54 protein-coding genes and 2 tRNA genes (2 of these 56 running past the window's edge) are annotated in these 57671 nt (G+C 40.5%); 27 read left to right on the top strand and 29 right to left on the bottom strand.

The genetic code is table 11. The features are described from left to right. The 3 genes from V2H41_RS06460 to V2H41_RS06450 form a co-directional block, all read right to left on the bottom strand. Window positions 1-1223, bottom strand: the 5' portion of a protein-coding gene (locus V2H41_RS06460; RefSeq protein ID WP_330974319.1) for a porin family protein. It extends 127 nt beyond the left edge of the window; the window shows 1223 of its 1350 coding nt (coding positions 1-1223); the start codon lies at window positions 1221-1223; the stop codon falls past the left edge of the window. Between the two features lie 3 nt (window positions 1224-1226). Then, a complete protein-coding gene (locus tag V2H41_RS06455) occupies window positions 1227-1862 on the bottom strand; it encodes an RNA polymerase sigma factor (protein WP_330974318.1) in 636 nt (211 codons plus the stop codon). 167 nt (window positions 1863-2029) lie between these two features. Beyond that, complete coding sequence (locus tag V2H41_RS06450) at window positions 2030-2740, bottom strand: DUF4397 domain-containing protein (protein ID WP_330974317.1); 711 nt, start codon at window positions 2738-2740, stop codon at window positions 2030-2032. Window positions 2741-2986: 246 nt separating this feature from the next. Here V2H41_RS06450 and dnaK point away from each other — a divergent pair, with 246 nt between their 5' ends. Together dnaK and V2H41_RS06440 are read left to right on the top strand one after the other, a co-directional pair. Continuing rightward, entirely contained in the window at window positions 2987-4888 is a 1902-nt protein-coding gene (gene dnaK / locus V2H41_RS06445) for a molecular chaperone DnaK (RefSeq protein WP_330974316.1), read from the top strand. Window positions 4889-5179: 291 nt separating this feature from the next. Continuing rightward, a complete protein-coding gene (locus tag V2H41_RS06440; protein WP_330974315.1) occupies window positions 5180-6604 on the top strand; it encodes an MATE family efflux transporter in 1425 nt (474 codons plus the stop codon). A 63-nt stretch (window positions 6605-6667) separates the two neighbouring features. On the opposite strand, the gene V2H41_RS06435 is transcribed toward V2H41_RS06440, so the two are convergent. Then, window positions 6668-7150, bottom strand: coding sequence for a TlpA family protein disulfide reductase (locus tag V2H41_RS06435; protein WP_330974314.1), 483 nt, complete (start codon window positions 7148-7150; stop codon window positions 6668-6670). Between the two features lie 122 nt (window positions 7151-7272). On the opposite strand from V2H41_RS06435, the gene V2H41_RS06430 reads away from it, so the two are divergent. Further along, complete coding sequence (locus tag V2H41_RS06430) at window positions 7273-7635, top strand: BlaI/MecI/CopY family transcriptional regulator (protein ID WP_330974313.1); 363 nt, start codon at window positions 7273-7275, stop codon at window positions 7633-7635. Between the two features lie 43 nt (window positions 7636-7678). Here V2H41_RS06430 and V2H41_RS06425 read toward each other — a convergent pair whose 3' ends face one another. Genes V2H41_RS06425 through V2H41_RS06405 form a run of 5 tightly spaced genes read right to left on the bottom strand, consistent with a single transcriptional unit; the run spans window position 7679 to window position 11885 of the window. Beyond that, entirely contained in the window at window positions 7679-8122 is a 444-nt protein-coding gene (locus V2H41_RS06425) for a cytochrome d ubiquinol oxidase subunit II (protein WP_330974312.1), read from the bottom strand. A gap of 16 nt (window positions 8123-8138) precedes the next feature. Beyond that, window positions 8139-8675, bottom strand: coding sequence for a hypoxanthine phosphoribosyltransferase (hpt, locus tag V2H41_RS06420; RefSeq protein WP_330974311.1), 537 nt, complete (start codon window positions 8673-8675; stop codon window positions 8139-8141). A gap of 21 nt (window positions 8676-8696) precedes the next feature. Beyond that, window positions 8697-9674, bottom strand: a complete 978-nt coding sequence (locus V2H41_RS06415) for a glucosaminidase domain-containing protein (RefSeq protein WP_330974310.1) — start codon at window positions 9672-9674, stop codon at window positions 8697-8699. 6 nt (window positions 9675-9680) lie between these two features. Further along, entirely contained in the window at window positions 9681-10325 is a 645-nt protein-coding gene (locus tag V2H41_RS06410; RefSeq protein WP_330974309.1) for an O-methyltransferase, read from the bottom strand. Window positions 10326-10349: 24 nt separating this feature from the next. Continuing rightward, window positions 10350-11885 (bottom strand): sodium:solute symporter, encoded by a 1536-nt coding sequence (locus V2H41_RS06405; protein WP_330974308.1) that lies wholly within the window; start codon window positions 11883-11885, stop codon window positions 10350-10352. Between the two features lie 179 nt (window positions 11886-12064). Here V2H41_RS06405 and V2H41_RS06400 point away from each other — a divergent pair, with 179 nt between their 5' ends. The 4 genes from V2H41_RS06400 (at window position 12065) to V2H41_RS06385 (ending at window position 17241) form a co-directional block, all read left to right on the top strand. Continuing rightward, window positions 12065-12631, top strand: a complete 567-nt coding sequence (locus V2H41_RS06400) for an LOG family protein (RefSeq protein ID WP_330974307.1) — start codon at window positions 12065-12067, stop codon at window positions 12629-12631. Window positions 12632-12676: 45 nt separating this feature from the next. Continuing rightward, the gene (locus tag V2H41_RS06395) at window positions 12677-15169 is read left to right on the top strand and encodes a PIG-L family deacetylase (RefSeq protein ID WP_330974306.1); all 2493 of its coding nucleotides are present in this window, start codon (window positions 12677-12679) and stop codon (window positions 15167-15169) included. Between the two features lie 62 nt (window positions 15170-15231). Further along, window positions 15232-15411: a hypothetical protein gene (locus V2H41_RS06390; RefSeq protein ID WP_330974305.1), complete on the top strand. Its 180-nt coding sequence runs from the start codon at window positions 15232-15234 to the stop codon at window positions 15409-15411. Between the two features lie 123 nt (window positions 15412-15534). Next, a complete protein-coding gene (locus tag V2H41_RS06385; RefSeq protein ID WP_330974304.1) occupies window positions 15535-17241 on the top strand; it encodes a sodium:solute symporter family protein in 1707 nt (568 codons plus the stop codon). Here V2H41_RS06385 and V2H41_RS06380 read toward each other — a convergent pair. From V2H41_RS06380 to V2H41_RS06345, 8 genes are all read right to left on the bottom strand, one after another. Continuing rightward, window positions 17230-17928 carry a M15 family metallopeptidase gene (locus V2H41_RS06380; RefSeq protein WP_330974303.1) on the bottom strand — a complete coding sequence of 233 codons (699 nt, stop codon included), beginning with the start codon at window positions 17926-17928 and terminating at the stop codon, window positions 17230-17232. The two genes, V2H41_RS06385 and V2H41_RS06380, sit on opposite strands and share 12 nt — an antisense overlap. A 1-nt stretch (window position 17929) precedes the next feature. Further along, window positions 17930-18325, bottom strand: a complete 396-nt coding sequence (locus tag V2H41_RS06375; RefSeq protein ID WP_330974302.1) for a cupin domain-containing protein — start codon at window positions 18323-18325, stop codon at window positions 17930-17932. 10 nt (window positions 18326-18335) lie between these two features. After that, complete coding sequence (locus V2H41_RS06370; RefSeq protein ID WP_330974301.1) at window positions 18336-18707, bottom strand: co-chaperone GroES; 372 nt, start codon at window positions 18705-18707, stop codon at window positions 18336-18338. Window positions 18708-18745: 38 nt separating this feature from the next. Beyond that, window positions 18746-20443: a M56 family metallopeptidase gene (locus V2H41_RS06365; RefSeq protein WP_330974300.1), complete on the bottom strand. Its 1698-nt coding sequence runs from the start codon at window positions 20441-20443 to the stop codon at window positions 18746-18748. 4 nt (window positions 20444-20447) lie between these two features. Next, window positions 20448-20840, bottom strand: coding sequence for a BlaI/MecI/CopY family transcriptional regulator (locus V2H41_RS06360; protein WP_330974299.1), 393 nt, complete (start codon window positions 20838-20840; stop codon window positions 20448-20450). Between the two features lie 97 nt (window positions 20841-20937). Next, the gene (locus V2H41_RS06355) at window positions 20938-21807 is read right to left on the bottom strand and encodes a transglutaminase family protein (RefSeq protein WP_330974298.1); all 870 of its coding nucleotides are present in this window, start codon (window positions 21805-21807) and stop codon (window positions 20938-20940) included. A 90-nt stretch (window positions 21808-21897) separates the two neighbouring features. Continuing rightward, on the bottom strand, window positions 21898-22620 hold the full coding sequence (locus V2H41_RS06350) for a YebC/PmpR family DNA-binding transcriptional regulator (RefSeq protein ID WP_330974297.1): 723 nt from the start codon (window positions 22618-22620) through the stop codon (window positions 21898-21900). Between the two features lie 115 nt (window positions 22621-22735). Continuing rightward, window positions 22736-24421 carry an amino acid permease gene (locus V2H41_RS06345; protein ID WP_330974296.1) on the bottom strand — a complete coding sequence of 562 codons (1686 nt, stop codon included), beginning with the start codon at window positions 24419-24421 and terminating at the stop codon, window positions 22736-22738. 176 nt (window positions 24422-24597) lie between these two features. On the opposite strand from V2H41_RS06345, the gene V2H41_RS06340 reads away from it, so the two are divergent. Beyond that, a complete protein-coding gene (locus V2H41_RS06340) occupies window positions 24598-25974 on the top strand; it encodes a dicarboxylate/amino acid:cation symporter (RefSeq protein WP_330974295.1) in 1377 nt (458 codons plus the stop codon). Window positions 25975-26131: 157 nt separating this feature from the next. Further along, window positions 26132-26863, top strand: coding sequence for a DedA family protein (locus tag V2H41_RS06335; RefSeq protein WP_330974294.1), 732 nt, complete (start codon window positions 26132-26134; stop codon window positions 26861-26863). A gap of 55 nt (window positions 26864-26918) precedes the next feature. Here the strand turns inward: V2H41_RS06335 and V2H41_RS06330 are convergent, their stop codons facing one another. After that, a complete protein-coding gene (locus V2H41_RS06330) occupies window positions 26919-27974 on the bottom strand; it encodes an RluA family pseudouridine synthase (protein ID WP_330974293.1) in 1056 nt (351 codons plus the stop codon). A 111-nt stretch (window positions 27975-28085) separates the two neighbouring features. Between V2H41_RS06330 and lipB the strand changes: the two genes are divergently transcribed. Next, entirely contained in the window at window positions 28086-28820 is a 735-nt protein-coding gene (gene lipB / locus V2H41_RS06325) for a lipoyl(octanoyl) transferase LipB (protein ID WP_330974292.1), read from the top strand. 53 nt (window positions 28821-28873) lie between these two features. On the opposite strand, the gene V2H41_RS06320 is transcribed toward lipB, so the two are convergent. From V2H41_RS06320 to recN, 3 genes are all read right to left on the bottom strand, one after another. Beyond that, window positions 28874-29695: an enoyl-ACP reductase FabI gene (locus V2H41_RS06320; RefSeq protein WP_330974291.1), complete on the bottom strand. Its 822-nt coding sequence runs from the start codon at window positions 29693-29695 to the stop codon at window positions 28874-28876. Between the two features lie 80 nt (window positions 29696-29775). Then, window positions 29776-30603 carry a phosphatase PAP2 family protein gene (locus tag V2H41_RS06315; protein WP_330974290.1) on the bottom strand — a complete coding sequence of 276 codons (828 nt, stop codon included), beginning with the start codon at window positions 30601-30603 and terminating at the stop codon, window positions 29776-29778. A gap of 245 nt (window positions 30604-30848) precedes the next feature. After that, window positions 30849-32504: a DNA repair protein RecN gene (recN, locus tag V2H41_RS06310; protein ID WP_330974289.1), complete on the bottom strand. Its 1656-nt coding sequence runs from the start codon at window positions 32502-32504 to the stop codon at window positions 30849-30851. Window positions 32505-33032: 528 nt separating this feature from the next. On the opposite strand from recN, the gene aroQ reads away from it, so the two are divergent. Together aroQ and V2H41_RS06300 are read left to right on the top strand one after the other, a co-directional pair. Next, a complete protein-coding gene (gene aroQ, locus V2H41_RS06305) occupies window positions 33033-33455 on the top strand; it encodes a type II 3-dehydroquinate dehydratase (RefSeq protein WP_330974288.1) in 423 nt (140 codons plus the stop codon). Between the two features lie 66 nt (window positions 33456-33521). Then, window positions 33522-34757 carry an MFS transporter gene (locus V2H41_RS06300; protein ID WP_330974287.1) on the top strand — a complete coding sequence of 412 codons (1236 nt, stop codon included), beginning with the start codon at window positions 33522-33524 and terminating at the stop codon, window positions 34755-34757. Here V2H41_RS06300 and V2H41_RS06295 read toward each other — a convergent pair. From V2H41_RS06295 to rfaE1, 3 genes are read right to left on the bottom strand one after another with little or no spacing between them, the layout of a single operon-like run. Continuing rightward, the gene (locus tag V2H41_RS06295) at window positions 34742-35743 is read right to left on the bottom strand and encodes a glycosyltransferase family 9 protein (RefSeq protein WP_330974286.1); all 1002 of its coding nucleotides are present in this window, start codon (window positions 35741-35743) and stop codon (window positions 34742-34744) included. The genes V2H41_RS06300 and V2H41_RS06295 overlap by 16 nt on opposite strands. Window positions 35744-35753: 10 nt before the next feature. After that, window positions 35754-36266, bottom strand: coding sequence for a D-glycero-beta-D-manno-heptose 1-phosphate adenylyltransferase (rfaE2, locus tag V2H41_RS06290; RefSeq protein ID WP_330974285.1), 513 nt, complete (start codon window positions 36264-36266; stop codon window positions 35754-35756). Then, entirely contained in the window at window positions 36259-37245 is a 987-nt protein-coding gene (gene rfaE1 / locus V2H41_RS06285; protein WP_330974284.1) for a D-glycero-beta-D-manno-heptose-7-phosphate kinase, read from the bottom strand. Before rfaE1 ends, rfaE2 begins: the two co-directional genes overlap by 8 nt. A gap of 115 nt (window positions 37246-37360) precedes the next feature. On the opposite strand from rfaE1, the gene V2H41_RS06280 reads away from it, so the two are divergent. Further along, window positions 37361-38854 (top strand): S41 family peptidase, encoded by a 1494-nt coding sequence (locus V2H41_RS06280; RefSeq protein ID WP_330974283.1) that lies wholly within the window; start codon window positions 37361-37363, stop codon window positions 38852-38854. Window positions 38855-38857: 3 nt separating this feature from the next. Here the strand turns inward: V2H41_RS06280 and V2H41_RS06275 are convergent, their stop codons facing one another. From V2H41_RS06275 to V2H41_RS06265, 3 genes are all read right to left on the bottom strand, one after another. Next, window positions 38858-39109, bottom strand: a complete 252-nt coding sequence (locus V2H41_RS06275; RefSeq protein WP_330974282.1) for a hypothetical protein — start codon at window positions 39107-39109, stop codon at window positions 38858-38860. Between the two features lie 44 nt (window positions 39110-39153). Then, the gene (locus V2H41_RS06270) at window positions 39154-40332 is read right to left on the bottom strand and encodes a M20 metallopeptidase family protein (RefSeq protein WP_330974281.1); all 1179 of its coding nucleotides are present in this window, start codon (window positions 40330-40332) and stop codon (window positions 39154-39156) included. A gap of 110 nt (window positions 40333-40442) precedes the next feature. Next, window positions 40443-40877 (bottom strand): SPOR domain-containing protein, encoded by a 435-nt coding sequence (locus tag V2H41_RS06265; protein WP_330974280.1) that lies wholly within the window; start codon window positions 40875-40877, stop codon window positions 40443-40445. A gap of 107 nt (window positions 40878-40984) precedes the next feature. Here V2H41_RS06265 and V2H41_RS06260 point away from each other — a divergent pair, with 107 nt between their 5' ends. The 13 genes from V2H41_RS06260 to V2H41_RS06205 all read left to right on the top strand — a co-directional run bounded on the left by V2H41_RS06260 (window position 40985) and on the right by V2H41_RS06205 (window position 51949). Beyond that, on the top strand, window positions 40985-41215 hold the full coding sequence (locus tag V2H41_RS06260; protein WP_330974279.1) for a uroporphyrinogen decarboxylase: 231 nt from the start codon (window positions 40985-40987) through the stop codon (window positions 41213-41215). A gap of 133 nt (window positions 41216-41348) precedes the next feature. Further along, on the top strand, window positions 41349-42368 hold the full coding sequence (locus V2H41_RS06255; RefSeq protein WP_330974278.1) for a glycosyltransferase family 2 protein: 1020 nt from the start codon (window positions 41349-41351) through the stop codon (window positions 42366-42368). Between the two features lie 107 nt (window positions 42369-42475). Continuing rightward, window positions 42476-42715: a hypothetical protein gene (locus tag V2H41_RS06250; RefSeq protein WP_330974277.1), complete on the top strand. Its 240-nt coding sequence runs from the start codon at window positions 42476-42478 to the stop codon at window positions 42713-42715. Between the two features lie 92 nt (window positions 42716-42807). After that, window positions 42808-42880, top strand: a tRNA-Gly gene (locus V2H41_RS06245). 54 nt (window positions 42881-42934) lie between these two features. Next, window positions 42935-43020: transfer RNA gene (locus V2H41_RS06240), tRNA-Leu, on the top strand. Window positions 43021-43219: 199 nt separating this feature from the next. Further along, window positions 43220-43741 (top strand): RNA polymerase sigma factor, encoded by a 522-nt coding sequence (locus V2H41_RS06235; RefSeq protein ID WP_330974276.1) that lies wholly within the window; start codon window positions 43220-43222, stop codon window positions 43739-43741. A gap of 52 nt (window positions 43742-43793) precedes the next feature. After that, window positions 43794-44357 (top strand): FecR domain-containing protein, encoded by a 564-nt coding sequence (locus V2H41_RS06230; RefSeq protein ID WP_330974275.1) that lies wholly within the window; start codon window positions 43794-43796, stop codon window positions 44355-44357. A 256-nt stretch (window positions 44358-44613) separates the two neighbouring features. Then, window positions 44614-44832: a DUF4974 domain-containing protein gene (locus tag V2H41_RS13950; protein ID WP_419784736.1), complete on the top strand. Its 219-nt coding sequence runs from the start codon at window positions 44614-44616 to the stop codon at window positions 44830-44832. Next, the gene (locus tag V2H41_RS06225) at window positions 44828-47263 is read left to right on the top strand and encodes a SusC/RagA family TonB-linked outer membrane protein (RefSeq protein WP_330974526.1); all 2436 of its coding nucleotides are present in this window, start codon (window positions 44828-44830) and stop codon (window positions 47261-47263) included. The genes V2H41_RS13950 and V2H41_RS06225 overlap by 5 nt, the downstream gene beginning before the upstream one ends. Beyond that, window positions 47263-48138 (top strand): SusC/RagA family TonB-linked outer membrane protein, encoded by an 876-nt coding sequence (locus V2H41_RS06220; RefSeq protein WP_330974274.1) that lies wholly within the window; start codon window positions 47263-47265, stop codon window positions 48136-48138. The genes V2H41_RS06225 and V2H41_RS06220 overlap by 1 nt, the downstream gene beginning before the upstream one ends. Before the next feature lie 24 nt (window positions 48139-48162). After that, window positions 48163-49941, top strand: a complete 1779-nt coding sequence (locus V2H41_RS06215) for a RagB/SusD family nutrient uptake outer membrane protein (RefSeq protein ID WP_330974273.1) — start codon at window positions 48163-48165, stop codon at window positions 49939-49941. A 29-nt stretch (window positions 49942-49970) separates the two neighbouring features. After that, window positions 49971-50357 (top strand): BACON domain-containing protein, encoded by a 387-nt coding sequence (locus tag V2H41_RS06210; RefSeq protein ID WP_330974272.1) that lies wholly within the window; start codon window positions 49971-49973, stop codon window positions 50355-50357. Between the two features lie 56 nt (window positions 50358-50413). Next, complete coding sequence (locus V2H41_RS06205) at window positions 50414-51949, top strand: sulfatase family protein (RefSeq protein WP_330974271.1); 1536 nt, start codon at window positions 50414-50416, stop codon at window positions 51947-51949. Window positions 51950-52037: 88 nt separating this feature from the next. Here V2H41_RS06205 and secA read toward each other — a convergent pair whose 3' ends face one another. Further along, window positions 52038-55361, bottom strand: coding sequence for a preprotein translocase subunit SecA (secA, locus tag V2H41_RS06200; RefSeq protein ID WP_330974270.1), 3324 nt, complete (start codon window positions 55359-55361; stop codon window positions 52038-52040). A gap of 229 nt (window positions 55362-55590) precedes the next feature. On the opposite strand from secA, the gene V2H41_RS06195 reads away from it, so the two are divergent. After that, on the top strand, window positions 55591-57528 hold the full coding sequence (locus V2H41_RS06195; RefSeq protein WP_330974269.1) for an LTA synthase family protein: 1938 nt from the start codon (window positions 55591-55593) through the stop codon (window positions 57526-57528). Here the strand turns inward: V2H41_RS06195 and V2H41_RS06190 are convergent, their stop codons facing one another. Continuing rightward, window positions 57529-57671, bottom strand: the end of a protein-coding gene (locus V2H41_RS06190) for a glycosyltransferase family 39 protein (RefSeq protein ID WP_330974268.1). The gene runs 1561 nt beyond the window's last position; the window shows 143 of its 1704 coding nt (coding positions 1562-1704); its start codon lies beyond the right edge, outside the window; its stop codon occupies window positions 57529-57531.

The raw sequence follows: 57671 nt of genomic DNA, 5'->3' as shown, positions 1-57671 counted from the left end.
TAACCTACCGAAATATTATAGTAGCCCAAGAAGGGAATGTTTTCGGCTGGTGCCTGAGCGGGCGCTGAAGTAGTGTTGTACTCTTGCACCGTAATCATTTTATCTTCCTTTAGTGCACCTTTGCTGGTTTCTACAGACACTTTAATGTTTCGATAATCCTCGTAAGTATAAGTCTTCTTATCGTGAAGTACTACTAGTCCTGATACACCAGCTGCTGCATAAAACTTTTTATTAAAACTATAGTTTAATTCTACAGGGATGTCGATGCCCGATAATGAACCAGTTACTTGCTGTAGCACCGAACTAGGTTGGGATGCATAAGTCATGAGATCTGAATGCTCAGTGGATATCACTTCCATTTCAGGAGCTGTAGCCACGCCAGGAATACTTTCATCAAAAGAGCGCGAAGTAGAAATTTTAGCGTGCGCAATGCCTGAACTTATTTTCAGTTTATCATTGATGGCATAAGCTAGGGATACGCCATATCCCATATCCACGCCTAGATCACTAAATACAGGCGATACATATAAACTAGGCTGCCATTTTCTATTTTTTTCGCTATGTCTTTTTTCTGAGGTGGTTGCCAGCAAGGCATTTCGATTATCCTGTTGCGGAAGCACTCTTTTTTCCTCAGGCTTGTCTGTGACAATTCTGTTCTTCCAAAAATCAACGACGTGATTATTTTGATCAGGCTGCCGTTCTGTCTTAGGCTGTGTAGGAGCTTGACTGGGAACCGTCTCTGGAACTTGCGTTTGAGCCACAAGGGGTACTTCCTGGGGCACTTGTACTTGTGGTATTGCGACTGTATGGGTTGTAGTTGCCGGTACAGAGGATTGAGCAGCAGGAGTAGGCTGCGATGTATTGGCCTGAGCCGATAAGCCTGAGCGGTCAGAAAAAACAGTTTCTGTGTCTGTTTGGAACTGCTGTGAAGGTGTATCCGTGGTTGGAAGCTGCTGTACTATAGGGAGCTCAGATGATTTTATATTAATACCCTCTTGTGATACGTGGAAAATACGGGAAAATAGAAAGACGCCGGTGATGACAGCGGCTGCCGCAGTGGCCCATTTCCACAGAGGAATTATGGGGCGCTTAGGAAGCGGGGAGGGGGCGGCTGTGTGGCTATAGGCCTTAAAGCGCTCCCATGCACCTTCCTCGTACGGCTCCTCATGGTTCCGCAACACTTGCCTTATATGGTTAAAAATATCGTCGTCGCGTTCTTTCATCGCTTAAAAGTTTTCTATATAAAGGGCTTTCAGTTTATTTTTAGCTCTTGACAGATAAGAGCGGCTAACATTTTCGGGAATAGACAGCATAACGGCTATTTCCTGATGCGAAAACCCTTCTATTTCATACAAATTAAAAATGGCTCTTTGTGTTTGGGGTAATGCATTTAAGAGTTTTAAAATATCTTTTATCTCACTACTTGAGGATTGTTCATATGCTATACTGCTATGATTGATGTCTGAAATATCATCCTTATTAAAGTCGATTTTCTTTTTACGTAAAAAGTCGATTGCTGTTCTTGACGCGATTTTTGCAATCCAAGCTTTGAATGATGTGGATACATTGGTAGCTTGGCCCAATGCCTGAAAGGATGATAAGTTGTTAAATATCTTTATAAAACTGTCGTTTACAATTTCTTCTGCATAATGAAAATCAGTTACATAGCGGGTCACTACGCCTTTAACATAGCCGTAAAAGCTTTTGTAAAGCGTCTCTTTATGATGCTCTATATTGTTTTGGCATCCCTTTAAGATATCGAGCAGTGCTTCGCCGCTTTGTGCCAATTTGTTATCCGATTTATTGAGTTGGCTCGTCTTTACTGATTCTCGCTGGTATATCGGTGGAGATTCACTCAACATACTTTCAACTTTTATCTGATCTATCAACCGTATACCTTGATTGGTAGTTTAAATATCTGTACAAACTCTCAATTCCCCAAACCCGTTTTTACTTAAAAGATCAGCCCTCTACATTAATAGGGCTGATCTAAGTTTTCATTTAAGAATACGGTTTTGCGATCGAATATTTAGTGGGCGAAAGCTTCTAATCTTATACGGGTGCCATCTTCCGCATTACCATTAATATAACCGCCTGTCCATACGGTATAGATGCGTCCCTTATACAAGTTTATGGGATCCAAAGTGGCCAGAAGGGCTGTTTGCCCGTTTCTTCTAACTTCAAAGATTACATTGCCTGCCGAAGGATAGCTGAAGAACTGGCTGGCCGTTTTGTAGGTAATGTTGGTAGCAATAGGCGTATTGTTGCCCTTTACATACAAATCCAGTCCGGGTGCATCAGGACTCATGTTGGCGAAACGAAGGCGAACAGAGTCTTTGCCTGCAGCACGGGTACTGTCTCTCAGCACCACTGCGTCCATATTTGCAGCAGTGTCGGTGATAAATACACTGTAATATTTTCCAGCCTCAAAGGTGAGGTTTTTGGTAAAGATTGGACTTGAGCTGGGGGCACTAGCGTGATATACCTTGAATACACGGTTGCCGGTATAAGCACGGAAATAATCCACCCGGTCTGTGTAATTAAAATAATTTACACCCAGACGATTGTTGTCGAGTGCTACATCTAATGCAGGCAGGCCTGCCGAAGCATGTACAACACCTACGGCTGCTGCTTCAGGGAGATAATAGTGGTCATCATCCTTATTACAAGACGCCATTACCAACACCGCTGAAGCGAGAAGTGTAATACTAATGCTATTGATTTTAAACATTTTACGCATATATTTAATCAGGTTTTTATAAAATGAGTTTGTATAAAATACGGATCAGCTGATTCACTTAATAGTGACGCTGTCACCATTGAAAATGCAACATTTTATTTCAAAATTATTTTCATGACACGAAGGGATGCCTATAATCTGCCATTTTTGCATAATCCAGTCTTCGGCACAATCATTGACAATAAGATTCTGTCGCAATGAATGCGGTACATCTTAAAGAAATAATGATAATCTAAATATTATATTATGGGTAAAATTATTGGTATAGACTTAGGTACCACCAATAGCTGTGTGGCTGTAATGGAAGGGAATGAGCCAGTAGTGATTGCAAATGACGAAGGACGCCGCACTACGCCTTCAGTGGTTGCTTTTTTGAAAAACGGTGAACGTAAGGTAGGGGATCCTGCAAAAAGACAGGCTATCACCAATCCTCAGAATACCATCATGTCTGTGAAACGTTTCATGGGGCGCAGATTCGATGAAGTAGGGGCGGAAATTAGCCACTGGAGCTACAAAGTTGCTAAAGGCGACAATAATACAGTTCGTATTGATATAGATGGCAGATTATATACTCCTCAGGAAATTTCAGCAATGGTTTTACAAAAAATGAAAAAAACTGCTGAAGATTACCTAGGACAAGAAGTAACCGAAGCGGTTATTACCGTACCTGCCTACTTTAACGATGCTCAAAGGCAAGCTACTAAAGAGGCAGGTGAAATTGCTGGCTTGAATGTACGTCGTATCGTAAACGAACCTACAGCAGCCGCATTAGCCTATGGTTTGGATAGACGTGGCAAAGACCAAAAAATTGCTGTATTCGACCTAGGTGGCGGTACTTTCGATATTTCAGTGCTGGAGCTGGGTGATGGTGTATTCGAAGTAAAATCTACCAACGGTGACACCCACCTGGGTGGTGATGACTTCGATAAGGTGATCATGGACTGGCTGGCTGATGAGTTTAAAGCTGAAGAAGGTATTGATCTGCGGAATGATCCTATGGCGCTACAACGCCTGAAAGAGTCTGCCGAAAAAGCTAAGATCGAACTTTCCAGCTCTATGGAAACCGAAATCAACCTGCCATATATTACAGCGGTTGACGGTGTACCTAAACACTTAGTAAAAAAATTAACTCGTGCAAAATTTGAACAACTGGCCGACTCTCTGTTTGAGCGCTGTCTGAAACCTTGTGAGGCAGCATTGAGAGATGCCGGATTGTCAGCTTCTGACATCGATGAAGTAATCTTAGTAGGAGGTAGTACACGTATTCCTAAGGTTCAAGAAATAGTAGAGAAATTCTTTGGTAAGAAGCCGAATAAGGGAGTAAACCCCGATGAAGTAGTAGCCATTGGTGCTGCTATTCAAGGTGCGGTACTAACCGGAGAAGTGAAAGATGTATTGCTGTTGGACGTAACACCGCTTTCTCTGGGTATCGAAACGCTGGGTGGAGTGATGACAACCCTTATTCCTGCAAATACTACCATTCCTACCAGAAAGTCAGAGGTTTTCTCTACTGCTACCGATAACCAGCCGGGTGTACAGATACATGTGCTGCAGGGTGAGCGTCCTATGGCTAAAGACAATAAGAGCTTGGGTATCTTCAACCTGGACGGTATTCCGCCGGCACCCAGAGGTGTTCCTCAAATTGAGGTAACCTTTGATATTGATGCTAACGGTATCCTGAATGTTACAGCTAAGGATAAGGGAACCGGTAAACAGCAGAACATTCGCATCGAAGCCGGTAGCGGTTTGAGCAAAGAAGAAATTGAAAGAATGAAGGCTGAAGCGAAAGCTAATGAGGCCGCAGACAAAGCCGAAAGAGAGCGCATTGAAAAACTAAATCAGGCCGACAGTCTTATTTTCCAAACCGAAAAACAATTGAAAGAGTTTGGTGATAAAGTGCCGGCTGATAAGAAAACAGCTATCGAAAAAGCCGTAGAAAAGCTGAAAGAGGCACACAAAAATCAGGATATCCCAGCTGTTGAAGCTGCTATGGCAGAACTAAATCAGGCCTGGACCGCAGCTAGTGAGGATATTTATAAATCTGGTCAGGCGCAGCCTGGTGCCGATGCCAACGGTGCACAACAGTCTACCGGAGGAGGTTCGGGTACTGAAGATGTAACGGATGTGCCTTACGAAGAAGTGAAATAAACGTTTTATAACAAATCATACCAAGAGCCGTTCCGATGTCTTATTCGGAACGGCTTTTTTGTTGGTATGACAAACTTTTTTTCGATTATTTAAATACTTTTCTATTTTTGCTGCTCAAAATTCTCTGACCAATGAAAGCAATTAGCACCGGTTATGTTCTATTCATGCTAGCGCGCACCCGCTAATACGACCGGTATTCCCTCTGCAGTTTATTCTTGTTGACTGGTGGCTTTATTGCCCACCCGATTGAAGTATTTTCTTTTTTCATTCATCTTACAATAAAAACTTTACATGACGACGGATTATAGAGGTGTCCGTAAGGCATCTGGTTTTATGCATTTGTTGAAAGAAGCTATTCAGGGTAAAGAGCTCGATTATACCAGCGTGAGCATCCGTAAGGCTGTAATGATGCTTGCTATTCCGATGATGCTGGAAATGATGATGGAGTCGGTTTTTGCTTTAGTAGACTTGTATTTTGTGGGTCATCTAGAAGAAAGTAGTCTGGCGATACAAACGGTAGGGCTTACAGAATCGGTTCTCACCGTAATTTATTCAGTGGCTATGGGTATAAGCATGGCCGCCACGGCTATTGTGGCCAGGCGTATTGGTGAAAAAGACAATGAAGCCGCAGCCCGTAGCGCTGCACAGGTGATAATTATAGGACTATTGATAAATCTCCTCCTTAGTGTTTTAGGAATTATATATGCCCGCGAGATACTGATGGCCATGGGTGCGACAAGCGAAGCTGCGGAATATGGAAAAACTTTCACCCAAATAATGATGGGCAGTAGTGTGATTATTATGCTGCTGTTCCTTATAAATGGCGTGTTTCGCGGTGCTGGAAACGCAACTATAGCTATGAAAAGCTTGTGGATTGCCAATATTTGCAATATCGTATTGTGTCCTCTTTTGATTAATGGGCTGGGACCCATACCAGCTCTAGGATTAACAGGTGCTGCTGTTGCTACAACTACAGGGAGAGGTATCGGTGTGTTGTATCAATTGTATCATTTACTGAAGGGGAGTGGTAAAATACGTCTACTAATGCGGCATTTTAAACCGGATTTTTCCATTATTCGTTCTATGATAAAAATTGCTACACCCGGTACGTTTCAATTTGTAATAGCATCATGTAGCTGGATTATATTAGCACGACTGGTAGCTGTAACTGGAGGTGAGGATGGTAGTGCAGGTTACCAGACAGCTTTGCGATTGATGATGTTTTTTATGTTGCCTGCATGGGGATTAAGTGGTGCGGCTTCTACATTGGTGGGACAAAATCTGGGAGCTAACGCTCCTGAGCGCGCCACTCAGTCGGTTATGAAAACAGTGAAATACAACATCATCTTTATGTTATTGGTTTCATTGATTTTCTTTTCGATGGGAGAATGGCTAGTGGGCTTTTTTAGTGAGGTGGAAAGTGTACGTAGCATTGCTTCAAAGGCAATGTATATTATGGCGAGCGGATTTGTTTTTTATGGAATTGGAATGGTAATGGTTAATGCCTTCAATGGCGCTGGTGATACTTGGACACCTACTTGGATCAATTTCTTTGCTTTCTGGACTTTTCAAGTTCCGGTAGCTTATCTGTTAGCTGTATATTTTGAGATGGGGCCCACAGGCGTCTTTGTGGCCATACCTATTGCAGAGACAGGGGTTACAATAGCATCATATATCCTTTTTCGAAAAGGAAAATGGAAGCAAAAGCAAGTATAATCAATCAGAAAGGCGCTGTGCTCATACAGAGCATAGCGCCTTTCATTCTATAAATTTATATTACTATCTGCCGAAGGTTTTTAAAATAGTGGGAATGGCCAGAGAACCTTCGAATGTAGAAATCAATACTTTGTTCTTATCGTAAAATGCCAGATAGGGCAGACTTTTCATTTCATAATAAGGAGGGATAACATAGGCGATATCTCTACCTACGGTAATGCCGTGCTGTTCCAGTTTATATTTTTCAGCAAACTTTTTCATGGCATCAAATGGCATTGTAGTAGCCATTACAATTTGTATACCTTTAAACTTATCGATATTCTTAATAATTTCTTCAGTCTCATGTTTACAATGATCACAATCGGGGCTAAAGAATATCAAGAACAAAGGTTTATTCTTATCTAGCTTGGCTTTTAGATTCCATTTGGTAGTACTGTCCGGAAGCAATAAAACAGCCGGCGGAGGTGTTTTTTGCTTCAAATACATGGGTTGTGCTTGGGATGTCAATGATACAGCGAATAAAATAACTAGTAATAAGTATCTCATAGTGTATTACGATATGGTTCTCTAATATAGATGACGAACTTAGCCAAAAGGCTGCAAAGAAAAAAATTTCTTATATTTTACGAAATGTTCGTAGCTTAGTGTGAATATCGTAACTGTGTAATATGGAAAGACTAACACCACAGGAAGAACAGCTAATGCTTGCAGTATGGAAGGTGGGTGAGGGACATGTAAAGGCTTTTATGGATCATCTGGATAAGCCAGCTCCCTATACCACTGTGGCTTCCACTATAAAAAATCTGGAGAAAAAAGGTTATGTAAGTGGTAAGCTATTTGGCAACACTTATGTATATAAACCGGTAATTACGATAGGCGAGTACAAGAAAAAATTTATGGGCAATGTGGTAAAAAATTATTTCAGCAATTCTTATAAAGAACTTGTAAACTTCTTTGTGGACCAGAAAAAGGTATCAGCTCAAGAACTGAAAGATATCCTTAAGCTTATCGAAAGTGGTAAAAGGAAGTAAGGGCTGTTGATTCTTTTTGAGTTTTAATATTGTCGCTCCATGATTACTCGTTAGTAGGAGGGGCGGCTTCTACTACTTGCTTTTTGGGTGTAAGCGCAAAGAACAGACTAATGATGCACCATCCTATCCAGTAGAGATAAATACCCAGATGAAAGCGCTCTCCTAACCAGCGGTAGGTAAGGTTCGTACGAAAATCATGATATGTGAAATAGAGTCCTGCTAGGGATAATAGAAAAAGGCTCAGTAATATCAACTTACGTTTCCTCCCATCGAGCAATTTGTCAATGAGGTAGAGGAGGATACCTACAAGTATCATGCTTCCGAAGTAAATCAGCGCTGCTTGCCACCAGGTTTTTAAAAACGAAAATTGCTTATAGAAGAAACCGATACCCAATCGTCCCACAAAAGACATGCCTGCAGTAAGTTTTCCAGATAATACGGCAAGGAAAACAAGTACAAAAATCAGCAGTAGGTAATTACGTTTCATGGGGTGTCCTATACTGCTATTCTACCAATTGGTAAATATCTCTGTAATTGCGTCCCTGACCATCATAATCTAGTCCGTACCCTACCACAAATTTATTAGGAATCACAAATCCGGTATAATCAATCTGTACCGGATACTGTGTCATTTCGGCTTTATGAAGCAGCGTTACGATCTTCAAAGAGGCCGGATGCTGGTGCTCCAGTTGCGGTATAAAATGATGCAGTGTTTTCCCTGTATCAATAATATCTTCCAGTACTACTACGTGTTTGTTATGCAGATCAACGTCAAGGCCTATAGCGGTGGTTACCGTACCGGATGATTTTAGTCCTTTATATGATGCCAGTTTTATAAAACTGATTTCGCTTTTAATAGTAAGATGTTTAAAAAAATCAGAAGCAAACATAAAGGAGCCATTCAAAATGGCAATGAAAATAACCGTTTGTTCTGCATAATCGCGGTTGATATTTTCGGCGAGCTCCTTAATGCGTTGCTGAATCTGATTTTCAGTTATGTAGGGTTTAAACACCTTATCATGCACTTGTATTGTTTCCATAACTGAAAATAAGAATAAAAATTAATTAATTGCTATATCAGCATTATCCTGCAGCTTGAGTTTGGAGCCTACAGCGGGTTTGTCAAATTTGCTGAGTCGATTGTATTTTAATAGCGATTCCAGCCGAATACCTTCTTGTTGTGCTATATCGTATAATGTTTCTCCGGCTTTTACCTCATGATAAGCTTTTTCGCTAATCGTTCTTTTTAATTGCAAGTATACGAGTCTGTCTTTGGAAGAAACGCTAGTAATTTCATCAAAATCGTTCAGATCATATAAGCGCTCAAGCGGAATATTATATTTGTCGGCAATAGATTGTAGCGAAGTCCCCGCTTTTACAAAAACTACCTTAGTATTGTTGATGGTGAAGGGCTCCTGCGGGTAGCTTACTTCAGCTTCTTTAGCTGCGGTAGCAATTGTGGAGGGCGAGGTGCCATTCTTTGTTGCAAAATAGTTGCTCACCTCCTCATTCATCGCTAGTTGTCCTAGTCCCATTAATGTATACTCGTGCAGATTATATCTTTCAATAAGACTAATCAGCAGTTGCGGATATTTAGGGTTGGTAGCATAGCCGGCCTTTTTTAGTCCGTAAGCCCACCCTTTATAATCTGTAGGGTCTAACTGAAAGAGTGATGCATATCGTGAGCGGTTTTTTAAGAAATCGGAATGTGCCCTGTAGGACTTTTCGGCTGTTTCATATTTCATGAAACGTTCTTTGGGGCGGTCATCGTCATGCAACACATATGGGCCGTTGTAACCTTCCTTACATTTAATGCCGAAGTGATTGTTAGATTTTAACACTAGAGGGCTTTGTCCCGACATCGACTCCAGAATGCCCTGTGCCAGCTTGATAGACGCCGGTACGCCGGTACGCTGCATTTCTTCTACAGCAATACCGCAATAAGTTTTGATATATTCAACGGTAGCTTCATTGATCTGGGCTCTGGTAAAGAGCAATGTAAACAGCAGAATAACTGTAAAGCAATACCTTTTTATCATTACAAATTATCTTTTCCTAATTAAATAAAGCCCGTCGCGTACTGTTAGCACGACTTTTTCGATATCTGTCCTGTTGTTAATGTAATTATTAAATTCTTTTACGGCTTTTCCGCTTTTGCCCTTGGCATTTTCTTTTAACGCTTCGCCGTGGAAAAAAATATTATCGGCGAAGATAAAACCATTTTTTCGAACCTTAGGTAATACCAATTCGAAATAGTTGATATATCCCGTTTTATCGGCATCAATAAACACCATGTCCCAGGTTTCATCGAGTTGAGGAATGATGTCTGCTGCGAGACCTGTATGTAGTTTAATTTTATGGCCAATTGGCGATTGATCAAAAAAGTTTTGTGCAATGGCGGCCGTATGTTCCCTCGATTCTATAGTATGTAGGCATCCATCTTCGGTAAGACCTTCGGCGAGGCACAGCGCACTGTAGCCGGTAAAAGTGCCTATTTCCAATATCCTCTGGGGACGTATCATTAAGCTGAACATCTTTAGCAAGAGCCCCTGTACGTGACCGCTAAGCATGTGAGGCTCGGCATGATTTTTTTGTGTAAAATCATTTACTGCAGCCAGCAGAGGATCTTCTTTACTGCTATAGACTTCTGCAAATTGGTTTAATAATTCATAGTTTAGGTTATCGTTCATAAGCCTAAAACAACAAAAATCTTGTTAGTGTACACTATCTTGCTCTAATTCTTCTTTACTTACGGGTTTGGAGATTAAGTATAAACCAATATAGGTAAATAAAGCATTGATGATAATCAGCTCCAAACCTATTTTGAAGTTGCCGAAGATGGCAGCTTGATACTTGTCGATAAAAAAGCAAAGAATAGGTGCTATAAAGCATACATAAGGCACCAGTTTGTCTACCGGACGTCTGCGCGTAAGTATACCAAAGGCAAACAAGCCTAGTAAAGGTCCGTAAGTATAACCGGCCAGTTTCAGTATAATGCCAATCATACTATTATTATTGATCCAGTAGAAAATCATTACCAGAATCAGGAAGAACAATGCTACCATAAGATGCACCCTCTGACGGAATTTTTTCTTTTGTTCTTCGGTCATATCAGTGCGGCGTTTTAAACCTGCAATATCGATACAGAAAGACGAAGTAAGGGCAGTCATCGCTCCGTCGGCACTGGGGAATAGGGCCGATATCAGTGCTATCACAAAAATCACAGAAATTGCCGGTGGCATATGATGTACGGCTACTTCCGGGAAAATGGCATCACCCAGTACGTCTTTACCATCCAGCATAAAAGCTTTTTGCGCAACCCCATTATTCACCACTTCTGTAAAGACACCTCCCTCGTTGATTCCATATATATACAGCAGACCACCCATATACAGGAATAATCCGATTACAATGATCATAATCACGGAAAGCGACACCATGTTCTTTTGGGAATCTTTGAGGTTGGTTACCGAAATGCTTTTTTGCATCATTTCCTGATCAATTCCGGTCATGCTTAAAGTAATGAAAGCGCCGGCAAGTATTTGCTTTACGAAAAAGCCGGCAGAGTTGGCGTCGGTATTAAAAATTCGTGAAAGACCCTCCGAACGCATCGCATTCAGGCTTTCTCCTACACTCATATCCATATGATTGAGCAGGTAGATACTACATATAATCAAACCAGCCAGCATGCAAGTAGTTTGTAGCGTATCGGTCCATACAATGGTTTTTACACCGCCTTCGTAGGTGTATAAAATGATCATTACAAGTATGATCAAGGTAGAAACCCAAAAGGGAATGCCGAAACTGTCTAGAATTGTGAATTGTAAGATATTGACTACAAGATACAGACGGGCAGTGGCTCCCACGAGTCGTGAAATAATAAAAAACCACGCCCCTGTTTTATAGGATAGCATACCCATACGGGCTTTTAAATAGCCGTATATGGAAGTGAGTTTTAAGCGATAGTACAGAGGCAACAGCACAAATGCAATAAGCAAATAGCCGATAGTATACCCTAGTACAATTTGCATATATCCGAAGGCATCCTTGCCTACAGCTCCGGGTACACTTACAAAGGTTACACCACTCAAAGAAGTCCCAATCATACCGAAAGCCACCAGCATCCAGTTGCTGCTGCGGTTACCGATAAAGAAAGAGTCATTATTGCTGTTTTTGCTGGTCCTCCAGGCTACGAAAAGAAGTAATAAGAAATAAGCAATTACAATTGAGAATAGAAATCCGGCCGACATATGAGTTTCTTATTATCAAATAGGTGTTTTAGAAATTAATTTTTGAAGATAGGCAAAATTGCTGCTCTTTTGTAAATTTTTTCATCTTCTTTTAATATTTATTTTAGCCTGAAGCAAGAAGGAAAGGCTATTTTTACCGTTCCCCGGACAATATTTCAGTGTAGGAAAAGTCTAAAACTATGTCAGTAAAATCTTTAGCTGTTTTTTGCGGATCGCGAGATGGTAGGGAAACATTGTATACCGAAGAAGCCCGAAAATTAGGCCAGTGGATGGCATCAAAGAAAATTAGGTTGGTATATGGAGGTGGTAATGTAGGATTGATGGGTGCGATTGCCAATGCTGTTCTGGAAGGAGGGGGTGAGGTTTTTGGTGTTATTCCGAAAATTCTGGACGCCAGAGAACGATCACATCGACAGTTGACGCAGTTGCTGGTGGTAGATACCATGCACATTCGTAAAAAAAACATGTATGACTTATGCGATGCAGCGGTTATTCTGCCCGGAGGTTATGGTACACTGGACGAACTTTTTGAAATGATTACATGGAATAATCTGTCCATACACGATAAACAAATCTTTATTCTTAATCTCAACGGATTTTACGATCATCTTTTGGCTCACATTGATACCATGCTTGTGAACGGTTTTTTGTACGAAAATCCCATGAACAACATTTCAGTTGTGAGTAATGTGGAGGAACTGATAGCCTTGCCATCGCTGCGTAATGCCGGGATCAATATTGCATAATCATTGTGAGCGGCATTATTCGGCCATTTCTTTTATATTCGTAGGATGATGAAAAGTCGTATTCTGCTTGTCGTTTTCTTGTGTTTCGGTTTAGCAGTGTGGGCACAGCCTGAACCTGCTTTATCGGCTTCGCAGATTTTACATCGTATACAGAAGCTGAAAGTTTTGGGATCGGTGTTGTATATAGCCGCCCATCCTGATGATGAAAATACACGTTTGATTACCTATTTAGCTAATGACAAATTGTATCGCACCGCGTATTTATCACTTACACGAGGCGACGGTGGGCAAAATCTTATTGGAGATGAGCAGGGTATCGAGTTAGGACTGATTCGTACGCAGGAATTGCTTGCTGCACGTCGTATTGATGGCGGAGAGCAGTTTTTTACCAGGGCATTTGATTTCGGTTTTTCCAAAAATCCGGATGAAACCTTTGAAAAATGGAATAAGGAAAAGATCTTAAGTGATGTGGTATGGGTCATTCGCAATTACCGACCTGATGTAATTATTACACGCTTCCCTACTACAGGCGAAGGGGGCCATGGTCATCATACAGCCAGCGCAATATTGGCGGTGGAGGCATTTCGTGCCGCTGCTGATCCTAAAAGGTTCCCTGAGCAGTTAAAGTGGGTACAGCCTTGGCAGGCTAAACGTATACTGTGGAATACGTTTAGCTTTGGCAGCGTCAACACTACCGATCCCTCGCAGTTTAAGGTAAATGCAGGAGGGTATAACAGTTTGTTGGGAAAAAGTTATGGAGAGTTGGCGGCCGAAAGCCGTAGCCAACATAAATCTCAGGGTTTTGGTTCTGCCGCTGCGAGAGGCGACAGTTATGAATATTTTAAAGTGCTAGGTGGAGAAGCTCCTCAAAACGATGTGCTGGATGGCGTAAATACATCTTGGAACCGCATCGGTAAGGATGGAGCAGCTATAGAAAAACTTATTACCGATATTGAAAACAAATTTGATTATACAGCTCCTCAAAAATCAGTAGCAGCTTTGGTGCAATTGTATAAAGAGCTCGATAAGATTAAGAGCAGTAGTTACTGGGTACCACAAAAACTAAAAGAAGTACAACAGCTGATTATGTGGTGTAGTGGTTTGTTTATAGATGCTTGGACACATCAGCCTTATGCAGTACAAACCGGAAATGTGGATATTCAAGTGGCAGTAAATAATAGGACGGGGGTCCCAGCAAATCTGATAAATATTACGGTGGAAGATCAAAATCTGGCCCCCAACACGCAGTTGGATAAAAATAAGAATTATGTGTTCTCTAAGAGTATTATAGTACCCTTAACTAAAGCAATATCGCAGCCATATTGGCTAAGGGAGAAGAAAGAGGAATACACCTATACTGTAAAAGACCAATTGCTGATTGGAATACCGGACGTACACCCTGCTTATGTCGCACAGGTGCGTGTAAATATTTATGGAGAGGATTTTGTATTTGAAAAGCCTGTGCGCTACAAGTACACCGATCCTGTGAAAGGGGAAATATATCAACCTTTGCCGGTGGTACCACCAGCAACAATAACTACCTCGCCACATCTGCTCATCTTTAATGGGCAACAATCTACACAGACATTGAACGTTCAGTTGCATGCCAATACAAAGTTGGAGGGTAGGGTTACTACAGGTCTTCGTGGGGTTAAATACTCCGGACCTCAGCCAGCCGACATAGTACTTGAAAAAGGAAGTACGAAGAGCTATCATTTTACAATCTCCAATATTGACAATGCAAATAGGGCTTATGTTGTAAATCCCTATGTAGAGAAGAATAATGATAGAGATACTATTGCATATGCTCTTGCACTGCGCAGTATTCGCTATGATCATATCCCGGCCATTACATATTTTTATCCCGACCAGGCTGTAGCGCTTAGTATCGATCTTAAAACAGCAGGAAAGAAAATAGGGTACATTCCCGGTGCGGGCGATAAGTGTGCGCAAATACTGGAGCGTATGGGGTATGATGTGACAGTACTAGATCGTACGGCAGTATTGACAACCGATTTGAGAAAGTATGATGCCATCATAACCGGTGTACGTGCTTACAACACCAATGAGTGGATGAATGAAGTGTATGAAAAACTGATGACGTATATACATGAGGGGGGCAATCTAATTGTTCAATATAATACTAGTAATAATATAGGACCGCTAAGGGCTAAGATAGGTCCTTATGCATTTAATATTTCCCGCAATAGAATTACCGATGAACAGGCAAAAGTGAAGCTGCTTGATCCTTCGCACAAAGTGTTTAACTTTCCTAATAAAATTGTGGCTTCGGATTTTGATGGCTGGATTCAGGAACGCAGTATTTATCATGCTGACAGCTGGGATAGCAATTTGAAGCCGCTGCTTTCGATGGCCGATCCCGGAGAGCGACCACATGACGGCAGCCTGATTGTTGGAAAATATGGAAAAGGTTATTTCACATATACAGGTTTAGTATTTTTTCGTCAATTACCGGCCGGTGTTCCTGGTGCATTGCGGTTAATGGCAAACCTCATAGCATTAAATCAGGAGCAATAAATAAAGATTGGCTGCGTTTATATATTAGCGATTGCGATTAGCCGCAATAAACTAGACATAAAATGAGTAAAAATAGGAAGCCCACAGTGGATATAAAGAGGGGAGAGGCGGCTTTTTTAGCAGCCATTGTAATCGGATTATTGATAGGAACATTAATAAAACAGGTGCGTTTGGGACTACTGCTGGGATTAATTATCGGCTTAGGAATAGTATTTCTAAATAATTTCCGTGCAAAACGATAAAGCGAAATATGAGAATGATAATAAGCCGCCATTATTTAAATCATGGACGGCCTGGTATATGCTTGTAATAGTATTTCTGCTATTGCAAATTATTTTGTTTTATTATTTAACTCGGAAATTTGCATGAGGTCGCTCGATTGGGTCATACTGATAGCCACACTTTTGCTTATCATTTTGTATGGTTGGTACAAAAGTAAAACCAGTAAAAATCTGGAGGGCTATTTTTTGTCCGACCGAAGCATGCCGTGGTACATTATTCTATTAAGTATAATGGGGACACAGGCAAGTGCTGTTACTTTTTTGGCAGCACCCGGACAGGCTTATACCGACGGAATGCGTTTTGTACAATATTATTTTGGACTTCCATTAGCGGCAATAGTGATATGTGTCTCTTTTGTACCTGCTTTTAGCAAATTGAGAGTTTTTACGGCTTATGAGTACCTAGAAAATCGGTTTGATGGTAAAACACGGGTCTTTGCTTCTGTTCTGTTTTTACTACAACGAGGCTTGTCCACGGGTATCAGCATTTTCGCACCTTCTCTTATATTGTCGGTATTGTTTGAATGGAACATTTATATAACCAATCTGCTCATTGGAGGAGTGCTGATTGTATACACTTTATCGGGAGGAGCAAAGGCAGTTGCATATACTCAGCAATTGCAGTTTTTTATTATCACCGGAGCATTGGTACTTACAGGTTATTTGATAATACAAAAAATGCCGGAGGGCATAGGTTTAACACAGGCTTTGGAGGTAGGGGGTAGATTGGGAAAATTTAATGTTATAACATCAGGTTTTAATGACGGAAAATTCAATTGGGGCGATAGGTATAATATACTAAGTGGCATTATCGGAGGGTTTTTTCTTGCGCTTTCATATTTTGGAACAGATCAGTCGCAGGTAGGACGTTATCTTACCGCCAAAAATATCCGGCAAAGCAGAATGGGCCTGTTGATGAACGGAATCGTAAAAGTTCCCATGCAGTTTGGCATTCTATTGTTAGGAGTATTGGTATTTGCATTTTATCAATTTCACCAAGTACCTGCTTTTTTTAATGAGTATGAATTATCACGGCTAGAGAATTCACGACACGCTGAAACTTTACAACAATTGCAACAACGACTGGAGGCGGTCAATGCACAGAAAAGTGTATTGCTAAGCGATTATGCTCAAAATGCTTCGGATGATAAGCTTAACGCTTTAAAACCCTTGCAGGATAGTATACATATAATCCGTTCCGAAGTGAAATCGCTCATTAAGGACAATGGCGGTAGTGATAATGATACCAACTATATATTTCTGAGATTTGTGGTAGATTATATGCCCCAAGGTCTTGTAGGCCTCATTATCGCTATTATCTTTTTGGCAAGTTGGGGAAGTATTGCTGCAGCTATTAATTCACTGGCATCAAGCACAGTGATTGATATTCATAAGAAGTGCCGGAAAAATATGTCGGATCGGGAGGATTATAATCATTCCCGCTTGTATACACTTGCCTGGAGTCTATTCTGCGTGGGAGTAGCGATGTTTGTTTCGAGTTGGAGCAGTAGTCTTATTGAGGTGGTGAATATTTTAGGTTCTTTGTTTTACGGAACAATATTAGGTGTATTTCTAGTAGCGTTCTATGCAAAAAAAGTGGGAGGAAACGCCGTGTTCATCGCTGCTGTAGTTACTGAGTTAGTTATTATCCTACTTTTTGTACTTAACGAATATGGCAAAATTAGTTTAGGGTTTTTATGGCTAAACATGATTGGAGCCCTGATGGTTTATGTCTTGTCGGTGATGATACAAGTTTTGTTCTTCAATCAGAAGAAACAGTTAGTATCGTAGTAGTTTTTTAAATGGAATATCTAGTACATCAAACTGTATGTCACTTTTGTAAGTATAATGCCACCATTCGGTTGACAAAGGAGTGAAGCCGTATTTTATCATCGTGCTTTTTAGTAACTCCCGATTTTTGAGTACTTGTGTGGGTAGGTGTTGAAAATCGTGATGAGCCGAATCGGTAAAGTTATCGAAGCCGGTTCCCATATCCAGCTCTTTGCCTGTTTTTAAATCAATAATGGTTACATCCACTGCTGTTCCTCTATTATGATTGCTTCCTTTTGATGGATGGGCTACATAACGCTCGTCCTTTACAAGCTCCCAGAATTTTTGGGTCACCGCATAGGGACGATAGGCATCGAAAATCTTTAGTCCCAAATCTTTGTTTTGAAGCTCTCGCTGCACTTTTAATAAAGCCTCGGCGGCAGGTTGTCTTAAAAAAGTGACCCTAGTGTTGGATGGATACATGCGACGATGCATAAAATTATTTGCTGTGGCGTACCTTAAGTCGTATACAAGATGCGGTATGAGACTTTTGAGTTCCACCATCCTCAACTCAGGGTGCGTGCTGATTTTGGTTTTATACGTTTTCTTCGAGCGTTCTATATATACCTCCGCTTGCTGCGCATTGCTCTTGGGATGAGCGAGAACGAAGAAGAGCAGCAGGCAGAAAGTGATTCTGATTGCAGACATATCATTCTGTTGTTTGTCCGTCAAACTCCGCTTCGTTCTCTTCAGCTTCTTTTTTAGTTTGGCGGATGATTCCGTCTTTATGATGTGGTGGTGCGTAAATGGTATACATTTTAAGAGGGATATTTCCGGTATTTATCACATTATGCTTAGCACCTGATGGGATAATGATGACGTCCCCGTCAGCAACCTGATATTCATTACCGTCAATAATACACTTGCCTGCTCCTTGCTCAAAGCGAAAGAACTGGTCATTTTCAGTGTGTATTTCTTCACCAATAGCTTCTCCCGGCAGCAGGCTCATTGCTACCAGTTGCATATGGCCTGAGGTGTACAACACCTTCCTAAAAGCATTGTTTTCTAAGGTTAATTTTTCAATGTTGGTATAGTATCCTTTCATAGGATTGCTTTTACAAATCTTCTTCGCGCTCCAGCATCAATATAGCACTTTGTGGTACGATAAAATATTTTTCGCCTTCGTACATCACTTCCGTAGCTCCACTCAAAAGAAATATGGCGAGGTCGCCTTCTTTAGCTTGTAGGGGTACGTATCTAACCTGTTCCTCTTCAGCTTTCCAAGGCTCGTCCTCTACAGGTACAGGTATGGCATACCCCGGGCCAGTTTTGATTACATATCCCTGTTGTACTTTTTCTTTTTCCTGAACACCCGGCGGAAGATACAAGCCGCTGGATGTGCGCTCATCAGGTTTTAAAGGTTTAATCAAAATTCGATCTCCAATTACAATAAGCTTCTTAAACCTGTTTTCTGCTGTTATACGCATATTACAACTTTTTGGGCGTAAATATAAATAGCAGGTTGTTAAAGTTCAATAGTTTTTTTATGGGACAGGCTATCCAATGAGCGAAGCATTATATTGTATGCGTCTGCTTTCTTATGAATACTATCTAGAGGCTGTGATTTTTTTTGGATATTTTTTACTTCAATATATTTTTCAAATTGCACCATATTGTCGATAACAATGTCTTTGTACTGTGTATAAAGACTATCCATTATTATTATCTGTGCTACATTGGAAAGTTGTTCGTTAACGGCTTCCCAATCGATGTTATGATAATTCTGACGCAATAATGTAGCTTGTTTTTCCCAATCAGCCGATGCTTCTAGTTTTTCAATAAATATTCTTTTTGCAGACCGTTTTTCTTCCTCAGTAATGCTTTCGGCTAAAGCACTTTCCAATATTTTCCAATTGTATTCGGAAATCAGCTTTTTGGTAAGGGCAATCGCATCTTGAACTTGGCTTTCTTCTGCTTCAGATAACAGCGGGACGACTTCAATGGGCTTACTAACATAGGTGGTAATTATAACTGGTTCGTCTTCTGTTATCACGTCTACAGGTATCACTTCAATTACTGTAGCTGCACTTTCATTAACAGGTGATTTTTGTTTTATGCTTTTGGTTTTCTTTTCGCGCGAGGATGGATGCATTGGCTGCGGTGAAACCATTACCTCAGGTGTATAATGAGATAGCGTAGATGTAGAAGCGACCTGATAAGCAACCGGTGTCGCTACATCTGTAGAGGAGAGTAGCAACAAAGGAGTGGTAGGGTTGGGTTTTTGAATGGCGGCAAATCCTAACGCTGCAAGCACCATCACTACAGAGCATAAAATCTGCTTAAAAGCCACCGTGCTTCTTTGCGTACTTCCCAGAATCCACTCTATACGCTCACGCAAAGGAGTCTTTTTTGAAGAAATATGTACAGCCAAAGTAGCCGGAGCAATGGTATGAGCTCGAGCCATTTCCAGAAGTGTGTTGGCGTACATGTAACTGTTATACTCAAAACGAGTTACCCATTTGTCTGCCGATTTTTCACGTTCGTTGCATTGGAGGCGAGCCAACATTCTGGCAAAAGGGTTGAAGTATAACAGTGTAAGGATAATTTGTGTGATGAGATTCTGTAAATAATCGTTTCTTTTAATATGTGCCAGTTCGTGTAGGATGATTGCTTCTACCTGTTCTACACTGAGTTGATTGATAATCGCTACCGGTAAAAGAATTACCGGTTTAAAGAAACCCGCAGTTAAAGGAGTATTGATTAAAGCAGAGGTAAAGATGCTTACCTTTCTTTTAATTCCGAAATATTGAATTGCATTCAGTAAGAATATTTTATAATGTCCCGGTACTCTTCCAAGGTTTTGTCTTCGTAAGTGATAAACGCTCCGCACTCCAATAGTGAATTTGATAAAAGGAATCACCAGTAGCCCCAAATATACCCAGGCCAGTATATGGGTGAATTGATATATGTAAGCTACATGATTCCAGCGGAGTAATGCAGTACTTATGTCGGGTCTATATAAATGAATGATAAAGGTGGTCACAAAAGCAATAAAACCTACTACTAGAGCGATAAAGCTTATTGTGCTTAATGCAGAAGGAGACAGGTTCTTATGTATATGTGAGAATAATATCACGGCAAGCCAAATCAAGCCCATTTGCCAGATGCTGCAGAGCACGGCATATCCCAAAGCGGAGAGAACGAATTGCAAGCTTTCGCTCATAAATTTATTGATTTTGTTTTCTTTTCAGGTCGTTAATCATCGCCTGTATTTGGTCCAGCTCTTGCTCCGACACTTTTTGACTCCCTAGTGCCTGTAACACTAATTGAGACGGAGAACCGCCGAAAAGGTTGCTTATAAACTTATTCAATAAAAATTTTTGTGTATGTTCTTTGTTATAGGCTGCTTTATAAATGTGTGTGCGTGAGGAATCGTCTCTTAGTACTAAACCTTTTTCATGCATGATTTGCATGAGTTTAAGGGTAGTTGTGTAGCCTACTTCTTTGGTTTGAGTAAGGACTTCATGTACTTCTCTCACGGTAGCTTGCCCCTTCTGCCATAATACTTGTAAAATTTCCAGCTCGCTTTCAGTGGGTTTTATAGATTTTACGTCTGCCATAGGCTTGTATTTTTTGCAATTTACGATTTGTTTCGTATACTTAAAGAGTTTTTTTTACGTAATCGATTTTTTAACAATTATTTATTCCAATTAGAAATTAGTCTCTCAGGATATCGATAAGTTCATTGATTTCATTAATCATATGAACCTGATGGGTATCGGTGGTATAGCATTGTGTTAGGTCTTGCAATAGCTTCTCAATAACTTGTTTGTTATTTTGAGGGTGAAAGTATTGAGGTTTAATAGGTTGTGCGATGGTAGCAAAATAATTGTACACATCGTTATGGGTAAATACCTGACCATTGGAGGGGTCTATGAAAAAGTCGATGTTCAGATGTAATTTCTCAAAGTCTTTTTCATTTTCAGATTTGAAATAAGCCAAAATAAACTGCTGGGGTATAGGTATAAGTTTGATAGGAATATCCAGTAGTTCGGTCAATAATAGATATAATACGCCGTTACCGCTCTGATTTCCTTTTTTGGATTCGATGATTTTAGAAATCAGGAACTCGTTGGGCTGGGTTGGGGTTTCAAAGGAGGATTTTAATCCAAAGTAATTATAAAGAATGCTATTGATTACATGAACCTGCTCCAAAGGAGTTAGGTAATGGTTCAGTTCTATCCATATATTGCGTCGGAGTCGGTCGATGTCTTGTATTACTTTGCCCGTGTGTAATTCTGGGTAAAGCAGTTTAGCTACCAACAAGGCTCCAGGCAGTAATTCCTGATGAGGCGACTCGGCCCATTGTCGAAAATCGTTTTTGAGGTTATGAAAATGAAGACGGTGAATAAGCAGTTCGATACGTTCTTGGACCTGATTGTCTACAGTGTGTTCCCATAGATCTTCCAAACGTGGTATCATAGGAGTACCGTAAGCAATGATTCTATTGCTTACGGCCTCAAATACTTCGGTATCAGGGTCTTCTATTAAGGTGAGCAATGCCGTAACTTCTTTCTCATTAACCATCAAGACAAATATAGCAATAGTTAATGGTAGAAAATCGGATGTAGGCTCAACGTGAATAACTTAACAGAAGTTCCTACCCGAAGTACTCTTTTATCCCATATTGTGGAAAACTTTCTGCACGTCTTCATCCTGTTCCAGACGTTCGATAAGTTTGCTTACTTCTTCTGCCTGCTCGTCTGTTACAGGAACGGTTGTAGTAGGAATCCACTCCACTTCGGCACTGATAGGAGTGATATTTCTTTCTTCGAGTGCTTTTTGCATATTACCGAAATCGGTAAATCCGGTACGAATTACGACGATAGGGTTGCCATCGTCATCAGAGCTGTCTCCTAATTCTTCCAGTCCGTAATCAATGAGTTCCAGTTCCAGTTCTTCAATATTGAGTCCGTCTGGTTTCAGCCTGAATACGCCCATTTTATTGAACTGGAAGGATACGCTACCACTAGTTCCCATAGAGCCCCCACCTTTATTAAAATGGGCTTTTACGTTCGCAACGGTACGAACATGGTTATCAGTAGCAGTAACAACTAATATTGCTACACCGTGAGGACCATAACCTTCATATAGAATTTCTTCATAGTTATCCATTTCCTTGCCCTGAGCACGCTTAATGGCGGCCTCGATTCTGTCCTTGGGCATGTTCACGCTTTTCGCGTTCTGGATACATCTGCGCAAAGCTGCATTAGTGGCGGGGTCAGGTCCTCCCGCTTTTACGGCAATGGCAATATCTTTTCCGATTCGGGTAAATTGTTTTGCCATGCGATCGTAGCGGGCAAACATGGTAGCTTTACGTACTTCAAATATCCTTCCCATATATTTTTCTTGATCTGTTTTTTGAATGCGCAAATTTAAGATTTCTTTTCGGGGCTGAAAATAAAAAGGCTGTCAACAGACAGCCTTTTGAATAAACAATATATTTCAGACATTGCTAGTTTCCTGCATTGATATTAGGTTGATAGCCTCGTCTAGTGAAATAAATTACCAGATGTATTACAGCAATAAACATAGAGAAGTAGAACAGGGCATTGTCGGGAACATCTGTGGTGTAATGATGTACCAGCGCAATGATCGCCAGCAGAATGGCAAGCACGATACCTGTGTTAGATACTGTTTTATAGCTACGGCTATCGTGTTTATCCTTGTTGAGCTTACTGTGTTTAATTCCGTAATACAGATAGATGTCCAATCCTATGAGCATCCATACAATCAGACGAATCCATGTATCGAATGGAAGGAAAGACATCATACCAAAGCATACTATAATACCGAGAATAGGCACCAGCGGTACTAGCGGTGTTTTGAATGCACGAGGGGCATCGGGATTAGATTTTCTTAATATCATCACACCAATGCATACCAGAATAAATGCAAACAGCGTACCGATACTGGTCATCTCACCCACTACGCGCCCGGGAATAAATGCGGCAAACATACTAACCAACACCATGAAGAACAGGTTGGATTTAGAGGGAGTACGGAATTTGGGATGCACGGTTGAGAAGAATTTGGGTAAAAGGCCGTCTGAACTCATAGAGTAGAACACGCGGCTTTGTCCTAATAGCATCACCAGAATTACCGATGCGTAACCCAATAAAATGGCAATGATAATGGTATTATTCAGCCAGGGATAAGCAGGCGTAATATTGCCTGCGGCATCGACTTCTCCCATATGTTCGATAGCAATAGCAACCGGAGCCAGGTGATCTGCTGTACTACCGGCACCAAATTGTGTATAATGTACTACACCTACCATTACATATGCGAAAACGATATATAATGCGGTACAAATGAGTAATGAGCCCATAATACCAATGGGCATAGCACGTTTAGGGTTTTTGGTTTCCTGAGCTGCAGTAGAAACTGCGTCAAATCCGATATAGGCAAAGAATACAACTGCTGCTGCACGAATGATTCCTGTCCACCCAAACTTTCCGAATGTGCCTTCGTTTTCAGGAATCAGGGGCTGCAGGTTTTCAGGTTTTACATATTTTATACCTACCAAAATAAAAGCAAGTACAATACCTACTTTCAGAATTACAATGATAGTGTTTACAAAGGCAGACTCGCTGGTTCCTTTGATAAGTACTAAAGACATTAATACTACGATAAATACAGCCGGTAAATTCAAAATACCGTGAGTAACCCCATCGGCGGCTACATCAAAGGGTGTCATCATCAGCTCCGGTGGTAGCGCCACACCGAAGGAGGCTAAAAGTTTACCCAGATATCCCGACCAACTAGATGCTACCGTTGCTGCACCCACGGCGTATTCCAATACAAGGTCCCAGCCTATAATCCAGGCGATAAATTCTCCCATGGTAGCATAGCTGTATGTATAAGCACTTCCTGCTACAGGAATCATACTTGCAAACTCTGCATAACATAGACCGGCAAAGGCACAACCTAATGCAGCAATTGCAAAAGATATCATGATGCCCGGGCCCGCATAATTAGCCGCCGCAACGCCGGTGATAGAGAACAGGCCTGCTCCTATAATCGCTCCTATTCCAAGAGCAACAAGCGACCAAGAGGTGAGTGTTTTCTTTAGGCCCTTTTCAGATTCCTGAGCTTCTGAGAATAAAAGATGGAGTGGTTTCTTTACAAATAATCCCATGTGGTACGCGCTTTAAGTGGTATATTAATTTTTTTTTAACCTTTTACGAGAGAAAAATAAGGAATAATTATAAAATAGTGCTCAAATTTTTATTCACGCAGCAATTTTTGGAATTGCATCAATAATTTTTTGCTTTTGAATGCAAACCTTTAGTTTTGGAACATATACGCATAATTATGAATAAAAGGAAATCAGGCCTACTTGCGCTTGCGACTTTTACTTTAGTTGCGATTTTGCATATTATAAGTTTTAAAGCTATAAGCCTTCCTCAAGAAGTGCTATTTACTTCACGATGGCTATTTATTCTTACCCTTATCATCTTTGCTTGGTATAAGAAATCTCTTACCACATGGATCTTGACGGCCATGGCAATGGGTGTGGAAATAGGGGTAGATTTTCCCGCTTTCTCTCAGAATCTTCAGTTTTTAAGTAAAATATTTCTACGGCTGGTTAAAACCATTGTGGCCCCGTTGCTATTTGCAACATTGGTAGTAGGTATTGCTGGGCACAGTAACTTGAAACAAGTGGGAAGAATGGGGTGGAAGTCTTTATTGTATTTTGAAATAGTTACCACCTTCGCACTGATTATCGGTATTGTATTTATTAATATTACTAAGGCGGGCTCTGGAATTGTTGTTCCTGAGGCTTTGTTATCCGAGCTGCCACCTGCTGTTGAAAAAACCTGGCAGGATCATATCATTGATATTTTTCCTGAGAATATTGTAAAATCGATATACGAAGGCAATGTTTTGCCTATTGTGGTATTTAGCGTGATTTTCGGTATCGCCTTAGCAATGCTTCCAGAGCAGCGTAAGCGGCCTATGCTAGAGTTCACCGAAAGTTTGGCAGAAACCATGTTTAAATTTACTAATATTATAATGCATTTTGCGCCGTTTGGTGTGGGTGCAGCTATTGCTGTAACAGTAGGTCATCTAGGGATTGATATTTTAAAAAATCTGGGATTACTACTCATTACCCTCTATCTGGCTCTGCTTACATTTATACTATTGATATTATTACCTATTGTTCTGTTCATTGCTAAAATTCCGCTAAGGAAATTTATTCAGGCTATCAGAGAGCCGGTTTCTATTGCATTTGCTACCACCAGTTCGGACTCGGCCCTACCCAAAGCACTGGAAAATATGGAAAAATTTGGCGTGCCTCGAAAAGTCGTGTCCTTTGTTATTCCTACAGGATATACTTTTAATCTGGATGGTACTACGCTATATTTATCGTTAGCATCCATATTTGTGGCACAAGCTGTAGGTATGGATCTGTCAATAGGAGAACAGCTCTTGATTGGCCTTTCTTTGATGTTAACCAGTAAGGGGGTGGCTGCAGTGCCTAGAGCGTCATTAGTAATATTGATTGCTACAGCGCATACTTTTGGTTTGCCCTTATGGCCTATAATGGCGATTTATGGTATCGATGAGCTCATGGATATGGCAAGAACCAGTGTAAATGTAATGGGTAATACCTTGGCAAGTTGTGTAATTGCCCGTTGGGAGGGAGAGTTTGACGATGCAAAAGCGGTAGCATTTGTTGACGAATAATACTAAAAACGATAATATTTATATTATTTTTTACCACCACTACAACTTTATTTTTGTTTGTTTGTTGAAGTGGGTAATTGCTTGATAGATAACAAATATGAATCCGTTATCTTTAGGTTTTCATTTTGCATACGGAGCAAACGAATAAATTATTGGCATGATTGAATTATTGAGCACAGATTTTCACTGGACCGAATTGTTGCAACCTCAATGGTATATTGAGAACGGTGGCTTGTGGTTATTATTATTTGTGGTATTTGCCGAAACAGGTTTGTTTGCAGGCTTTTTTCTCCCCGGAGATAGCTTATTATTCGTTGCCGGCATCTATGCTCATAAAATAGGAGAGGGGGCTAGCGCAGCGCCAGGACTGTCTTATCAGTTTATGAAGTTGATAGGTTTGGAGCATATACAGAATGAATGGGTAGACTTAATTGTATTATGGGCATTAATTTCATTATGTGGTATTCTAGGAAATATGGTGGGATACTGGACAGGACGTAAAGTAGGTCCTGCTATGTATAATTGGAAAGAAAATTTCTTCTTCAAGCGCCGATATCTGGAGCAAGCTCATGAGTTTTATGAGAAAAATGGAGGATTTGCAATTATTGTAGCAAGATTTTTGCCCTTTATCCGAACCTTCGCGCCCATTGTTGCAGGCATTGTGCAAATGAATCGAGCAAAGTTCATGCTTTATAATATTATCGGCTCTTTGGCATGGGTATTCAGTATGGTATTTGCCGGCCATTTCTTGCAAAAATGGTTGCTCAAAGCCACAGGTTTTGATTTGAAAGAGCATCTTGAGGTAATTGTTCTAGGAATCGTGCTGATTACAACATTACCTGTGATCATAAAATTAATCAGCGGAAAGAAGAAGAAAACTGAGGAATAGCACTGACTCAAAGAAAATAAAAAAAAGACCTTCGAAAGGTCTTTTTTTATTTGTATTATTCGTTTTTTCGGGTAAGAACACTGCTGATGTATCTACGCCATTTTTCAATAACTTGCTCTATGTCGGCAGGGATGTCCGATTCAAAGAAAACTTTCTCTCCAGTGGCAGGATGAGTAAAGCCCAATGTTTTTGCATGTAAGGCTTGACGTGGACAAATAGCAAAACAATTTTCTACAAATTGCTTGTACTTGGCATATATGGTGCCTTTTACGATCTTATCACCTCCATAAAAATCATCGTTAAACAGAGGATGCCCGATATGTTTCATATGTACACGTATCTGGTGCGTGCGTCCAGTTTCAAGAACACATTGCACCAGTGTTACATACCCAAATCGTTCCAACACTTTATAATGCGTAATGGCTTCCTTACCATGATCGCCTTCAGGATAGGCTTCAAATAACTTTCGATATCGAAGGTTACGCCCTACATGAGCAATAATGGTGCCTTCATCCTGCTCTACATCGCCCCAAACCAGCGCAATATATTTGCGGTCAACTGTGTGATCGAAAAACTGTTTAGCCAAATGCCGCATGGCCAGTTCTGTTTTGGCCAGCACCAAAAGTCCGCTTGTGTTTTTATCAATGCGGTGCACCAAACCAAAGCGAGGAAGTTTTTCAATATCTACGCCTGCGTTTTGCTGCAAGTGCCATGCAATACCGTTTAGGAGGGTGCCGTCGTAATTACCACTGCCGGGATGTACTACCATGCCGGCCTCTTTATTTACTATTATTACATGGTCGTCTTCATGAAAAATATTCAGCGGTATGTTTTGTGGTATAACTTCGTTTTCCTCAGGTGCAGTATCGGTGTATACAACAATCTCCTGATTAGGTTTTACTTTAAAATTGGGTTTTACCTCCTGTCCATTCACTAATACCATTTTATTGTGAATAGCTTGTTGTATTTTATTACGTGTAGCACCTTCAATGCGGTTCATCAGAAACTTATCGATGCGATAGGGTTCCTGTCCGGCATCGGTTTTGAAAACAAACTTCTGGTACAGTGCTTCGTTGCTGTCTAAATCGGTATATTTTTCCTCCTCGTTCATTGGCTGCAAAGTTATAGGGATTGAGGTTTTGAACCGATTGTATTTATTTTTGTTGTTTGAATAAATGCTTTGAGGTATTATTATGCTTAAATTATTCTAAACAGGATTGTAGTGAGGCAGCAAATTTATTTTCAGGATCTGGGTAACATGCGGTATAAGGATGCATGGGACTATCAAGAGCAACTGTTACAGCAAAATGTTGCGGCAAAAACCCGTCTAAGAGAGCTGGAAGATGCCGGCCAGTTGGAACTTACTGCAGATAGACCGGATACCTGCCATTACCTCTTGTTTGTGGAGCACCCTCCTGTATTTACTTTAGGGAAAAGCGGTAATATCAATAATGTATTACTGAGTGAAGAGCATTTGGCAAAACAGGGTATCGACTTTTTCCGTATCAATCGAGGAGGGGATGTCACTTTTCATGGGCCAGAACAACTTGTAGGGTATCCCATTCTTGATTTGGAAAAGTTTTATACAGATATAGGCCGATACCTCCGCAATATAGAGGAGGTGATTATTCTTACATTAGCCGATTATGGCCTAAAGGGGGAACGTTCGCCCGGCGAAACCGGCGTGTGGCTAGATCCTGACAAAAGAGGCTACGAAAGGAAAATCTGCGCTATTGGCGTGCGCACCAGTAGGTGGATAACCATGCATGGATTCGCTCTAAATGTGAATACCAATCTGAACTACTTCAATATGATTGTTCCCTGTGGGATACAGGGCAAGCAGGTAACTTCGCTCGAAAAGGAACTGGGGAGAAAGGTGGATATGGAAGAAGTAAAGGAGCGTGTTAAAAAGAACTTTGAAAAAGTTTTTGAAGCGGAAATGGTGGATATGCCTTAAAGTATGTATGAAATCGATAAAAAATAAAGCCCGCATTGAAGCGGGCTTTAATATTATGCGTCGGGTTTCATTGCGTTCAAAACTTTGTCAGTAACACCTGTGAAGCTGAATCCTCCATCGTGGAAGAGATTTTGCATGGTAACATATCTTGTAAGATCGCTGAACATTACGGCTATGTAGTCTGCACAGGCTTCAGCGGGAGCATTGCCCAGCGGACTCATTTTTTCAGCATAAGAAAGGAAGCTATCGAAGCCCTGTACACCGCTACCTGCTGTGGTAGGGGTGGGCGATTGTGAGATGGTGTTCACGCGTACTTTCTTTCTTTCGCCGTAATAATAGCCGAACATTCTGGTAATGCTTTCCAGTAATGCTTTTGCATCGGCCATTTCGTTGTAGGAAGGGAATACACGTTGGGCAGCAATGTATGTAAGTGCCACAACGCTTGCATGTTCGTTCAATGCATCCAGCTCCCAACAGGTTTTCAATACCTTGTGAAGGCTCACGGAGGATATGTCAAATGTTTTCTGATTCCAATCGTAGTTCAATTCGGTGTAGGGTTTACCTTTACGCACGTTCAATCCCATTCCTACGGAGTGTAAAATAAAATCGATGCCACCGCCGAAGTGTTCCATCGATTTTTCGATAAGATTTTTAAGGTCATCCACATTGGTAACGTCTGCTCCAATTACAGGGGCATTACCGCATATTTCTGACAGTTTGTTAATAGTTCCCATGCGTAATGCTACCGGAGCATTGGTAAGTACCAGTTGCGCCCCTTCTTCATAACATTTCAGCGCTGCTTTCCAGGCAATGGATTTTTCGTCCAGAGCACCAAATATGATTCCTTTTTTCCCTTTTAAAAGATTATAAGCCATAGTTTATTCATTAGGGCAGTAAAAGTAAGAAGATATTTGTAAATACAGGAATGTATCAATTTCGCCCTAAGAAAGACGGATTAATATGTGCGTACCAAACGATGTCTTTTTCGGTGGTGGTGATACACCGCTTTAGTAACAAAATGCCCCAATGCGGCACCTATGAACACATCGCTAGCCCAATGACGGTTATGATATAGGCGCGATATTCCCGTCATAGAAGCTAGGGTATAGGCTACGGGAGCTATCCATTTTTTATCAGGAAACTCTTCTGCTAATGATGTAGCGATGGCAAAAGCAATGGTAGTATGTCCTGAGGGAAATGATTTGTATCGTACCTTAGAGAAGGGGGGTGCAAAATCAAATGGGTTATCGGTGACGTCGGGGCGGCCCCGTCGAATTATGTTCTTGGAAAGGGTAAATATGGTAGAAGATATTACTACCGCTTTACTACCCCTTAATCCAATACTTTGCATTTTTTTGTTTCCGCTAGCTAGGCCCACTACATACACAGCAGGGAAGGCGCATAGCCCATAAACATCGCCCATTTGTTTTACACCGTTGGCTACAGCTGTTACGGTTGACTGGTTTTGATTGTGTAAAAAGAAGTGTCTGATTTCTTTATCGGCGAGCATGAGTGCACCTGTGCCCCCGATCACTGCTGAAAATTTGAGCCAGTCTTTTTGCCTCCAATGCGCCGGACGAGATAGGGTATAGGTAAAGTCCTGTATACCGTTTACGATAAAGTCTTTATTTAATTTTTCATATTCATCATTTGGTTCAGAAAGGGTATCGGTGGTAAGATAAGGGTTCTCGGAAGCCTGCGGGTGCATTTCGGTTTGCCCGTAGGCTGTAATACCGCTAATGGTTAGATAGAGGGATATGTAAAGATGATAGATTCGAGGCACTGCGTTACAATACGGTTCAGAGAGTTAATGAGTTAAATAATCATACAATTTTATGATGAGAAATAAATTAAGTAGATAAAGCGCTCCTATCATCAAAAATAAGGCTAAAGCATAACATGCAATTTTTAGTATGCTGCTACTCTTGGTTAATTTGCGATTCAAGTATCGATACAAATAAAAACCTGCCAGCCCTATCAGCAAGGTAGTACTAAGGAGCAACATCAGTTTCAAAAAAGCCATGGCAGTTATTGTTCAATCATTTCGCGGGCATTTTGGATAGCAGCTGCTGTAGGCGTAGCACCACTTAGCATTTGGGCAATAGCAGTAACACGTTCTTCCGTGCTCAGCTGCCTGATATTGGTAACTACTTTATTGCCTATATTTTCTTTATAAACAAAGAAGTGTGCATCGGCTTTACCTGCAATCTGTGGCTGGTGGGTGATACAGATTACTTGTCTGTTTTTTGCCAGCTGTTTCATGATGATACCTACCTGTTTGGCAGCCTCACCTGAGATGCCCGTATCAATTTCATCAAAAATTAAAGTGGGCATATCCATTTTTTCCGCAACCAAGCTTTTAATGCATAGCATAAGCCGGCTCAGTTCTCCACCACTAGCTACTTTATTTATGGGTTTGTATTGTCCGCTTTTATTAGCGTCAAATAAAAATTCGATATCATCAATGCCATCCTGTGCAGGTTCTCTGGTATTGAGGACTACTTTTAGTGAGGCATTGGGCATACCTACCTGGGTGAGCATTTCCTTTACTTTTTTTTCAAAAGCGGGAAGTTGCTTTTTTCTTGCTTGGGATATTTTTTCTCCGATAGCGTAAACTTCTTTTTCAAAGTTTGCTACTTGTTTTTCTAATTCGGCTATTTGGTCGCCGATATTTAAAACGGCTTGTAGTTTTTCTTCCAGCTGTTGCTGTATCTTCAGCAATTCATTAGTGGAAGCAACGCCGTGTTTTTTTTGGAGGCGATAGCCAGCTGAAAGGCGCTCATTGATGACTTCAATTCTTTCTGCATCGTATAGGATGCTGTCGTTAACACGTTCTAGTTCTGAGGCAATATCACTCAGTTCTATTTGGGCGCTGCGCAATCTTTCGGTGAGCTCTGGCAAGTCCTGATGGTACTCGGAATAACTATTCAACAGTTGGGACAGACTTTTGAGTTGTTGAGTAATAGGTTGTTCCCCTTCCGCTAGTTCACCATAAGCGCGTACCAAAGCAGATTTAATGCCTTCGGCATTCGAAAGCATTTTCAATTCTGTTTCTAGTTGTTCTAGCTCATTTTCTTGTAGCGCCAATGCTGCCAATTCATCGTATTGGAATTGGTTATAATCGCTTTCTTTCTCAAACTGATGTTTTTGTTCTAACAGCTCTTGTAATGCTTTCTGACTTTGTCTCCAACTGATATAAGCTGAACGATACTTTTCAAGAAAATTGTGTGTGTCAGCAAGTGCGTCTAGAACGTTAGTCTGAAACTGCCTGTCACTGAGCGAAAGGGTATCGAATTGTTGATGCAGGTCTACCAGCATCTCACTGAGTTCATGAAGCTGTGTAAGCGTAACCGGAGTGTCATTGATAAAAGCCCTACTTTTACCGGCATTGGTGATTTCCCTTCTTACGCTGAGTACGGGTTGTTCATCCAAATCGTTTTCCTTTAAGAAACGCTGGATGGCCTCATTGTCCTCTGCAGAGAAGCTGCCTTCAATAATACATTTCTTTTCCTTATTTACCAGGGCTGAGGTGTCTGCGCGTTCTCCCAGTATCAGATTCAGGGCGCCGATGATAATGGATTTACCGGCACCGGTTTCGCCAGTGATAATATTCATGCCGCTGGAAAAGTCGATTTCCAGCTCATCTATAATGGCGTAGTTGTTTATGAACAGATGCTGTAACACGTAGCAAATTTAATGGTTATGCTATTTCACCACCGAAAGAAAGTGTAAATTAGCTGTACTAATGTTTGTAATTGTTCAAGATTTATCATATTGACGGATTTGAAATAAAGGTTTATTTAAAATTCCAATCGGTGCACCTGGTGGCCAATTATGCTCTACGGCGTTGTGCTCGAAAGCGAGTGGCCAATATGGATCGTTTATGTAGGCAGGTGTTGGATGATTATCGCAGTTTCTACGGGAAAGACCTAAAGATTAAGATAGATTCATTAGTAACGGAAGTACTTGGGCATGTGTATGCTTATGAGATATTGCTTTTTTTAAGAAAATTGTTGCCTTTAGGGCTGCTTAAGTGGCTTTCTCTACGGGCTTGCAGTATAGATTGTGGAGAAAAGAAACGAGATGCTAATCGTTGGATCTGGGATTGGTGTGGAAAGGTTAGAGCTTTTCTTTCAAGGTTTGCGAAATAGTGACATTATTCTTCGGGCAATTACTATATATTAGCCCCCAAATTATTTAATTAGCTATACAATGAAAATAGCCATTATTAATGGACCCAATCTTAATCTGTTGGGAGAAAGGGAGCCGGGTATTTACGGCTCGGATAGTTTTGAATCATTTTTAGAGAAATTAAAGCAACGCTATCCTGATGTTTCTTTTCAATATTATCAGAGTAATGTAGAAGGGGAGCTGGTAAATGCTTTACAGCAATATGCAAGAGAAGTGGATGGTATTATTCTGAACCCCGCCGCTTATACCCATACCTCGGTAGCTATAGGAGATTGTATTGCCGCCATAAAAGTGCCGGTTATAGAAGTGCATATCAGCAATGTACATGCTCGGGAAGAATTCAGGAAGCTATCTCACGTAAGTGCTAAAGCTGTAGGAACGATTTGCGGACTTGGCTTAGATGGTTACAGACTTGCGGTAGAATACTTTCTCAACAAATCATGATTGCTTTTGACTTTGAATACTAGAAGTGTTTTTTGAAAACGCCATTTGAAAAATACAAATAGACACATGCAAAACCAAACTAAAACGTCCTCTATTTTTAGTATTACTGTAATTGTTGCTGCACTAGGGTATTTTGTAGATATTTATGATCTTTTGTTATTTGGTATCATACGAGTTCCGAGCCTTAAGGAATTAGGTCTTACACCCGAACAGATAACTGTGGATGGGGAAAGTATTTTGTCCTGGCAAATGTTTGGTCTGATGTTAGGTGGTATTATCTGGGGTGTATTGGGAGATAAAAGAGGTAGGTCGAGTGTACTCTTTGGGTCGATACTCTTGTACTCGTTGGCTAATATTGCTAATGGTTTTGTACAAACAGTAGATCAATATAAGTGGATTAGATTTATTGCCGGTATTGGGCTGGCGGGTGAGTTAGGCGCAGGAGTAACGCTAGTAGTAGAATCGCTGCCTAAGGAAAAACGAGGTATTGGCGCTTCGATTGTTGCCGGATTTGGTATCACCGGAGCAATAGCTGCCTTTTTTATAAAAGAAAACTTTCACTGGCGTACCTGTTACTTTATAGGCGGAGGGTTAGGGTTGATTTTATTATTACTGCGCGTATCGGTACTGGAGTCATCCATGTTTAAGAATATGAAAGAAAAATCAGTACAGCGCGGAAATTTTATTATGCTCATCAATAACGGCAATCGTCTGGTACGTTATATTCAAAGCATACTGATTGGCGTGCCTACCTGGCTTGTAATCGGCGTGCTAATTACTTTCAGCAGAGAATTTGGTAAGGAGTTTGGTATTGCCGAGGAAATTGACCCGGGCAAGGCCATCATGTTTGCTTATGCAGGTTTAGCTCTGGGTGATGTTACCATCGGGCTAGTAAGCCAGTGGCTGAAAAGCCGAAAAAAGGCTTTGTATGTATTTTATGCCCTTACTTCCATTTGCCTCGTGCTTTATTTTACCGTTTTGTGGAACGGTAGCGCTTCGGTAATGTATGCTATTTGTGGTGCCCTAGGATTTGCCGCAGGATTCTGGGCTGTTTTCGTAACGGTAGGTGCCGAGCAATTTGGAACCAATCTGAGAGCCACTGCTGCAACTACCATCCCCAATATGGTGAGAGGAACCGTACCGCTAATGCTACTTTTATTTCAGTTTTTAAGAAATCTGCCCGGAGTGGGATATGTGAAAGGAGGTATTTATACTTCGATTATAGTATTTGCAATCTGTACGCTGGCGGTGATTACTTCCAGAGAAACATTCCACAAGGATCTAAATTACGAGGAAGTGTAAGGATTAAAATACTTTTTACAAAACGATACGATTGCGTCTTCCTGAATGAGGTGCATACAATTGAAGTGTCCCTTCGGGCATTGCGCCAGTCCATATTTAGAGCAGGGACGACAGGATAGTTTTACGCCGGCGACCAATGAATGGTCGATTTTGTAAGGCTGTACACCCAGCAATTCGGGAACAGTGCTTCCCCAGATGGATGCGATCGGTTTATTAAAAGCCTCTGCAATATGAGTGAGTCCGGTATCAAAACCAATGATTACATTGGCCTTCGATACTAGAAAAACAGATTCATCCAGGTTGGTTTTGCCACATGCGTTATATACACCGGGGCCACATGATTCAGCTACAAACGTTCCGTTATCTTTTACATCATTACCGCCAAGCAGTACAACTGGATAGGGGAGCTTTTTACACAGTGATACGATTTTTTCATTCGGCATCCGCTTAGTGAAATGAGCGGCACCAATGATAAAAGCTACATATCCTTGCTGATGGCTTGGGGGAAGTAAGTCGGATAAGTGGTGCTGATTTTTGATAAAATAATCAATGGGTCTATTATCGTTGACTACACCTAAGGGGGCAGCTGCTTTAAGATAACGGTCTACCAGATGCACCGGAGGCACCAATTGCTTGCGAAGCTTTAGGCTGAGCCATTTTTGTATTGTTTGTTTGTTATAGGTATAGGATTTAATTCCTGTGGCCAGCTTAATGATACGAGTACGCAGGTTACTGTGCAGGTCAATAATACAATCATATCCCTCGCTTTTGATTTCTTTGATGGTATCGCCCAGTTTTTCTTTCAGTAAGAGTAGTTTGTCTACATAAGGATTGCCTTCATAGATATATTTGAAGGCAGGCTTGGTAATAAAATGTACCTCGCAGTGTGGTAGTTGTTGTTTGATACAACGTACTACCGGGGTGGTGTAGATGACATCCCCCAAAGAACTAAAGCGAATGACTAATATTTTTTTAGGAATTGACAAGGATACGTTGTTATTGTTGAGATGAAGTACTTTTTATAATCTTATCAATGATAGTGGTGGTAGACAAACCTTCCACAAAAGGTATGATTTTAACTTCACCACCATTGGCTATTACTTCTTTGGCTCCTACAATATTTTCAATTTGATAATCGGCAGATTTTACTAGTACATCAGGTTGTAAAGTGGTGATAAGCTTAATAGGAGTGTCTTCCTCAAAAAGTACCACCGCATCCACAAAGAAAAGAGCAGCCAACAATGTGGCTCTGTCTTGCTGACTGATAATCGGGCGTTGTTCACCCTTTAGTCTTTTTACTGATGCATCACTATTAAGCCCAACAATAAGACACTCTCCCTCGGTACGGGCATTGCTTAGGGATTGTACATGTCCGGCATGTAGTATGTCAAAAACCCCATTAGTGAATACCACTTTTCTCTGCTGTGCTTTCCACTCCCGACGCAAAGCCAGTGCTTGTTCCAACGATACAATCTTACTGTTGATAATATCCTGTATGTTTTTATTCATGATGGTCCAGTAAGGATAAAATTTCTTCTATGGTAACGGCCACACTGCCCACTTTACTTACTGCAATCGCGGCAGCATAATTAGCTAGCTCGCAAGCCTGTGTAATATCTATTCCCAAAGCGATAAAATATCCCAGTGAGGCAAATACGGTATCCCCGGCACCGGTTACATCAAATACTTCTTTGGCTTTTACCGGAAAGTTCCAAAAGTTCTTTTTAGATACAAGAGCAATACCTTCTTCCGATTTGGTTACGACCAAGTATTGTGTTCTCGTTTTTTTCAACAGCTTTTGTGCTGCGCTCAATAATTCCTGGTCGCTTTGTATCTTTTCGGTTACGGTAGCTTCTGCCAGTTCTCTTTTATTGGGCTTAATCAACCAGGCGCCGGTATATTTTTCGTAATGCAGTCCTTTGGGGTCCACCATCACTTTTTTGCCGGCTTCGTTGCACAAGGCGATGACCTTCTGTGTGAAGCTATATGTTAGCAGTCCTTTATTATAGTCAGAGAGCATTACTATATCGGCCTTTCTGATTTTAGCATCCAGTTTTTTAAATAGTTTGGCTTCTACTTCCGGAGCTATGTCGTGTACATGTTCTCTATCTATCCGTAGTAATTGATGGGTGCCTGCCATAATACGCGTTTTAAGCGTAGTAGAGCGGGAATTATCCATTACTATTGCCTGCACGTCTACATTTTCTCTCTTCAGCTGTTCATGCACGATGGCTGATATAGCGTCGTTGCCAGTAACACCACAAATCGACACTTTAGCATTGAGTCGGTAAAGGTTCTGGGCAACATTGGCTGCACCTCCCAAGGTAATGGTTTCGTTTTTTACATTTACTACGGGAACCGGGGCCTCTGGCGAAATACGGCTGGCTGTTCCCCATACATAGCGATCGGCCATGATGTCGCCAATTACCAGAATGTGGGGCTTTTTTTTGCCATTGGTTAGTAAACGTATCTGTTGTTTCTTGATCATGTAATACAAATGCTGGTGCTAAAATAGGGGCTTTTAAGTAATGTTTTCAAGGTATGATAAAATTAAATCTATTTGTAACTTCGTAGAATGCCGTACCTCCACATAAAAATAGAAAATGAAAAGATGGATTCTTATTGTTAGTGTGCTTTTGGCGGCGGTTGCTTGTAAAAAGTCGGAAATTGTTCCTCCCGATACGGAAGATCCTACTCCTCAGCCCAGTAAAAACGAAAATGAGTTGATTGCGGATTCCGTATTTCTATTCTCCAAGGAAATTTACTATTGGCAGGATAAAATCGGTTCCGTAACCTATGATATGTTTAACCCTTTACAGTATTTGAAGCCAGAAGCTTTAAATACGGCCAAAGCCGTGATCGGAGCAGTTAGAAATTATAACGAGTGGGATAAGGCAAAAGGGTATAGCTATGCCGAAAACTATAGCGGAGATGGAGCCAGCAGTAAAGCAGCAATGGTTGAATCTAGTTATGGGTTTGATGTAAAGCCGGCCTGGAAAACCAGAACCCCCGATGCGCCCATCGCCGCCAACTTTGAAGGTTGGTATGTCTCGTATGTGTATCCCGATTCTGATGCAGGCAAAAAAGGCGTTCAAAGAGGGATGAAGCTCCTTAGCGTGGATGGTACTCCAATGGGGAATACAGCAGCTGCAGTGGCTATCCTCAATAACATGCTATATTATGAGACTTTAAAATCCGTTAATGCACAGTTTTTGAAACCCAACGGAGATACGCTACAGGTGAACATAAGCATTACTTCTTTTGTGCCCAATTCATTGTTGTATGCTAGTATATTTACTACTCCGAAAAGTAAGAAAGTAGGCTATCTGGTGTACAATTTTTTTGATCGTCTGTCAGACAGTAAAGCCCAACTTGATTCCTTATTTAATGCATTTCGAGCACAGCATTTAGACGCTGTGGTTATTGATTTGCGATATAATCGGGGAGGATATACCGAAACACAGGATTATTTGACCAATCATGTGGCCCCTCTGAGTGCGCACAACAAACTCATGTATCGTTATCATTTCAATAGTAATTTACAGACGGGGAATTATACTGCTCTTAAAACCCGATATCCCGCCAGTCGGGTATTTGCACTGGATTATGCAAGTAATAATATTAAATTCAATACCCTGACCTCGCTGAATACGGACAATATATATATCATCACAAGCAATGAAACCGCCTCTTCTAGTGAATTGTTTATCAATAATCTTAAACCGCAATTGGGCGATAAACTGGTGTTGATTGGAGATGATGTTACAAGGGGTAAGCCGGTGGGTTTTTTCCCGATTCATTTGTTTAAGAAGGTAACTTTTTGGACAGTATCATTTATGACTAAAAATGGCCAGGATGAAGCGGTGCCTTATGAAGGATTTGTTCCTGAGTATCTTGTTTACGATGCTGTAGATCGGCCTTGGGGCGATGTAAGCGAGGAGTGTCTGTCGGCGGCTATCAAGTTAGTTGATGGGCTAGAGGTGCCGCGGAGTTCTCATCTCATTGTTCCTTCTCGGTCCATTATTCCATCGCCGCACTCACAACGCTTGCGTAAGGAGCGTATGACGGATAATATGTTGCTGACGCGGGAAGAATAAATTTTACTTTTTCTTCTTCTTATTACAGAACAAACAACATTTATTCGCCTTTTCTTTTTTTACGGGGGCGGGTGCAGCAGCACTATCGTAAGGCGCTACTTTCTTGAGGTCCGGCTTAGTGATAGGTGGTCGGGTAATGCGTGTGTTCTCATTTTCAATTATATAATCTCTGGCACTTTTCAGCGTGTCCGGTGTGGTTTGCGCCATCGCATGCATCCCACCACAGCAAACTAGGGCTAGAAAAAACGCTTTCATATCTTCTTTTATAATACAGATGCAAAAATGGATCCAAAGGTTGATTACCATTGTTCCACGGAAGCTCCCAACCAGGCCATCATTCCCATGCCGATTTCAATAGCCGATTCGTCTATATCAAATACGGGAGTATGTACGTTGCGAATATTGTTGGGATCTTGCATCACTCCCAGGCGATAAAAACAACCGGGAATTTTTTGTGTATAGTATCCGAAGTCTTCAGCTCCCATGCGAATCTCAGTTTCTTCTACTTTATCGATGCCCATAAATGCTACAGCTTTTTGTCTAGCCGCCTCTGTAAGCGCTTCGTGATTGTATACGGTAGGATAGCCAACATCGATATGAAGATCCAGTTCTCCGCCCATCGATTTTACTAGATCTTCGGATGTCTTTCTGATAAGATCGTGCGCTTCAAAGCGCCAGTTTTCATCCATAGCTCTGAAAGTACCCATCAGCTTTACTTCGGAAGGAATAACATTAGTGGTAGTACCTCCATTAAAGGCGGTGATGGATAAAACGGAAGGCGTAAAAGGATTCTTTCTGCGACTGATAATCTGCTGTAGTGCGATTACCAGATGAGAAGCAATTAAAATAGGATCTACCGTCAGATGTGGTGAAGCTGCGTGGCCTCCTTTACCTTTTATGGTAAAATACAGCTCATCGGCACTGGCCATGACCTTCCCGGCTCTGAAGCTTACTTTGCCTGTTTGAAGTCCGGGATGTACGTGTAGCCCGAAAATCGCAGTAGGAGCGGGGTTTTCTAACACGCCTTCGTTGATTAAAAGGCTGGCACCTCCCGGATTTTTCTCTTCCCCGGGCTGAAAGATGAGTTTTACCGTGCCTTCCCATTCATCTTTTAATTCCTGTAAGATTTTGGCGGCACCCAACAAACAGGTGGTATGTACATCGTGCCCACAGGCGTGCATGATGCCTTCGTGTTTCGATTTGTAAGGGACATCATTAGCCTCTGTAATGGGCAGCGCATCCATATCGGCACGAAGTGCAATCACTCTTTTATCCGGATTTTTACCTTTGATGAGGCCTATGACACCGGTTTGTGCCTTTATTTCGAAAGGAATATTGTATTCGCTTAATTTTTGTTGTACAAAAGCAGCTGTTTCAAATTCCTGATAGCTTAATTCAGGATGTGCATGCAAATGACGCCTGATGTCAATAAATTCAGGAGCGTATTGTTTTGCAAGAAGTTTTATTTTATCAATCATCTGACAAACGTACAGAAAATTTTCATGTCATTATTATCCGACGAAGGATAAAGTGTACACTGGTCTCAGTTGCTTTTGTAAGCAGGATAAAAGAAGACGGGTAAGTATAACTATTCTGATGATTCGGTTTCTTCAGGCTTTACTTCTACCGTATCGTTCATAATAAAAATATTGCCCGGAAATATAGAAGCCAGTTTTTTCTGATAGGCCTGAGCATCGTTGCGGGAAATAAAATTGCCAGCCTTCACTTTGTAGTAAGGAGCCTGATACCACATATAGGCTTTTAATTCTGGAAAATGCGTCAGTAATTTTGTACGCGCGGCAATAGCTTCATTGCGATTATTGCTGCTGATGATGAGCAGTCTATATCCCTTTGCCGTTCTGCGTTTGGCAGAGTTACGTGTAGAAAGATTGTTGGCCTCTGCTTGCTTTTTAAGTAGCACATCGATGCGTGGATCCTTGTATATATTAATGCTGCCTGTAGACTGGGCATAAAGTTGTGTCGTCATCAGTAATGCACTAAAAAGAATAACTAATTTCATCATGTTTTATAGTTTTTGAAAGTAAGGTTTGTAAAAATAAATCCCTACCTTTCTATAGCTGTAGAATTTAAAGTTTTATACAAATTTACACTCATGTTAAAAATATCACCATGGATACCATAGAGCTTATTGGTTATATAGCTACTTTACTTTTGGTAATTTCATTCGTACCTAATAACGTAAAGACGATTCGTTCCCTCAACTGTGTTGCATGTGTATTTTTTGTTATATATGGCATCTTGCTGGGAAACAAATGGCCTATTATTATCAGCAACGGCATGATTGCTTGTATTCATCTATATTATTTGTTCAAATCCAAAGCCACTGCTTTAAATAGCTAAATTTTCAGGTATTTATTACAAAAAGAATGCCGCTCTCGCCATCTTCTAGCGGGTTCAACACGTATTGTTAAATATCATCCACTTTTGATAAAAGATTCGTATTGCCTCGTTTACATTATTATTTTTGCCAGTAATGCATCCCTCAGTAGCAATAGTTATCCTTAACTGGAATGGTAAAAAATACCTGCAGGATTTTTTGCCCCATCTGGTAGTATCTACATATAGTAACTACCGGATTATTGTGGCTGATAACCATTCTACTGATGATTCGGTATCATTCCTAAAAACGTATTATCCGCAGATTGAAATAATTCAGCTGAGCGAGAATTATGGATTTGCAAAGGGCTATAACCTGGCTTTGCAGCAGGTTGAGGCGGATTATTACATTTTGCTAAACTCCGATGTTAAAGTGGAGCCGGGCTGGATTGAACCCATGGTAGCGCTGCTGGAAAAGGATACTTCTCTAGCGGCATGCCAACCCAAGCTGCGGGCATTTACGCATCCCCAGTATTTTGAATATGCGGGTGCAGCCGGTGGTTGGTTGGATCATTACGGCTATCCTTTTGCTATGGGAAGGATCTTTGATGTTTCGGAAGAAGATTATGGGCAATATGATCAGCCTAGGTATATATTTTGGGCCAGTGGGGCGGCTTTATTTATCCGTGCCAAAGTATTTCATGAGGCGGGCGGATTTGATAATTATTTTTTTGCTCATCAAGAGGAAATCGATTTGTGCTGGCGCATTCAACTTTTGGGGTATAAAATATCCAGTTGTCCGGCATCGGTTGTGTATCATGTAGGAGGAGGCACATTGCCCAAAGGCAATTCTTTGAAAACGTATCTGAATTTCCGCAACAATAATATCATGTTGTATAAAAATATGCATGGCTTGCGGAAATGGTATGTTCTGGCGGTACGTTCTGTGCTGGACTTTGTATCGGCCCTGAAAAATCTATTGAGGGGCGACGGAGGGTACTTTATAGCCGTATGCAGTGCACATCTATCTTTTATAAAATGGATAGTGGCCGATCGTAAAAAGAGTGTTTTCCCCAAATATAGAAAAGGCGATTTGTATGGTTATCTCAGAAAAAATATTGTGTGGCTCCATTTTGTAAAAGGAAAGAAAAAGTTTTCGGAATTGGTAGAGGAGTGAAATGACGAATTTTACTATCTTGCCGGCCGATTGTAAAAAATGCTGTGCCGATAGTGATGGTTATTAGCGACGTTTACACTATTTTTGCAAAACAATAACCGTAATACATGAAACAGTTAGATATTGAAGAATTAAAAGAGCAGGAATACCAAGAAAGTTTAAAAAGATATGAGAAGAATGATTTTGCTCAAAGCTGGGTAAGATCTTCTGCATACATCTTTTATTTGAGTATTGCATGTTTCTTTTTAATGACCTGGGGAGGTTGTTACAGACTGTACACTAAAAAGTTTGAAAAGCCTCAAGTACACGTTCAAGAAAGCTCTTTGTATACACCGAAATACAAATAATTTTTTCGGAATTTTTTTTGGAAGAAATTAATAAACTCTTATTTTTGCATCCCCTTCGACAAGCAGGGGGCATCAATAAAAAAGTTCTTTTTGCGGAAGTAGCTCATTTGGTAGAGCACAACCTTGCCAAGGTTGGGGTGGCCGGTTCGAGCCCGGTCTTCCGCTCTTCAGAGATCCTCTCCTTAACGAGAGGATTTTTTTTGACGGTTCTACACGTCAGCCCTGGTGGTGGAATTGGTAGACACGCAGGACTTAAAATCCTGTGGCCAGCAATGGCTGTGCGGGTTCAAGTCCCGCCTGGGGCACTAAAAGCCTCTCGAGGAGAGGCTTTTTTTATTTTTCAACTTCTTTTACCTCCAATCTTTAGATGCTTTTAATTTTATCACACAAGCTTTTTCATTGTGTTCGTAGAAAAGGTAGTTTTTTGTTGAAAATCGCTTTTGGAAAATTTTGTGTATTATGTTGTACATGGCATAATGAACTGTTAGAAAACTTTTTTTCCTAATGAGCGAATTCGATCAGGCATATTTTGAGACAATTTATTTTGAAAACTACGACAGACTATATACTGCTTTTTTGAAAAGAACCGGGTCTGATATTATTGCTCAAGAACTTACACAGCTTACTTTTATCAAACTCTGGCAATACCGTCATTCCTATTCCTTTGAACTTTCTGCAATTTTGCAGCTGAATCGAAAAGCTAAGCAAGTTTTTATTGATTGGTTGAGAAAAGAAGCACATCAGCGTAAATTAATAGCGCAGTTAAAGGAATATGTAATACCGGAAAATCCTACTTCTAAAATTGAGCTCTCCGATACCCTAAAATTAGCTATTCAGAAGTTGCCTCCCGTTCGCAAAAAAGTATTTACCCTAGCTTATATAGAAGGCTTTTCACAGAAAGAAATAGCTGAAAGTTTGGGTATTTCTGTAAAAACCGTCGATGCTCATATTCAGAAAGCCTTGAAACAACTTCGTAAAAATTTGTGTTGGATAGCCATTTTGACCGTACTATCTCATAGTGCTTAAAAAAAATCGTACCGGTAGGGGATTTTTATTTTTTAAACGTACAATATAATTGATGGGTAATTCTCCTGACCAACACAAGATTGAGGATTTTCTTGCAAATCGAAGTATGCCACCCGATGCCGATGAGGTTCACGCTTATCTCAGTACACATCCAGAGGCACTAGATGCAATCAGATTGATGGAAGATGTGGATCCTTATGAGATAGTGGAGCGACCCTGTGAAGAGAAGATTAAGGGGCTAAATAGGGTGTTTGCCAGAAAAAGACTTTTTATTTCTACAATTAGATGGTTAGCTGCTGCCTGTATTGTAGGAGGATTGATAATCGGAGCGATTATTTGGAGGAAAGTTATTAATGAGAGGCCAGTAGAGGGTGGCACCACTGCAATAGTAGTGAACAATCCCAATACGGGGATGCTCCATTATTTCTTACCGGATAGCTCAGTAGCGATATTGGATAAAGATGCTGCAATAAGTTTTCAGTCCGATTATATCTTACACAGAACTGTATATGTTACAAGTGGCAATGTATTGTTTCGTGTAAGGAAAAATTCCGATAGTCCGTTTTCTGTTATAGCAAATGGTATTAGTACAACGGCCATTGGAACACAGTTTTGAGTTCAAAAAATAAGTAATGATGTTTTAACTGTTAAGCTTACAGAGGGTAAAGTATATATTCATTCGGTAGACAGTTCGTTCAGGATGGATACAGTATTTTTGACGCCCGGTCAAAGTTGTTATATAAACAAACCGTTTGGGACGGTACATATAGCAGAAGATAGATTAAATAAGGAGCGCGCGTATAAAAAAAACTAATGTAAATCGACAAACATTCATAGAGGATCAGAATACGATTGTTTGGACAAATGATAAGATGTTATTAATGGGGGCCAAGCTTAAAAATGTGTTGATCAATCTTGAGAAGCGGTATCACGTGAAGATCGTTGCCTTAGATACTTCCATTTATGATGCTTCTATTACCGGGCAAATATTTTACAATGACTCTTTGGAAACCTTAATAAGAGCTATCTGCGATTTAAACAAGCTAGTATATGAAAGAGATAAAGATACCATATACTTAAAGCGTAATTAATAAAAATACATGTTTTTATGTTTTCAGGCAATCCAAATGCAATCGTGCAACCAATAAAATAAGTAAATATGCTAAGACCTCTCAAACATTTATTGCTTTTGTTCCTTTCCTGTTTTGCTTTTCTTGGCGTCTCAGCACAGAAACCGTAAACGGAAAAATTCTTTCAGAGTCAGGGGAAAGTCTTTCTTCTGTAACAGTTATAGTGGAAAATATAACTTCTGGTCAGCAACGAATGTTGTTGACAGATTCTTCTGGCATTTTTTCCATTCCTAACTTACATCCTGGCCAGCGCTACAATTTGTATTTTGAACATGTAGGATATCAAAGGGATTCTTTGAATAACTATCTAGTGTCAAATAATGAAAACAGTTTATTATTAATAAGGATGAGGCTGCTGCAATCAGAGCTAGGGGAAGTGGTTGTAGTTGGTTATGGTACCCAGAAAAAAGTAAATCTTACAGGCGCTGTATCTGTAATCAAGGGTGCGGATATTGAAACACGTCCTGTATTAAATGCTACGCAGAGTTTGCAAGGTTTGGTTCCGGGTTTGAATATCTCCGTAGGGACTAGTACGAAACCTGGACAGAGCTTTAACCTGAATATTCGTGGGGCGGGAAATCTGGCAGGCGGAGATGGCCCGTTTGTTTTAGTCGATGGCATGCCAATGGACCTTTCGGAGATTAATCCGAATGATATTGAATCTATTTCTGTATTAAAGGATGCAGCAGCTTCTGCTGTATATGGAGCTCGTGCTCCTTATGGTGTTATATTAATAACCACCAAAAAAGGAAAAGCTGATCGGATTATGCTCAACTATTCGGGCAATTACGGTTTTACACGGCCCGTAAAACTGCCTGATATGGTGAACTTGTATGAGTTTGCAAAATATTTTAATGCAGCAACATTTAATGCACAAGGCAGTAAGCAATATTCAGATGAAAAGCTGGAATTGTTGAAAAGATATGTTGAAAATCCTAAAGGCATAAATATTTTCCCAGAAGCAAATGATAATTATTTGTCTAATTGGGAAAATACAGCTAATGGGGTAGCAAATACTAACTGGTTTAAGTTCCATTACAAACCTTGGTCACATCGCCAAGCGCATAATTTGAGCTTAAGTGGTGGTAATAAAATTACCCAATATTTTGTCTCCGGGGGATATTATGATGAAGCAGGTCTTCTGCGTTTTGCTGACATGGATTATAATAGGTTAAACTTTAATAGTACCATTATTACACAACTTACAGATTGGTTAAAGTTTAAACTAAATACCAAAGTCACTAATGATAAATATACTGCTCCCTTTAGTATCAATGGAACTTTTGAGTCTTTGTTTATGCATAATTTGGCGAGAATGAGACCCAATATTTCGCCTTATGATCTTAATGGAAATTATAACGAGATTTCTAGTGTACCTTATTTTCAATCGGGATCTAAGTATACTAATAAAAATTTTACCCTAGCCTTATTGCCAGGTGTGGAAATAGAACCTCTAAAAAACTGGAAAATAATAGCTGATTTTAATATTCTAAAGAAAGATGGTCAGATTGAGACTTTGTTAATCCCTGGTGTAGTGTATGGAATTGACGGTACTCCTAAGTTGGTAAACCGATCAGAATTTGCTATTCCTATTGGAGGTAGTTATTCTAGAGAGGAAAATAATAATATTTACATATCTCCGAATATTTACACATCTTATAATTATTCCATCGATAGGAAACATAATTTCGGCATTATGGCCGGATTTCAGCAAGAGTTGAATCAATTTCGCTCTTTAACTTCTTCCGCTCAAGATTTAATTAGTTTTAATCGTCCGGGGATATCATTAACTACTACTACACCTACTACTAAAGAATCACGTAATGAATGGGCTACGAGAGGGTATTTTGGAAGATTGAGCTACAACTTTAGAGAAAAATATCTGATAGAGCTCAATGGCCGTTATGATGGTTCTTCTCGTTTTTCTCCTAACAATAGATGGGGATTCTTTCCATCGATGTCTGTGGGGTACAACATCGCTAAGGAGAACTTTATGAAGAATGTCACGTTCGTAAATAATCTAAAAATACGTGGTTCGTATGGTATGTTGGGGAACCAATCCGGGGCTGGTCTATATTCATATATTCAAACTATGGGTATTTCAGTTCCTGGTACCAATGGTTCAGGTCCTTCATGGTTTTTTCAGAACGGAAGAGAGGCTATAATTTATGCACCGGCTCCCTTTAATCAAAGTACTACCTGGGAAAAAGTGTTGACTAAAAATATTGGGTTAGATTTTGATCTTTTTGCTTACAAGCTTTCCGGTTCTTTGGATATTTATCAGCGAGAGACGAGGGATATGCTTGGTCCAACTTTTGATATTGCCGATTTGTTTGGGGGGGTGTTCCTGCAAGCAATAATGCAAATCTTCGTACTAATGGTTGGGAATTAATGTTGGCTTATCGTAACAGAATAGGTAATGATATTAATTACTCTATCACAGGTGTGATTTCTGATAACGTAACTGTTATCACCAAGTATGAGAATCCCACTTTCACTGATCCTGCTGGATCGTGGTATGTAGGTAAAAAGGTTGGTGAAATTTGGGGGTATCGAGCAAGTGGTTTGATTCAAACTCAGGAGGAAGCAGATGCGTTTAATCAACTGGATCATTCCTACATCAGCCCTGTAGCATGGAAACCTGGCGATGTACGTTATGTGGATTTAAATAATGATGGTAAGATTGATCGGGGTAATAACCGATTGGGAGATATGGGGGACTTAACCATTATTGGTAATACCTCTCCTCGGTATGCTTATTCTTTTACAGGCAATATTGAGTGGAAGGGGTTGTCTCTCTCTATTATGTTTCAAGGCATAGGGAAGCGTCATTATGCCCCCGGTGTAGGAGATGTGTATTTTTGGGGTTCGGGAGCTTTGGCACAGGTTACCGTATTTTCACAACATTTAGACTATTGGACTCCTGAGAATCCAAATGCTTATTATCCCAATCCTTATTCTGCTCCTGTAGGCTCTATTGGTTCTTTTGTTAATAAGACACAGCAAGTGAGTGATAGATATCTGCAAAATGCGGCTTATGTGAGATTAAAGAATGCGACTATAGGTTATAATCTACCTCGAGAGGTCATACAACGCATTAAATTAAGCAAGGTTCATCTCTATGTTTCGGGTGAAAACCTGCTTACGTTTACCAAACTTACTAAGATTTTCGATCCTGAAACTTTGGTTGGGGTAGGAGGAACTACCACCGGCAAAATTTATCCTCTTACACAGGTTTATTCCTTAGGTATAAACATCGGTTTATAATATAAACAGTCAAAAATCAGCGCAATGAGTTCTAAAATTAAAATTTCTATATTCATTATTATTATATGTAGTCTAAGTCTAACTGCATGTAATAAGGATTTCTTGAATCGTCAGCCACAAGATGTATTAAGTTCTGACAATCCACTGGCGACTACTAATGAAATGCGTTTATTTCTTAATCAGTTTTATGAAACTAGTTTTCCCTCTCACCCAGTTACTGTGGGCGGGGCTGGTATTGCATTTAACGATGCCGGTACCGATAATATGACTTTTTCTTCTGTTAATAATAGAATGAATGGTACTTTGTCCTTAAGTAATGCAAGTCCTTTAAGTGGATATTCTACTATAAGAAGTATAAACTATTTTTTAGAAAATTATCATAATGCTACAGGTGATAGAAACCTAATTAATCAATATGTAGGTGAGGCCAGATTTTTTATAGCAATTACGTATTTCAACATGCTAAAGAATTATGGTGATCTTACTTGGGTGAATAAAGTCCTTTCTGCAGATACTTCTTTTATGCAAGTGCCACGTGATCCTAGAACACTGGTTGTAGACTCTATTTTAACAGATCTAGATATAGCGGCGGAATTATTGCCAGCTGTTTATAGTAGTGCAACAATGCGTGTGCATAAAGATGTTGCCTTAGCGTTAAAATCAAGAGTTGCCCTTTATGAAGGGACATGGCAAAAATACCATAAGGCAAAAAATGATCCATTTTTTACAAATGGGATTACTGATGCTAAAATCCAAAATTATTTAGAGCAAGCTAGAGATGCAGCTTATGCGGTGATGAGCAGTGGAAGATGGCAGGTTTATACCACAGGCAATCCCTTAGAGGATTATAAAACAATGTTTATTACTACAGACTTATCTACCAACCCAGAAGTACTTTTATTCCGTCGCTATAGTGTAAGGGATAATATCGGACATAGCACTAGTAAATATCTCTCTACAGCAGGGGCAGATATGGGAATAACTCAATCTCTGGTAGATGACTATTTGACAAGAGATGGACGCCCTTTTCTTGGAAATGAAAGGCTTCAAACACAGCAAATTTATGGTAATGAACTTAAACCAGATATTAGAGATCCACGCCTGTTTCAAACAGTAGCTGTTCCGGGGCAATCTTTACGTCCTGATGCTGTGGTGCCAGATTTTCCTCCAATAGATCAAACTGGATTTAACAGAAGCACGACAGGCTTCCCTCTATATAAATTTTTGGAGTACAATGATTCTAGAGCTGTAGCTGATGATTATAATAGTCAGGCCCCAGCTATTGCATTTCGCTATGCCGAAGTATTATTAAATTATGCAGAGGCTATGGCTGAATTAGGAGGTGATCCTACTCTTATTACCGCGGCACTTAAACCATTACGTGATCGTGTGGGAATGCCTCCTGTGGATTTGGCAAGGGAGTATAATACCGATCCTAATTACCCTTTTCGTGATCTAAGCCCTGTACTTCAGGCAGTAAGAAGAGAAAGGAGGGTGGAACTAGCTGCTGAAGGTTTTCGTTTAGATGATATTATGCGATGGGCTGCTGCAGATATATTAATTAAAGGTCAGCGACCTATTGGAGCCTTATACATTGGTAGTAATATGAGCGCTCATTATCCAACATCCTATCAGCCTTTGTTAACGGGTATTAATTCCGATAGTAGACGTTATTTAGATCCTTTGCGAAATGTGTTGCCGAATGGTTATGGATTCAATTTAAATAGAGATTATTTGTTACCTATTCAGCAACGTATGCTACAGTTAACTGGCTATAAGTGGACTCAAAATCCCAATTGGTAATTATTTATTAGTCATAAAATGATTTCAAAATGTTAAGAAATTATATACTAAAAAATCGATTTGCTTTATTATTCATTATATTTTTTATTTCATTTATTTCTTGTAAAAAAGACGAGCTGCCTCCAAAGCCCGAGCCTTCGCCATTTTCTGCCACATTGGAAAATAATATAGCTGCTTTTCCTGCAAATGGCGGGACAGTTAATATCGTCATCAATGCGGGTGCAAATGGTTGGTGGGTTACATTACCTACAAATGATTGGTGCGTTATCAATAAGATTTACGGTTCAGGAGATTATAAATTGCCTGTGACTATCTTACCTAATAATACAGGTATGTCGCGCTCCATTACCGTTACTATTAATCCAACATTCAATCTTCCTCCTGAATCAATTACTATAACGCAAAATGCAAACTGAGATTGTTTTAACTTTATTGGAGGTTGTTAGTAATGAAAATCAAACTCAATATAAAAATGTTCAAGCTTAAAGAACTATTAGTGGGATTGCTTGCAATAACTGCATGTGCCGCAGTGGCACAAAAGCGTCCTAATATCGTTATTATTATTTCCGATGATCATGCCTTTCAGACAATAAGTGCCTATGGGAGCAAGCTGATGCAAACTCCCGCAATTGATAGAATTGCTAAAGAGGGCGTACTATTTAATAGAGCTTATGTAACCAACTCTATTTGTGGTCCTAGCCGTGCAGTAATTATCACTGGTAAGTATAGTCATAAAAATGGATTTAAGGATAACGAGAACTCTACTTTCGATGGTTCACAGAATAATTTCTTAAAAGAGTTAACCAGAGCCGGATATCAGACTGCATGGATTGGAAAATGGCACCTTAAAACCAATCCTGAAGGAATTTCTTATTGGCAAGTATTGCCGGGGCAGGGGAGTTACTTCAATCCTGATTTTATTATGATGGATGGTAGTACTAAAAGAATCGAAGGGTATGCTACCAATATTACTCAGGATATTGCTGAGGAGTGGTTAAACCAACGCGATACTTCTAAGCCTTTCTGTTTGGTGATTGGTCACAAGGCTACACATCGTACCTGGATGCCCGACACTTGTGATCTTGGAATGTTTGACGATGTTACTTTCCCGTTACCTCCTACATTTTACGATCAGTACGAAAACCGCAAGGCGGCTGCAGTACAGGAAATGAGCATAGCTAAAGACTTAAGATTGGGATATGATCTTAAGATTTTTAATAGTGAAGAGGAGGAGAACAAAGAACGTAGTTTTATGCGCATGAATGCAGCACAACGGGCTGCTTATAGCCGGTACTACGCGCCTATAAGAGAAGATTTTAAGAAAAAGAATTTGTCCGGTAAGGAACTTATCGAGTGGAAGTATCAGCGTTATATGAAAGATTATTTGTCCACCGCGGCATCTCTTGATCGCAATATTGGACGGGCACTCGACTACTTAGATAAGCATAATCTAAGCGACAACACTATAGTGATTTATATGAGCGATCAGGGGTTTTATATGGGAGAGCATGGTTGGTTTGATAAACGTTTCATGTATGAAGAGTCATTTCGTACACCTATGGTGATGCGCTATCCCGGGAAAATAAAGCCTGGTAGTATCAATAATGATCTGGTGATGAATGTGGATATTGCACCCACTATTTTGGAAGCAGCCGGTGTTCCCATTCCTGCCGATATGCAAGGAGCTTCTTTCTTGCCTTTAGTAACTCAAAACAAGGCAAAAGGAAGAGCGGCCATGTATTATCATTATTACGAGAATGGAGAACATGCTGTATCGCCGCATTTTGGTATTAGCACCGGAAGATACAAGCTCATTCGTTTTTACAAACGTGTGGAAGGTTGGGAGCTTTATGATTTGCGGAATGATCAATATGAAATGAAAAATTTGTACAATCTTCCACAATACAAAAAACTGGTAGCACAACTTAAAAAGCAATTGCTGCAGTTAATCGATAAGTACGAAGATGTAGAAGCTAAAGCTATTTTGTTTTCAGAAGGTGGTTTGTAAACAATATTTCTAAAGCTACAACAAAAGGATAAAAATAAAAGAGGCGGTGTGAAACCGCCTCTTTTTATATGTCGTTTTGAAATTAGGATCACTCTCCTTTTCCATGACAATGCTTGTATTTTTTACCACTACCACAGGGACAAGGATCGTTTCTTCCGATTTTAGGTCCTACGCGTATAGGTTCCTGTTTTACGCGTGTGGTCGTGGGGTCAAAATAATCGCGCTCATTGGCCGCATAGTCATCGCCTGCTGCATCAATCTCATCTTTATTAACACTTAATTTGCTGAGATCGGTTTTTTCCTGACGACCTTCTTTGATAGCAGTATCCTGTTGTTGTTCGGGTAATGAAGCCTGTGTTAAGAATGAGATGATGTCTTTATTAAGGTTCATCACCATATTGTTAAACAACTGGAAGGCTTCCATTTTGTAAATCACCAGCGGATCTTTCTGCTCCAGATATGCCGTTTGCACGCTTTGCTTAAGATCGTCCATAGCGCGCAGATGCTCTTTCCATGCTTCATCAATTACAGCAAGCGTAATGGTTTTTTCCATGCTTGCTATAAGCGCTCTACCATTGGTTTCGATGGTTTTGTCAAGAGGTGCCAGTACATTAATACCCTTTCTACCATCTGAGAACGGTACTACTACATTTTCTATATGACTACCTTGGGTAGCACGTATATTTTGGAATACAGGAACGGCTTTTTGACAAATACTTTCTGTGTGTTCGTTGTAGCGTTTTATAGCTTCATCATACAGTTTGTCTGATAAAGAACGGATATCACCGGTTTTTAATTCATCTTCGGTAATGGTTGTATCCATACCAAAGTTCAAGATACAGGCTAATTTAAAGCCTTCGAAATCCTCCTGCTCTTTGAACGATGTAACCAGACTTTCGGCTACGATGGCAAAAGCGTTATCAATGTCTAGTGAAAGTCTTTCTCCAAACAAAGCATGATTTCTTTTTTCATAAATCGCATTTCTTTGTTTGTTCATTACATCATCGTACTCCAACAGACGCTTACGTATTCCGAAGTTGTTTTCTTCTACTTTCTTTTGTGCACGCTGAATGGAGTTGCTGATCATACTATGCTGTATCACGTCTCCTTCTTTGTACCCCAGCTTATCCATCATACTGGCGATACGGTCGCTACCAAACATACGCATCAGGTCGTCTTCCAGTGATACGTAGAATTGGGAACTACCGGGGTCGCCCTGACGTCCGGCACGCCCACGTAACTGTCGGTCTACCCGGCGGCTTTCGTGTCTTTCGGTACCAATGATTGCCAACCCTCCAGCTTCTTTTACGCCTGGGCCCAGCTTAATATCGGTACCCCGACCGGCCATGTTGGTAGCAATAGTTACAGCTCCAGCCTGACCTGCTTCCGCCACAATTACAGCTTCTCTTGCATGCTGTTTTGCGTTCAATACATTGTGTGGAATTTTTTTCTGTTGTAGCATACGGCTTAACAGCTCACTGGTTTCCACAGAAGTGGTACCTACCAGTACCGGGCGGCCACTGTTTCTTAAGCGCTCAATTTCGTCTATAATGGCTTTATATTTCTCGCGTTTGGTTTTGTAAACTAAATCCTGTTTATCCTCACGAATGACTGGAAGATGTGTTGGGATGGTCACCACATCCAGTTTGTAAATGCTCCACAGTTCTGCTGCTTCAGTTTCCGCAGTACCGGTCATACCAGCCAGCTTATGATACATACGGAAATAGTTTTGCAGGGTAATGGTGGCATATGTTTGTGTAGCCGCTTCGATCTTTACGTTTTCTTTAGCCTCAAGTGCTTGGTGCAGACCATCACTGTATCGGCGCCCCTCCATAATACGACCGGTTTGTTCATCCACGATCTTAATAGCGCCATCCATAATGACGTACTCAACATCTTTTTCGAAGAGGGCGTACGCTTTTAACAATTGCTGTACAGCGTGTATACGGTCTGCTTTAAGGGTATACTCGTTTAATACTTGTTCTTTTCTTTTAAGTTTTTCTTCGGCAGTGGCATCACTTTTTTCTATTTCGGCCAGCATTGCGCCAATATCAGGCAATACGAAGAAATTAGGGTCTTCGCCAGCTCTGGTAATGGTTGCCAACCCCTTTTCTGTTAGGTCTACCGATCTATTTTTTTCGTCAATACGGAAAAGCAGTTCCGAATCAACGATATGCATATTGCGTTCCTGATCTTGTAGATAATAGTTTTCGGCTTTTTGAAGTTTTACTTTAATACCTGGTTCGCTTAGATATTTAATCAGCGGATTGTATTTGGGTAATCCGCGGAAGGCTCTGTACAAGTATAGGCCTCCTGTTTTAGGATCGTCTTCGCCTTTTTCAATTAACCTTTTTGCTTCGTTCAGCGAATTTCTTACAATACGTTCCTGTTCGCGATAAAGTTGTTCTACCCGGGGTTTCAGTAGATGGTACTGCTGTTCATCGCCTTTATCAACAGGACCGCTTATGATTAAGGGTGTACGAGCATCGTCAATTAATACGCTATCCACCTCATCCACCATAGCGTAATGGTGCTTGCGCTGCACAATCTCGTCGGCTGTATGCACCATGTTGTCGCGTAGATAGTCGAAGCCGAATTCGTTATTGGTTCCGTAGGTAATGTCGGCCAAATAAGCATTGCGTCTTGCCGGTGTATTGGGTTGATGTTTGTCGATACAATCCACACGCAGTCCTAGCCATTCAAAAATAGGACCGTTCCACTCTTGGTCACGACGGGCCAAATAATCGTTCACTGTTACGATGTGCACTCCTTCGCCGGCGAGTGCATTCAGATACGCCGGTAGGGTAGATACTAGTGTTTTACCTTCCCCGGTTGCCATTTCAGCAATTTTCCCGCTGTGCAATACGGCACCACCAATCAGCTGCACATCATAGTGCACCATGTTCCAGGTGATTTTCCCACCGGCTGCGGTCCAGGTGTTGCTATATATGGCTTTATCGCCGTCGATAGTGATGTAATCGCTTTTTACACTTAACTCTCGGTCTAGGTCGGTGGCTGTAGCTACAATCTGCTCATTTTCTTTAAATCTTCTGGCGGTTTCTTTTACTACCGCAAAAGCCTCGGGTAGTAATTCGTCCAGAATTTTTTCAATTTCCTTATCGCGCTCTTTCTTCAGCTCATCCACCTGTTTGTAAATCTTATCTTTTTCAACAAGCTTATCGTGCGAAAGTGCTTCGGCCTCGGCATTCAGTGCTTCCAGCTTTTTATCTATCTCGCTTAAGTGTGCTTTAATGCGCTGTCTGAACTCCTGAGTTTTACCTCGAAGTTCATCATTGGTTAACGATTGATATTGCTGGAAATAGTTATTTATTTTCTCTACAACAGGCAGAAGCTTTTTAACGTCTTTTTCTGACTTGCTCCCACCAAAAAGCTTTGATAAAAAACCAAACATGATAATGTATTAATATTTTAAATGAATATCCACCTTCAAAAACAGTGCTGTTATTATAAATAACAGACAATTTGACAGGGTTGCAAAGATAACGAAAAGACCCGTAGCGTGGGTACTCCTTTCGTCATACATACCGCCCATATCAGATAGCGAATTTTGTGATATAGCATTCAAAAATAGGTAATAAGTGTGTTGTATTATCAAATTGCTAATTTTGAAACATTTTTATATGAAGTTTAAAGCCAATTACTACGCGGCAGTCCTGTACCGGATGGGTGTTGCCTTGTTTTTTATATTCCTCTGTCGGTTTATCTTCTGGGGGCTGAATACCTCATTATTCCCTGGATTGACAGCTGATAAGTGGTTGCATATCTTGAAGGGAGGATTGCGGTTTGATATTGCAGCACTATTTTATTTTAATGCACTCTCGCTAGTATTGATGGTGTTCCCTTTACCCGCTTCAGTGCTCAACCATAGGATTTACAAACGGGTTGTAGAAACTTCTTTTATTGTATGCAATGGAATTGCTTTATTGCTCAATTGTATTGATTTTATTTATTATCGTTTTACACTAAGGCGCACCACATTTGCAGTGCTTAAAGAGTTTCAGAATGAACAAAACTTTGGACAGCTTGCCAAGCATTTTGTATCAGATTTCTGGTATGTGACATTGATTTATCTTGCCTTGCTGACGCTGATGATATTTTTATACAACCGGGTACAGACTGAAGCAATAGAGGGAAAATCAAAAGTACGATACTATATCAGGGGGGTAGTAATATTGCTATTAACCGTGTTTCTGGCGATAGGAGGCATTCGTGGCGATTACAAACATAGTACCCGTCCTATTACCATTAGTAATGCCGGAGATTATGTTAGCAATCCCAATGAAATTTATTTAGTACTGAATACGCCTTTTACGTTTATCAGAACTACCAGCGTACAGACTCTTAAGAGAGTGAATTATTATACTGACGAAGAACTGGAGCAGATTTATACTCCCATTCATCGCCCACATCCTGATAATGTGTTTCAAAAGAAAAATGTAGTGTTAATTCTGCTGGAAAGCTTTGGCAAAGAGGCAATGGGTTTTTACAACAAAGATTTGGAAGGTGGCACCTATACAGGGTTTACGCCTTTTCTGGACTCCCTAGCCGCACATAGTAAGATTTTCTGGCAATCGTTTGCCAATGGTAGAAAGTCTATTGATGCGATTCCTTCTTGTATAGCCAGTATTCCTAGTGGTGTTAATCCTTTTGTACTCACGCCTTATGTGTCGGATACCATAGGAGGGCTGGCTCATGTGCTACGTAAAGAAGGTTATCATACATCCTTCTTCCACGGAGCTCCTAATGGGTCAATGGGCTTTACGGCCATTACCAAATTGTTAGGCATAGAATATTATTATGGCAAAAACGAGTTTAATAACGATGCGGAATATGACGGTATTTGGGGTATTTGGGATGAGCCCTTTTTGCAGTTTTTTGCACAAAAGTTGGGGACATTTCAGCAGCCATTCTTTAGTACCTTTTTTTCTGTGTCTTCTCATCATCCTTTTAAGGTGCCGGAAAAATATAAGGACGTATTTAAGAAAGGCCCGTTACCCGTTCTGGAATGCATTGGGTATACCGACATGGCTCTGAAAAAATTTTTTGAAGCTGCCAAGCAGCAGCCTTGGTTTGATAATACACTGTTTATAATTAGTGCTGATCATGCTACGGTAACTTATCATGAAGAGTATCAGACGCCATGGGGAGATATTGCCATTCCGATTATTTTATATGCTCCTGGAGATAGTGCTATGAATGGTATTCACGATGGTATTATTCAGCAAATTGATATCATGCCTACTGTATTGGGATATCTAAATTATAACAAGCCTTTTGTAGCATACGGTAATAATGTGTTAGATACAGCGCAACAGCAGCAGGCATTTGCTTTTCAGTATTCCGCTGGATATAAGTGGTTTGAGGGAGATTACATGCTTTTCTCAGACGGTGAGCACGTAAAGGAGTTGTACAATTATAAAACCGATCGTCTTTTCCGCAATAATATTGCTGCTGATAGCTCACAGTTAGCCGAACGATTGCATCGCCGATTAAAAGCTTTTATACAGCAGTATAATAACCGACTTATTGAAAATCGTTTGGTAATTGAAACTCCATAGTTATTCCACTTTCACTGGATAAAAAGCGCTGGCAAAGTTGCCCGGGAGTATACCATTCTTGATAGAGAAGAGTATTTTATACTTGCCGGGGTTCTCCGGAGTTTTTAATTGAATGTGTATTTGCTTTTTTTCATTTGCCTGGA

It is taken from the genome of Niabella digestorum (assembly GCF_036409055.1).
GTDB classification, from domain to species: Bacteria; Bacteroidota; Bacteroidia; order Chitinophagales; family Chitinophagaceae; genus Niabella; species Niabella composti.
Note: the sequence above shows the minus strand (reverse complement) of the source record. Positions and strands in the feature narration are given on the sequence as shown.

What these genes read in the sequence shown, in the direction of transcription:
- V2H41_RS06455 (WP_330974318.1), bottom strand. Translation starts at nt 1,862, where the DNA reads ATGTTGAGTGAATCTCCACCGATATACCAGCGAGAATCAGTAAAGACG.
- V2H41_RS06450 (WP_330974317.1), bottom strand. Translation starts at nt 2,740, where the DNA reads ATGCGTAAAATGTTTAAAATCAATAGCATTAGTATTACACTTCTCGCT.
- dnaK (WP_330974316.1), top strand. Translation starts at nt 2,987, where the DNA reads ATGGGTAAAATTATTGGTATAGACTTAGGTACCACCAATAGCTGTGTG.
- V2H41_RS06440 (WP_330974315.1), top strand. Translation starts at nt 5,180, where the DNA reads ATGACGACGGATTATAGAGGTGTCCGTAAGGCATCTGGTTTTATGCAT.
- V2H41_RS06435 (WP_330974314.1), bottom strand. Translation starts at nt 7,150, where the DNA reads ATGAGATACTTATTACTAGTTATTTTATTCGCTGTATCATTGACATCC.
- V2H41_RS06430 (WP_330974313.1), top strand. Translation starts at nt 7,273, where the DNA reads ATGGAAAGACTAACACCACAGGAAGAACAGCTAATGCTTGCAGTATGG.
- V2H41_RS06425 (WP_330974312.1), bottom strand. Translation starts at nt 8,122, where the DNA reads ATGAAACGTAATTACCTACTGCTGATTTTTGTACTTGTTTTCCTTGCC.
- hpt (WP_330974311.1), bottom strand. Translation starts at nt 8,675, where the DNA reads ATGGAAACAATACAAGTGCATGATAAGGTGTTTAAACCCTACATAACT.
- V2H41_RS06415 (WP_330974310.1), bottom strand. Translation starts at nt 9,674, where the DNA reads ATGATAAAAAGGTATTGCTTTACAGTTATTCTGCTGTTTACATTGCTC.
- V2H41_RS06410 (WP_330974309.1), bottom strand. Translation starts at nt 10,325, where the DNA reads ATGAACGATAACCTAAACTATGAATTATTAAACCAATTTGCAGAAGTC.
- V2H41_RS06405 (WP_330974308.1), bottom strand. Translation starts at nt 11,885, where the DNA reads ATGTCGGCCGGATTTCTATTCTCAATTGTAATTGCTTATTTCTTATTA.
- V2H41_RS06400 (WP_330974307.1), top strand. Translation starts at nt 12,065, where the DNA reads ATGTCAGTAAAATCTTTAGCTGTTTTTTGCGGATCGCGAGATGGTAGG.
- V2H41_RS06395 (WP_330974306.1), top strand. Translation starts at nt 12,677, where the DNA reads ATGATGAAAAGTCGTATTCTGCTTGTCGTTTTCTTGTGTTTCGGTTTA.
- V2H41_RS06390 (WP_330974305.1), top strand. Translation starts at nt 15,232, where the DNA reads ATGAGTAAAAATAGGAAGCCCACAGTGGATATAAAGAGGGGAGAGGCG.
- V2H41_RS06385 (WP_330974304.1), top strand. Translation starts at nt 15,535, where the DNA reads ATGAGGTCGCTCGATTGGGTCATACTGATAGCCACACTTTTGCTTATC.
- V2H41_RS06380 (WP_330974303.1), bottom strand. Translation starts at nt 17,928, where the DNA reads ATGTCTGCAATCAGAATCACTTTCTGCCTGCTGCTCTTCTTCGTTCTC.
- V2H41_RS06375 (WP_330974302.1), bottom strand. Translation starts at nt 18,325, where the DNA reads ATGAAAGGATACTATACCAACATTGAAAAATTAACCTTAGAAAACAAT.
- V2H41_RS06370 (WP_330974301.1), bottom strand. Translation starts at nt 18,707, where the DNA reads ATGCGTATAACAGCAGAAAACAGGTTTAAGAAGCTTATTGTAATTGGA.
- V2H41_RS06365 (WP_330974300.1), bottom strand. Translation starts at nt 20,443, where the DNA reads ATGAGCGAAAGCTTGCAATTCGTTCTCTCCGCTTTGGGATATGCCGTG.
- V2H41_RS06360 (WP_330974299.1), bottom strand. Translation starts at nt 20,840, where the DNA reads ATGGCAGACGTAAAATCTATAAAACCCACTGAAAGCGAGCTGGAAATT.
- V2H41_RS06355 (WP_330974298.1), bottom strand. Translation starts at nt 21,807, where the DNA reads ATGGTTAATGAGAAAGAAGTTACGGCATTGCTCACCTTAATAGAAGAC.
- V2H41_RS06350 (WP_330974297.1), bottom strand. Translation starts at nt 22,620, where the DNA reads ATGGGAAGGATATTTGAAGTACGTAAAGCTACCATGTTTGCCCGCTAC.
- V2H41_RS06345 (WP_330974296.1), bottom strand. Translation starts at nt 24,421, where the DNA reads ATGGGATTATTTGTAAAGAAACCACTCCATCTTTTATTCTCAGAAGCT.
- V2H41_RS06340 (WP_330974295.1), top strand. Translation starts at nt 24,598, where the DNA reads ATGAATAAAAGGAAATCAGGCCTACTTGCGCTTGCGACTTTTACTTTA.
- V2H41_RS06335 (WP_330974294.1), top strand. Translation starts at nt 26,132, where the DNA reads ATGATTGAATTATTGAGCACAGATTTTCACTGGACCGAATTGTTGCAA.
- V2H41_RS06330 (WP_330974293.1), bottom strand. Translation starts at nt 27,974, where the DNA reads ATGAACGAGGAGGAAAAATATACCGATTTAGACAGCAACGAAGCACTG.
- V2H41_RS06320 (WP_330974291.1), bottom strand. Translation starts at nt 29,695, where the DNA reads ATGGCTTATAATCTTTTAAAAGGGAAAAAAGGAATCATATTTGGTGCT.
- aroQ (WP_330974288.1), top strand. Translation starts at nt 33,033, where the DNA reads ATGAAAATAGCCATTATTAATGGACCCAATCTTAATCTGTTGGGAGAA.
- V2H41_RS06300 (WP_330974287.1), top strand. Translation starts at nt 33,522, where the DNA reads ATGCAAAACCAAACTAAAACGTCCTCTATTTTTAGTATTACTGTAATT.
- rfaE2 (WP_330974285.1), bottom strand. Translation starts at nt 36,266, where the DNA reads ATGAATAAAAACATACAGGATATTATCAACAGTAAGATTGTATCGTTG.
- rfaE1 (WP_330974284.1), bottom strand. Translation starts at nt 37,245, where the DNA reads ATGATCAAGAAACAACAGATACGTTTACTAACCAATGGCAAAAAAAAG.
- V2H41_RS06280 (WP_330974283.1), top strand. Translation starts at nt 37,361, where the DNA reads ATGAAAAGATGGATTCTTATTGTTAGTGTGCTTTTGGCGGCGGTTGCT.
- V2H41_RS06275 (WP_330974282.1), bottom strand. Translation starts at nt 39,109, where the DNA reads ATGAAAGCGTTTTTTCTAGCCCTAGTTTGCTGTGGTGGGATGCATGCG.
- V2H41_RS06270 (WP_330974281.1), bottom strand. Translation starts at nt 40,332, where the DNA reads ATGATTGATAAAATAAAACTTCTTGCAAAACAATACGCTCCTGAATTT.
- V2H41_RS06265 (WP_330974280.1), bottom strand. Translation starts at nt 40,877, where the DNA reads ATGATGAAATTAGTTATTCTTTTTAGTGCATTACTGATGACGACACAA.
- V2H41_RS06260 (WP_330974279.1), top strand. Translation starts at nt 40,985, where the DNA reads ATGGATACCATAGAGCTTATTGGTTATATAGCTACTTTACTTTTGGTA.
- V2H41_RS06255 (WP_330974278.1), top strand. Translation starts at nt 41,349, where the DNA reads ATGCATCCCTCAGTAGCAATAGTTATCCTTAACTGGAATGGTAAAAAA.
- V2H41_RS06250 (WP_330974277.1), top strand. Translation starts at nt 42,476, where the DNA reads ATGAAACAGTTAGATATTGAAGAATTAAAAGAGCAGGAATACCAAGAA.
- V2H41_RS06235 (WP_330974276.1), top strand. Translation starts at nt 43,220, where the DNA reads ATGAGCGAATTCGATCAGGCATATTTTGAGACAATTTATTTTGAAAAC.
- V2H41_RS06230 (WP_330974275.1), top strand. Translation starts at nt 43,794, where the DNA reads ATGGGTAATTCTCCTGACCAACACAAGATTGAGGATTTTCTTGCAAAT.
- V2H41_RS13950 (WP_419784736.1), top strand. Translation starts at nt 44,614, where the DNA reads ATGTTATTAATGGGGGCCAAGCTTAAAAATGTGTTGATCAATCTTGAG.
- V2H41_RS06220 (WP_330974274.1), top strand. Translation starts at nt 47,263, where the DNA reads ATGTTGGCTTATCGTAACAGAATAGGTAATGATATTAATTACTCTATC.
- V2H41_RS06215 (WP_330974273.1), top strand. Translation starts at nt 48,163, where the DNA reads ATGAGTTCTAAAATTAAAATTTCTATATTCATTATTATTATATGTAGT.
- V2H41_RS06210 (WP_330974272.1), top strand. Translation starts at nt 49,971, where the DNA reads ATGTTAAGAAATTATATACTAAAAAATCGATTTGCTTTATTATTCATT.
- V2H41_RS06205 (WP_330974271.1), top strand. Translation starts at nt 50,414, where the DNA reads ATGTTCAAGCTTAAAGAACTATTAGTGGGATTGCTTGCAATAACTGCA.
- secA (WP_330974270.1), bottom strand. Translation starts at nt 55,361, where the DNA reads ATGTTTGGTTTTTTATCAAAGCTTTTTGGTGGGAGCAAGTCAGAAAAA.
- V2H41_RS06195 (WP_330974269.1), top strand. Translation starts at nt 55,591, where the DNA reads ATGAAGTTTAAAGCCAATTACTACGCGGCAGTCCTGTACCGGATGGGT.